Source organism: Nostoc sp. (assembly GCF_036917465.1).
Classification (GTDB): domain Bacteria; phylum Cyanobacteriota; class Cyanobacteriia; order Cyanobacteriales; family Nostocaceae; genus Nostoc.
The window spans coordinates 1-43,221 of record NZ_JBALDL010000068.1; the positions used below are offsets into that span (position 1 = coordinate 1).

A 43,221-nucleotide genomic window follows, 5' to 3' on the forward strand; every position below is an offset into this window, starting at 1 on the left:
TCCAACCACAACAGAAATGGTTGATAAATTAATCTCAGTTGCACTCCAATTAATAAATCCTCAACATTTAAGAAACTGGTTTGCTAGTTGCTGCTACTGTACCTCATAACAGCCGTAGATGCTGTATCGATACCCTGTTAGCAATGGCAAACTATCGTCAGATGCCTGAGACTGTCAGCCACAAAACAAATATAAAACTTTCCATGTCTATCCAAACTATTGGTATTTTAAGCCCAGGTGATATGGGGCAGGCGATCGCCCCTTGGATGAAATCATTAGAATCCTCTCTGATGAAGCAATCTCCGACATCTAATGTAAAAAGCGAGAATCTATGACTCAAGAGCAATGGACTGCGGTCGATAGTTACTTCAATGAACTGCTTGCTTCTGAGCCACGGGTCAGTGCCACGGCAATCCAGACCGTAGGCAGCAAAGAATACGACGGCTTTGGGATCGCCATAGTAAACTAAAAATAGATTTGGTCAGTCTTGGGAACGATTTTGAGGGAACAGATAAGCGATCGCAGCGTACCCCGAAACACTTAGTAAACTAACCAAAAAAATAGCCAAAATAAAAGTAGACATACGTCATTCTACCCAAACGCCAAATAAGCTTTATATTCCATAGAATTCCAAAATCTTGGCATCCATCAAAAAACAAGATTTTGGATCAACCTGCTTTAGTTAAGCCTCGATCCTCTCTACCCCTCTTTTTTAAGGAGGGAATAAAGCCCCCCTCTTTTTAAGGGGGGTTGGGGGGATCTTCCGACGCAAAATATCACTAACAACCAAGCAGAGTGAATTTTGGATACTTTTAAATTAGCAATTAGGTATGACACAGCCGTGACCACCTTGTGTCAATGCCTTGTATATCAATGGTTTTCCCAAAAGAGGCAGCAATATATAAATTTCAACCCCCTGTCCCCTTAAGCCAAAGGTAGAAAAAACCGAAACGTACTGCCAACTCCCAACTCGCTTTCTACCTTTATTTGACCGCCTTGTAATTCAATCAAACGACGGGAAATAGTTAAACCAATACCCGTACCTCCCGAATGGCGATCGCGCGATTGGTCGGCTCGCCAGAAACGCTCAAACAGATGGGGCAAATTTTCTGGAGCGATACCAATACCTGTATCTATAACTGCAATCGAGAGAAGAGATGCTTCAGTTCTAACACGAATGGTAATTGAACCTTCGTTAGTGTAACGCACGGCATTACCAAGCAGATTAACCAAAATCTGTTCTGTGCGGTCAATATCTGCCAATACAAGAGGTAGCACAGATGGGCATTGTAAGAGCAAAACTGGCCCATCTTCCAACAGTTGATCGGTGAATTTCTCCACTAATGACTCTAACAACGGACGCAGATTTACCCGTTGTATATTAATTGGCAAATAACCAGCTTCTGCCTTAGATAGTTCTTGCAAATCGTTCACCAGCCGCTCTAAGCGCCTGGTTTCTTTAGCTAAACGCCGATAAATTTCAGGAGACGCTTCAATTTCTCCATCAGCAAGTTCTTCCAAGTAACCGCGCACAACTGTTAACGGTGTCCGTAACTCATGAGTCATATCTCCAATTACCTCTCGCCGCCGCGCTTCCACCCCTTCTAAACTGGCTGCCATCCGGTTGAAACTAGCACCTAGTCCATTCAGTTCTGGAATATCAGACATAGGTAATCGTGCATCCATCTGGCCAGCAGCAAATTTTTGGGTAATTTGTTCCATCTCCGTCAAGCGCTGCATAATCCGTCTGGAAACCCAGTAACTCAATCCTCCGGCGGCGGTAGTGCCGACTAAAACTGACCAAATAGTGCTTCGCTGCCAAGCAAGCTCAAATCCTGTAACCAATTCAGTCCGAACATCAATTAAGTCAAATCCCTGATTTTCTAATCGTTCCAAATGCAGTACAAACAAGCGAGGGGAAGAGATTTTGCTGATGCTCACCAGACTAGCTACCCCCACGATCATCACTACTAAGTGGGAGAAAAATAGGCGCGTTCTCAGCCCCATTTTCATAATATTTACGCTACCGCAGGATCTTCAAATTTATAGCCCACCCCAACAACAGTTTTAATAAAAGTGGGAGTTGCTGAATCAGGCTCAATCTTTTTTCGTAACCGAGCTACATGAGTATCAACCACTCGTTCATCACCGAAAAAGTTATCTCCCCAAAGTTTATCAATTAGTTGAGTGCGGTTCCAAACTCGACCAGGATTGCTGACAAAGGTGGTTAGCAAATTAAATTCTAGGGTAGTTAAGTCTAAAATTTCAGGTTGCTGAGAATCCATCTGCCGACTGGCAGTGCGCTGATCTACATCGACGATAAAATGTTGAGTGCGATTGACTTGATGTTGTCCCCCTTGGCGCAGGCTACGCCGCAATAGCGCCCGTACCCTAGCTACCAGCTCTCTAGGGCTAAAGGGTTTAACCATGTAATCATCAGCACCAGTAGATAGACCAATCACGCGGTCGATTTCCTCACCCTTAGCTGTAAGCATCAAAATGTAAGGATCTTTTGCACCTGGTTTCTGGCGAATTCTGGCGCAAACTTCCAACCCATCCAAACCAGGAATCATTAAATCTAGAATGATTAAATCGGGTGGTTGCTCCTGAAACATTCGTAAAGCATTCATCCCATCGCGGCTAGTGCGGCAAAAAAATCCTTCTTTTTCTAAAGATAATTGGATTAAATGAGCAATTTCTGGTTCATCTTCAATTATTAAAATATCCATTTCAATTCATCACAAAACTTGGAGTTAACAAGGGGATTTTGCCCCTTGTTAAAAGTAGGCATTCCCCTAGAGTGGATTAAAGGTTTGAATTTGATGGCGTGCGATAACTATAGCCAAGATTAGAATCTTTTTGAATGTGTGTTTTAATACTGTCGAGGTCAATGAAGCGGTCAGCAACATCAATCAAGCTTTCACTAGTACTAGTTTGTAGACTCACCACTTCCACTCGAACCCCCATTCTGCTGACAGCATTCACAGCATAAGCTAGATCGCCATCCCCACTAACTAAGACCGCAGTATCATAATAAGGAGCTAAAGTTAGCATATCTACAGCAATTTCTACGTTCAGATTTGATTTTTTGAAATTCTCTGCTGGTTGCGTAATATCTTTAGCTACTACACGATAACCATTACGACGCATCCACAATAAAAAACCCTGTTGCTTTTCATTGCTGATATCAACCCCGGTATAGAAGAAAGCACGCAACAGTCTTGAACCATTAGTTAAATGACAAAGTAATTTAACGTAGTCAATTTCTATACCAAGTTGTAAAGCTGTATGAAATAAGTTTAAGCCATCAATAAAAATAGCAACTCGACCACGATTCAAGTTATTGACAATCGAACTATCAGTTACTGTATCTTGTATTTTGGGATCTTTACCTTTGACCGTAGTATCACTCAAATTTTGCCCTTGCCAATGTGGTTTAGCCTTGAGTACTTTAGGTTCTTTAAATTCATTTCTATGTTTGCTAAAATTAGTTATAATCATTGATACCTCTGATTTTAAGGATGGAAAAAGTTTTGGGTAAATTGTCTATAGTATAGTCTGTGCTAATTTATAACCCTAGCAGCTAATGGTCTTGAACCATTACATACAGATAAAGTTAACTGGTGCTAAACAGGATTCAAAGTAGGCAGATCAAGGGTTTGTCACCTTAGTTAGGTTTGGTTTGACGATATATTGCTTCTGTCCACAGATATGTTAATCTTTACCCACCGATACAGCAAGAGTTTGGAAAAAATAAATCTTACTGTATGAGTAGAGGCAATAATCCGCGAATTTAATCTATCTATTTTATTTTAGCTCTTGATTTAATAAGCTTACAGCCAGGAAGTTGAGAGTTACCGCAGTCTAAGGACGCTCAAATATTGACAGACTAATAATGTAATATGCGATGCCTGCGGCGGGCTACGCCAACGCTCCTCAAACTCCTCAAAAGGTAAAGTCTTCTGAAGATATTTAAGTAATCTTAAATTCAATTCTTATAAAACTTTATATGAATGAGGAAGTGTTAAACGGTCAATAGTCAGAAAACACTGACGAAAATACAAGATTCCCGACTTCTTTTAAGGAGTCGGGAATCTGAGTCTTAGTCTTTAACCAACTTATTATTGGATGTGTAGTAAACCTTGCTACCAGTATCAGGTACAAAATGGCAGGTGATACATGAATTCCATAATGACTTCCAAATAGGTTCTTCCGATTTTTGGAAATACTCACCCATCACTGGTTTGATTGCCTCAGTCGCCTTTAACAAATTGTAGTGAGGGATGTTAAGGAATATATGGTGAGCAACATGAGTACCGATATCGTGGTGGATATGATTAACCAAACCATAATCACGGTCAATACTAGAAATTGCACCTTTTAAGAAAGTCCAATCTTCTCCACGATACCAGGGAAGCTCTGGCTCAGTGTGGTGCAAGAATGTCACCAAATCTAGCCAAACTATGAACACAAGGTAGGGAACAGCGTAATATTTCAGCAACCACATCCAGCCCCATTGGTAGGTGAGGAAACCCAGCAACCCTACCATCCCAATCAAAAGGACAGTACTAGTGAGAACATCCCATTTTTCTGATGGTTTGAAAAGTGAACTACTGGGCAAAAAGTGGGAGCCTTCTTTATTAGGAGAACGCTTAAACAGATACACAGGATAAGCCAATAGAAAGGCGTAATATCTGCCTATCTTTTGTGCTAGCGGCATCTCATTATATTGTGATTCAGTCACAGGATACCAACTTTCATCGTTATCGATATTGCCAGTATTTTTGTGATGAGTTCTGTGACTAATTCGCCAACCATGATAAGGAACAAGTATTGGTGTGTGAGAAATATGTCCAATCAAATCATTCAGCCATTTATGCTTAGAAAAAGATTGGTGTCCGCAGTCATGCCCAACTACAAACAACGCCCAAAACATCGTTCCTTGCATTAGCCAGAAAATCGGAAAGAAAAGCCAAGAATCCAAGTAAGAAGCAACTGCATAAAGCAGACTGATAATCAGGATGTCACGAAAAAAGTAAAAAAGCGATTTTGCCACATTTGGCTGAAAGCATTCACCAGGGATTGCAGCTTTTAAATCCCCAAGTGTGAAAGGTAATTTAGTCGTATTTTCAGACTTTTCACGGCTAGCAGAATCGTTGAATGTGATGATGTTTGATGACACTGGATTCTTTTGATTGGATATAAATCGGAACTTTAATTGAGACAAGATCATCTCACCTCTAGGATGCCCATGATACTAGCGATCGCTAACACACAAGAGGATAATTTCTGGCAATTTATCTAAAATTTTATTCAGTCAATAATTGCCAGATTCTATAAAAACGCAGCATGATAAACACTCTCGTTGGTTCAAGAGCGTCAGTGTAATTACAGCACTATTTATCGCCCTGTGTAATGTTCGTTGAAAGTCTTATAACCAACATCAGTTGTATACAGTTGACACTCGCCCGTAATCTGTTTCATTAAAGGCCAAGAAAACTGACACTCATCATGAAGATAAGAACCCCAATTTTCTTTGATGCTGCTGTAGGCTAGCCGCAAATTATATGAAGGAATCGCAGTGGAAATATGATGAGGGACGTGAACATTGATATCATGGCACAGGATTTCTACCCAACGCGGATAATCACAATGGATAGTACCACCTAACTGTGCTAGAGCTTCGTTCCACTTGTTCGCTGTCGCAAAAGGAACATCTGCGGCAGTATGGTGAACAATAGTAAAAGTACTCATCCAGAAATGGTAAATCATCCAAGGCACTAGCCAAAACTTGACAAATCCCCAGATACCAGTTGTGGCGATCAGAATCGGGAAAGCGATCGCAGCAAACACAACCACTACAGCTACAGAAAGCTTGATGCTCGATTGGTCTTTAGTTTTGAAGTTCCGCCAATCAAAATGCACAACTGCCCAATGTCCGATGGAACCTACCCACCAGAGGCGTTTACGCATAAACAGTTCAAAAGCAGACTGTCGGGTTGTATCCCAATTGTCAAACACTTCTGGTCTGATTGGATGCCAAGCATTATCCTCTTCTAGCTTGTTGGTATGAGTATGGTGATAATTATGCTTAATACGCCAACTGTGAAAGGGGTAAATTAACGGCATCATGAAGAAATGCCCCACCAAATCATTTACCCAACGACGTTTGGCAAAAGACCTGTGACCACAATCATGTCCAATTACAAAAAAACCTGTTAAAGCAGTGCCGGTAAAAATCCAAGCTAGGGGCAACAGAAACCAAGGAGTGATAATCAGGCTGTAATAGCCCAAGGAAACCGCCAAGACACTCAGTAGTACTTGTGTCCAAGCTTTGCGACGATTCTGCTGAAAACATTCCCGTGGCAGGCTTTTGACAATATCTTTGAGCCGGAAGTCGGAATTACCTGGCTCGTCAGTTAGTTTCTGGCTGTTAATTATTGATGTAGTCATGGACACCTGAAAAACAACACAAACTCCTCAACCAAGTCACTAAAAAGTAACTTGCCGCAAAAATTCTTAATATTAGCGCTTCGGATTATAGCAATCTAACCGACACAAGCGCACCCGTAAATAGATTTTTGAAAAGTTAGGAGTTTAGATTCTTAACTCACGCTTGATGTGAATTAGAAACGCTTCTTGTGGTATAAGGATTTTTGTGTCTACCTCAAATCAGGGTTTGAGAAAAATCGACGGCAAAATAAAAATTCCAAAGCCTGATTCACATTAAGCATAACTCCAAACTTGTGTAGAGACGCGATTAATCGCGTCTCTACTCCTAACTCGTTTTTGTTGGGGCTGGGGCCAACTTCACATTAGTAGCCAAACCAACCGCTTGTAGCAATTGAACTGTCATCCAGGTTAAATCGATTTCCCACCATTCCAGCCCGTGACGAGCCGAGTATTGAAAGGCATGATGGTTATTATGCCAGCCTTCACCGAAAACTAGTACGGCTACCCACCAGCAATTAGTCGATTTATCACCAGAATCATAGCTCCGATAGCCAAACTTATGAGTAGCGCTGTTTACCAACCAAGTGCAGTGGTAAACCCAGATAACGCGAACAAAAATTCCCCAGATAACGAAAGGCCAGCCACCCAGATACAAAAGTAATACACCTAGAGCAATCTGGAGCAGAATGAAATATTTTTCTAAAAACTGATAAACTGGGTCTTCGGCAATGTCTTTGGTGAAACGGGGAACGTCATCGTGGGAGGGACAAAAATGAATTAGCCAACCCATGTGGCTCCACCAGAAACCTCTATTAGAATCATGGGGATCGGTGGGCGTATCAGAATTTAAATGATGGATACGATGTGTCCCAATCCACTCAATTGGCCCTCCTTCACAGGAGAGTGTCCCGAAGAAAACCAGAAGATACTCCAGCCATTTGGGAGTTTGAAAACTGCGGTGGGTAACAAGGCGGTGAAATCCTAAAGTAATGCCTAAACCACCAGTTATCCAGTACAGTAGGAAACCCACAGCAACTGCCGTCCAGCTAAAGTTGCCAGGAACAAAGGCAAATAAAGCACCGATGTGCAGTGCAATGAAAAACAGGGTATTGACCCAGTTAATTTTTGGTTCGGTTGAAGTAGCAATTGTCATGCAGTAACCTGAATTTGAATTTTCCTGCCTAGTATGTGGGATCTGAAAATCCGCATATCTATAATTTAATTTTTTTTGAACGAGGAACTGAATGAACAGCTTAGAACAGCTGCGGCAAGCAGAACAAGCACTATTAACAATTTTTTCTGGAATTGACACTCAGGTCAAGCATAATCTAAAACGAGTCTTGGATGCTTTTCGTAATCACCGTGTGGGCGCACATCACTTTGCGGGTGTAAGTGGCTATGGTCACGATGATTTAGGACGAGAAACTTTAGATAAGGTTTTTGCCGAAGTCATGGGTGCTGAAGCTGCGGCAGTGCGGGTGCAGTTCGTTTCGGGAACTCATGCGATCGCTTGTGCTTTGTTTGGTGTTCTCCGTCCAGGAGATGAAATGTTAGCAGTGGTCGGTTCTCCCTACGATACGCTTGAAGAAGTCATTGGTTTACGAGGTAAAGGTCAAGGTTCTCTTATCGAGTTTGGCATAAATTACCGCCAATTGGAGCTAAACCCCGAAGGAACTATAGATTGGCCAGCTTTAAGTACTAATGTGACTGAAAACACTCGTTTAGTGTTAATTCAGCGCTCTTGTGGTTATTCTTGGCGACCTAGTTTATCAATTGCCGATATTGAAAAAATCATCCACTTAGTCAAACAGCAGAACTCAAACACCGTTTGCTTTGTGGATAACTGCTACGGCGAATTTATTGAAACAAAGGAACCTACAGCCGTAGGTGCTGATTTGATGGCGGGATCGCTGATTAAAAATCCTGGTGGAACCATTGTCAGCGCTGGTGGTTATGTTGCCGGTCGCGCCGACTTAGTAGAGGCATCTGCCTGTCGCCTCACGGCTCCCGGTATCGGTAGTTATGGCGGTGCTACTTTTGACCAAAATCGTCTGCTATTTCAAGGTTTATTTCTCGCGCCACAAATGGTAGGAGAGGCGATGAAAGGGACGTACTTAACTGGTTATGTATTTGATAAACTCGGTTATCCAGTGAATCCTGCTCCCCTTGCTCCCCGTGGTGATGTAATTCAGGCAATTAAACTTGGTTCTGCCGAAAAGCTAATTGCTTTCTGTAAAGCTATCCAACAGCATTCTCCCATTGGTTCTTACTTAGACCCGGTTCCAGATGAGATGCCGGGATATGAGAGCAAGGTGGTTATGGCTGGAGGGACATTTATTGAAGGGAGTACCTTAGAATTATCGGCTGATGGCCCTTTGCGTGAACCTTATGTAGTTTATTGCCAGGGTGGAACTCATTGGACTCATGTAGCGATCGCATTAGAAGCTGCGATCAATGCGATCGGAAGTGCTGGCGATGAACTTTAACATCTAGAATTCGGCGCGATAAGGCTCTAATTCTAGCAGCTAGTTCTCCTAGTTTATTTTAACATAATTGGTTAATTCAAAGCCATTATCTGTAAGTGTTTGACGTACTTGTTCGCTCAACAAGGCAGCGAGTTCTACTGTACCTGCTCCTGGTGGATTATTCAACGGTTCACTAGGATTAACCATTGCGGGATGGGAATAAATCTCCACTAAATCTGCCTCTATCTGAGGTATGAGACCGAGCAAATATTCCTCAGTCATATTGCCAGTTTGCAATAACCCGTAGACGCGGTTAGCGTAATTAATATGATGAGATGTGAGCAAAGTCTCACCATAACGGCGTAGGAGAGTAAACACCCCCGACCAAACTAACTTGGTCAGTAACCTACGTCTATCAAGCTTCAGGCTCATCCCCAATTCTTCATTTGGCAGACGGATAACTCGAATATTAAACTCATGTGCCAACTCTACCAAGATACTTAGTACGATGGGATGAGAGTGTAGGTGTAAATGTCCATCTACATGAGAAAGCGATAGCCCAGAATCGCTGAATTTGGTCAACTGAGCGCGGATTTCTTGCCGCAATTCTGAGCGGGCGGCGGTGTGGAATTGGTAGCGTAAACCGGCTCTGAGGGGACTATCTGGGAAGTTCCCATTTGATGAAACCAAATGAGGAATTTGGGTGGGCGGCATGACTGCCCGGCCACAGACCAAAACTAGATGTAACCCAACAGCTAGATTGGGGTAATTATGTGCCAGAGCGATCGCGTCCTCGGCTGCATCACCGCTCACCATCAGGCTAGTACTGGTTAGTATACCTTGTTTATGTGCTTTAATAATCGCTTGATTGACACCGCTAGAGAAGCCGAAGTCATCACCGTTGATAATAGCAAAACGACGGGTATTAGGCATTGGGCATTGGTGTTGTAATTGAAACTAACTTACCCTCTTTTGTCAACTTTAGTTGCTGTCCTCGCCATGTAATAGTGCTGCCAAGGAAGCCATAACACCAAATAGCAAACTGAATCAAATCGCGTAAAGGCATGACCCAGAAAAACTTTTTGGTATTTAAATCATTGAGAATATTCACCCCAACTATCCAGCCCATTAGTAACCGCATCATCCAAGTAATAACAAGCCCCATCCATCCTACTACTGACCCTTTTGTAGTCAATAACAAAAGTAGGCTAGCAACTGTACCGTAAGTAAAAAGCAATCCCAGATAACCCCAAGGACGAGAAACGCGGATGCAACGCGCCCAACGGATTTGACGCGCAATAGCATCAGCTAAAGTGGTAGTACCCAAAACATGCTCAACTACATAGTTAGATAACACAACCTTGTAACCTATTTTCCCTGGTAGGTAGCCGAGTTGGAAGTCGTCTGCCAAATAATCAGCAATCGCTTCAAATCCGCCGATTGCTTTGAGTACTTGTTTACCGATGATAATTGTAGAACCACAGGCAAATTTTGTCCCTTCTAATTGATTACTGACTAAAACGCCTGCATGAAAATCTGTAGCAGTAGCAATCGCCTCTAAGGTTGCTACCCATCCTTGTGCTAAAGAACGATACATACAGGTGACAACACCAACTTTGCAATCTTTGAGAGGTTGAATGGCTCGTTGTAAATAGTCTCTCCCGACTCGAATATCACTATCAGCTATGACCAAGATTTCATGTTTAGCGGCGGCGACAGTATTTGCCAGATTACTCACTTTCAGATTGACACCAATGATCCGGTCGCTGACAACCAGATGAATATCTACATCTGGAAATTGCTGAATGATTTTCTTGACAACTTCTATTACAGGATCTTCGGGATCGCAGACACCGAAGATCATCTGGTACTCTGGATAATTTTGTTGGCAGAATGAGGCAAAATTTTCGTAAGTATAACTATCTAGCCCACAAATTGGCTTGAGAATGGTAAGAGGCGGATGGAATTCAGGATCGATGAGATCGGGGTCACTGGAAAAAGTTATCGCTGCATAAATTCCATAGCAATAAAATAAGACAGTCGATAGACACAGGACTAACAGCAGAACATTAATGATTGTCATCTGAAAATCAGCTTAAATTCTAATTTTTTCTAGATATGAAGCTGATGATTGCATAATTGTTAGTGCTAGAGCGATCGCTTCTAAGGCTGCATTACCAGTTACCATTGGGCTAGGGTGTTGACTCTGAACCCTTTACTCCATAAGACTTCATGCAAAAAACATGTCGCATGTTTTTGCGGGGAAGCGCCTGGAAAAGCCGCTTCCCCGCAAACAAAAGTAGCATAAATAATTTTCAGGGAAATTGCCTCAAAACACCCAAAGTCAACACCCTAGTTTGCTCCCCCATGAGTGATTTTGAAGGTTTACAGATAACCAATAAGTTTGGCAAACTTATTCTTGAACAGGTACTTAACCTGCATCAAGAAACGGTTCTCAAGGGAGCAATATTTAAACGGCAGCCGCCTGATTAGATTGTGCGTGGGCAATCGCTTGAGTCCGGCGTTCCTTCAGGTAGGCAAAGAACTCCACACCTTCACGTAGTCGACGCACCATCATTTGGCGGTCAGTCAGCATTTCCCGTACAATCGGGATGATGACTTTGGGACGGAAGTAAAATTTCCGGTACATTCGTTCAACTGCATCTTCAATTTCCGCACTGGAAAAGGTGGGATATTGCAACGTAGAAGTTTGAATGCCAGAGTTGGCTACTAGATATTGGTTACTAAACCAGCTGTTAGCTTTGGCTTGTTCATAAAGTTCCGTCCCTGGATAGGGTGCAGCGATGGAAACTTGAATAGTATGGGGACTGAGTTCGCAAGCAAACCGAATCGTCTCTTCTACAGTTTCTTGGGTTTCAATCGGTAACCCGATGATAAAAGTTCCGTGGACAGTAATTCCCAGTTTGTGGCAGTTTTTCATAAATTCTCGCGCCACTTCTAACTTGATTCCCTTTTTAATCCGGTTGAGAATATCTTGGTTCCCAGATTCAAACCCAACTAGAAGCAAGCGTAAACCGTTATCACGTAGTTGTTTAAGGGTATCATAATCTAGGTTAGCGCGGGCATTGCAACTCCAAGTGAGCTTGAGCCGCTTCATGTGTTCACTGATAGCGATCGCTCGATGTTTATCAATGGTAAATGTGTCATCATCAAACATATATTCCTGCACCTTGTTGCCAAATATGGCTTTGGCTTGTGCCATCTCTCGTCCTACAGCCTCTGGGCTTTTGTGGCGGTAGAGATGACCGCCAATTGTTTGCGGCCAAAGACAAAAGGTGCATTTTGCCGGACAACCGCGTCCAGTGTAAAACGAAATATAAGGATGTTGGAGATAACCAATGAAATACTTACTAATATCTAAATCACTTGCGTAAACTGGCAGGACACTAGGCATAGCATCCCAATCGTGAATTAACGGACGCTCTTCATTATGGCGGATTTGTGAAAAGCGATCGCGGTAACTTAGTCCTTTGATTTCTTCCCAGGGTTTACCTTCTGCTAGTTCTTTACAGGTATAGTCAAATTCATTGCGGCACACAAAGTCAATAACTTGGTTATCCCGTAAAGTCTCTTCTGGTAAGACTGCCACATGAGCGCCCACCAAACCAATCTGTACATTTGGATTCGCAGCTTTAATAGCTTCGGCACAATTAACATCATTAGCTAGTGATGGTGTACTAGTGTGCATGATAATTAATTCGTAATCTTTAGCTATTTGCAGCACATCGTCCACGGTCTGACCATGTGGTGGTGCATCTACCAGCTTGCTACCAGGTACAAGCGCCGCAGGTTGCGCTAGCCATGTAGGATACCAAAACGATGTAATTTCGCGCTTGGCTTGGTATCGGGAACCAGCACCGCCATCAAACCCATCGAAGGAAGGAGGATTGAGGAATAGCGTTGTCTTCACTGATATCTCTTCTTATATATTTGAGCAAGATAGTTACCTATCTCACATATTTTATTTGAATCTACAACAATTTAGTTTGCTCTCGGCAAATCCGCCTATCTAACCGACTGCTAACTTTCTTACGCTTTGTTGATATTCTCCAGTATGTATCACCCACCAGCAGCCTTCCATCTCTTTGTAAGATTCTATGTGTTGCGTTTTGAAGTGCATAAAGTGGGCTATATTCTATGTAAGTATGTCGTTTCAGGTCTTTATTAATCATTCTTTGATGGGAAATAGACCAGGGCTGTAAGGACAATCATAAATTACCCCTACCATAGATGTGGTTTTCCAAATTATCTATCTTTGACCTTGGCGTATAATCCCATAAATCCCACCCCTTTTAGGGGTGGGTGCGTCAATGCCAATAGAATATTGAAACGCATTTAGCGTCCAACTTGGTTAGAGATATTTTTGCCTGTCTGTGCTGCGCTATTCCCGACATCGCTAGCAGTTTTCTGAGCGCCCTCTACGTACCCAGAGCCAAATTCTTTAAGGGCTTCTGCTGACTCTCCTCCAATCTTCTCAAGTCTTTTACCAAGAGAACCTTCCGTTTCACGAGCTTCTTTATTCCACTGCCCTGTTGTTTTGGGTCTTTGAGCATCATTTTGCTCAATCTGTTCACGAACTCTTTCCTTTAAGGCTTTGTCATTTTGCCCAGGACTAACATTCGTTGTCAGCACTAGAAAACCAACTAGGACAACAGCCAAAAAACTTTTTATCTGAAGTCCTTTAAGCAAGGAACTAATCTCACTAATCGCCCTAGAAATCAAACTTATCATGCCAATTTGCTTGTTTTTTAAGTACAAGTAAACCCTAACGACAAAAAGGCAATTATTCTTCTGACAAAAGGCATATTTTAGTTATCAAAGGCAAATAATTTCTAAATCTTTAGGAATAGATGATTGATTAGATATTATAGATATTTATAGATATTTCCAATTACTCTATAGATACGAGTAAGCTAATATCCCAATTTTTCTTTCAAAAATTCCCGTTACTGACCTAAAAACGATTCATAAATTTCTTCTCTTTGCGTTCTTTGCGGTTCGTTTATCGTAAATAAAAGGGTTTAACTAAATTTGGGGGTTTAAATCCCCGTCACAAAACATAATTACGAATTACGAATTATTTTGAATCTTTTCAAGCCTAGCTTCTATTTCAGGTTTTTTTTGTTTCCGAATAGCTTCACATTCCAAATTTATGGTTTCAGTTGACAATTCACATAAGGTTTCCAAAGATATTTTGCCTTCAGCATATAAAACTTCTAAGAAATTTGACGCTGACTCTAAAATTTGCTTCCCACTTCTTATTTGAATGCTAAACTTATCTTCAATGGCATCAAAGATAACGAAAAGTGATATCTTTTGCCAAATTTTTTGAGTCGAAGCTACTACTTTACAGGAAGTGACTATCTTTCCCTCTTCTGGCAGATGAAGTGCTAAACCTGAGTCCTGAATACTTTTTTGGATTTGCTCAAGAGGTAATGAAGAAATATCAGTAATTCTACGATCGAGATTTATAAAATCTGCTAAATCAGGCAGGTTGACAATTGGATCATTTAATGATTCAAATTGGAAGGTTATTTCATTGTCTAAAGGGTCTGAAATAGCATTCAGTTGCACAGGATATGGGGGCTGTGGTACAAACCCTTTTTCATAAAATGAGCGACCTTCAGGAGTAACTGTAATTGGCGATGTTGCTGATAGAGTTTGTAATGAACGAAGAGTTGCAGTAGTAGTTTTAATAAATACAGAATCCAGTGCAAGTATAGAGGCTAATTCATCCTCTGTTGGTGGGGGTTGGAATTCAATAGCAGCGCGGATAATAAATTCTTCAAGGACGTTAAACTGGCGGGGTTCCTTGATATTGACTTCTACAGGAGTTTGACGCAAGCTATAACGAAATTGACGTGCTGCTAAAACTGATAAATTAGGACTTTGCGCTTCAATTTCGTTTACAACATCTTTAAGATTTTTATCAATGGGTTTATCAGTAGAAGCGAGGGACATTAATTAAATCTCCATGTAGAAGAACTATTTTTAAAATATGGGAGTATATACAGCAGATTGCAACTTGGTGAGGTACAGATAATCGTAGGGGCACAACATGTTGTGCCCCTACCCGTGTACTTCATTTACCTGAAATACGCTGTAAGTAGGTAGGCGTAATTAAATATAAGATCAAACCTCACCCTCAATCCCTCTCCAAAGTATCGGAGAGGGAAGCCGGAGGCAGGGTGAGGTTTTATATTTAATTTGACCAACTTACTTACTCCTATATAGCAATCAGGTTTGATTTGGAGAAAAGATACGTAGGGGAGCGAGTCGCGTGGGCGGGTTTCCCGACTTGAGCGTTAGCGTCACTGGCGTTGTGTTACCACGGAGAGTACGGCATCGAACCCTTGATAATGCTGCGTTACGAACTTCGTTCTACAACGCCAGTTGCTACAACGGAGGGAACCTCCCTTCGGGTTAACCAGTCGCCTACGGCGGTAAACCCGCCTACAGCGCTGGATTCACCGCAACGCACTGGCTCCCCTACAATACCTAATTTTGTTCAAAAATCAAATAGGAGTCCTATAGTCTTATATAACTTAGTCGTGACTCTAAGAGGATGTTTTAAAAGTATTTGGATGTGATTCTAGGCACTTGTTGATCCCCCCTAGCCCCCCTTAAAAAGGGGGGAACCGGAATCAAAGTCCCCCTTTTTAAAGGGGATTTAGGGGGATCTGAAATGTTTTGCTACCAACGAGAGGACTTTTAAAACATCCTCTAAAGCGTGTCCATGTAAAAATTCTGGATTACTCATTAGCTGTTGAGTTGGGCATGGGCATATTAAATACAATTTAGATAGTATTATTCTGTTCGCAGTCCTGATGCTTGAGTAATGATGATATAGTTACTCCAATCGGTTCTGATGGGGAGCAGCCAATGGCTAACGCCACGCTGCGCTATCGGACGCAAGGGGGAAAGTCCGGTGTAAATCCGGCGCTGTCCCGCAACTGTGAGCCAAAATTAGGTGAGTCAGGATGCCCGCCGAGTGGAACCAATTCGTTTACATAAATCTGCGAGGTACAGGTTATGAAAAGAAAAAAACAGGCGTTAGTCAGTCTAACGCTGATGGCAGTTATCAGTTTTTACTTAGTAGTTGGTTTACCCAAACCTGCTTATGCCATGCACATTATGGAAGGTTTTTTACCAGTGCAGTGGGCTGTTTTTTGGTGGGTTGTGGCATTACCATTTTTTTTATTAGGATTGCGTAGTCTAACTCGCATTACCCAAGCTAACCCAGAATTAAAACTACTACTGGGCTTGGCTGGTGCTTTCACCTTTGTGCTGTCAGCGTTGAAGATTCCTTCTGTCACAGGTAGCTGTTCTCATCCGACAGGGACGGGGTTAGGTGCAGTGCTGTTTGGCCCTCTTACCATGACGGTTTTGGGTAGCTTGGTGTTGTTATTTCAAGCTTTGTTACTGGCACATGGCGGCTTGACGACGTTGGGGGCAAATGCTTTTTCGATGGCGATCGCAGGGCCGTTTGCAGCTTACTGGATATATAATCTGACAATCAAGTTGGGTGGTAAACAAAAAATCGCCATATTTCTAGCAGCTGCGATCGCAGATTTACTCACCTATATTATCACTTCTATTCAACTTGCCTTAGCATTTCCTGCCCCTGTTGGTGGATTTATCGCTTCATTTACCAAGTTCGCCGGAATTTTTGCTATAACTCAAGTTCCCTTAGCAATTAGTGAAGGATTACTAACTGTATTGGTGTGGAATTGGCTGCAATCTTATAATCCTCAAGAATTGGAACTGTTGCAATTAATCAAGCGAGGAAATGGTAATGAGTCAATCTAAAAAAGGGCTGAGTAACTGGTTGTTGGTAGTAGCCGTCTTAGCTTTAGCAGTTGCACCATTAATATTTGTGCGTGGTGGGGAATTTGCCGGTTCTGATGACAAAGCTAAAAAAGCAATTACTGAAATCCAACCTGGATATCAACCCTGGTTTAAATCATTGTTTGAACCTCCTAGTAGTGAAGTGGCAAGCTTGTTATTTGCTTCGCAAGCGGCTTTAGGTGCGGGAGTAGTCGGTTATGCAATTGGGTTGTATAAAGGACGTTCCCAACAACAAAAACGTGAAGAATGAGCTTGCAACTAGACACTTTAGCTTACACAAATCGACTGCGAAGATTACCACCAGAACATAAAATAATTTTTGCATTTACTACTCTTGCAATTTCCCTTGTTACCCATCCGCTAGTGCAAATTTTGATCGCGCTTTGGATGAGTGTTTGGACAGTTATTTATGCAAGAATTCCGGTTGGTGTTTATTTTCGCCTGTTAATGTTCACCATAGTTTTTTGTTTGACAAGTTTACCAGCCTTGATGGTGAATGGAGTTGCAATTACTGATTTGCCCAAGGTGCAATTAGACTCGTGGTATGGATTCAGTCTCGGACATTTCTATATTTATATCAGTCATAGTGGCAGTATCCAAGCATTGGGAATTTTAACCAGAGCATTAGCTTCTGTTTCTTGTTTATATTTTCTCATGTTAACTGTCCCTTTCACCGAGATATTACAAACTCTGCGTTACTTACGATTTCCTGTGCTTTTGAGCGATTTGTTATTACTAATGTATCGGTTTATTTTCATCCTGCTAAACACAGCTACTGAATTGTTAACGGCGCAAAATTCCCGTGGTGGCTACCGCACTTGGCGTAGCGGGATGAAAAGTTTAGCACTACTAATCGGACAACTATTACAGCGAACCTTACAACGATATAGTCAGTTCTCTCTCGGACTGGAATCACGGGGTTTTGTGAGTGAATTTCGAGTTTGGCATCCCCGCCGTTATCATCCTCAAGGGCGATATATCATCGAAGCTATTTTAGGCTGTGTAGTATTAATAGGATTGGACTTTTGGCGGAATGCAGGAATATTTACTCGAATTTGAACAGGTATATTACACCTATCCTGGCACACAGCAATCAGCTTTGAATGGTCTAACTCTGAAGATCCCATCTGGAAAAAGGTGTGCATTGATTGGTCAAAATGGTTGTGGTAAAACGACACTGTTTTTATTAGCTAATGGTCTATATAAACCTAATTCTGGTATTGTCCGTTGGCGCGGTGAACCATTAAGTTATAACCGAAATTATCTTAGTAACTTACGGCAGAAGGTTGGGCTAGTATTTCAAGATCCAGAACAACAATTAGTAGCTTCTATTGTTGAAGAAGATATATCTTACGGTTTGTGTAATTTGGGTTTACCAGAAGCCGAAATTAAAGATCGGGTAGAACAAGCATTAATTGAATTTGGTCTGACTAGTTTAGCAGAAAGACCAGTACATCATCTGAGTTTAGGACAAAAGAAGCGAGTTTCCATAGCAGATGTGATGGTACTGCGGCCAGAACTTTTGGTGCTGGATGAACCAACAGCTTATTTAGATATCAAACATACTCGCAACTTAATAGCAATGATGAAAAAAATTCATCAAGATGAAACTACTTTATTGATGGCAACCCATGATTTAGATTTAGTCTATCGATGGGCAGATTGGGTTTTTGTTATGGATAAAGGGCGACTGATGTTAGAAGGGAAACCACAAGATGTCTTTAGCCAGCGTCAACTTTTATCGGAGTTAGAGTTGGGTGTACCATTTATATATGAAATGTTATTTGATGGGCTATCTGCTGAGGAAGAAGTAGTGATAGAACGAGTGCGACAGCGAATATTAGAGCAATTTCGGAATGTCCTGTGAGGATTAACGGTGATGAAATTCGACCTCTTTCTCCAGAATCTTAATATCATAGCTGCCAAAGAAATCGTGGCCCAGTAAGCCGATACTGGCTTTAGGTGCGATCGCTACCTGAAGATTATTAGCTGTAACTCCACCGACTGCAACAGATTTTATCTTACCGGTTGGAAATTCTACCTCGCTACCATCGGCAATTTGAGCTTGCATTGTACCTGTAGCCTGGAGTTCAAGTGTATTCGCCATACTTTGAGTGATAATGGTTCCACTAGCACCTGTGTCTACAATCATTTCAAAGGTTTTTTTGTTATTAAAGGTAACGTCAATTACAGGAGTTCCACCAAAGCGGCGTTTGATTGAAACTCGAAAAACTCTGTCGTCTGAAGGTGCGGCTATATTGCCACAAAGCCTTTCTAATTCAACGGTTTTACCAGAGGAAGTTACCATGTAACATACTCCTGGATCGTCAGCTATTGCCTGATGAGAGAATGCTAAAAATATTAGTGTCGGGATTAGTGTGTAGGCGTAGCCCGTCGTAGACATCGCAGCTAGGTTAACCGTCTTAATCCAACGCCTACAAGCATTCTTCATATTATATTTATCTCCAATTTTGCTGATATTCTTTAATAGATAAATTTATTATAATAGCTATAATAATTAGTACTACAAACACATGTTTTTCATAAAAAACGCAATTTTTATGAACTTATCTTTCACAAACTTCAAATATATTGCATTGTTTTAGTTATTTTTTTTGCCTAATATATTATGTCTAGTATATCCACACAACTTTTTTACTCTAAAGCTAGTTAATGAAGTTTTTTATTTATGTGTCTCCATCAGATAAAATGGCATTTTACTTAATACATCTTACCTATAATTACTGATTGATGAATTAAAGATTAGATAAAGACATGATAAAACTACTTAGAGGATGTTTGAAAATTTTTTAGTGATGTATCAAATACTTTTAGATCCCCCTAAATCCACGCCTACTCCATTTGGGGAGACCCCAAGACCGCAGTGGCTCCCCTTAGAAAAAGGGACTTTGATTCCGGTTCCCCCCTTTTTAAGGGGGGTTAGGGGGGATCGCTAAGTACCTAAAATCACAGCGAAATGCTTTTCAAACATCCTCTTAGAGCAGATTCAATCTGGCATCCTCAGAAGTTAGGCACTTCCAAATAAAAAAATATCCCAAAACTGGCACAAAAATCCTCTTAATTTATCCTCTCTCTGTGTTCTCTGCGTCTCTGTGGTTCGTTTTTTGGGATAATTTATTCCTTGGAAATCCCTTAGATAAGATACATTTTTGAGCTTATTCAAAGGTTGCTGCTGCATGTACAGCAGTTGCGATCGCATTTTTAACGGCAATATCTCTCTGTTCTAAGATGATATTTTCACTCACAGTCCGCCCAGCGACTACACCGCAAACAGCAGCGGCAGCAAAATTATATACACCTGCCATTTTAAAAAGCGTGCCGCATTCCATCTCATAATTCAAGATATTTAAGCGCTGATATTCTTCTGTAATACCATGCAGCGATCGCATTAAATTTGGATTCGCTGAATCAGTACGTTCTTGCCCTTCGTAAAAAGTATCAACTGATGCCGTAATTCCTATGTAATGTTCAACCTTTAATTCTCGCGCGGCTTTAGCTAAAGCAACTGTCAAAAACGGATCGGCTGCGGCTGGATATTCCACAGGCGCAATATCATTTGCTGCACCTTGGCGACACAATGCTGCACTGCTAATAACAACACTACCAACTGGTATATAAGGTTGAATCGATCCGCAAGTTCCAATGCGAATAATCTGCCGGATTCCTACTTGGATTAACTCATTCACCACAATGCTTAATGAAGGCGCACCCATACCGCTAGTGGCTGATAAGATGCTGCGACGATTTGGTAAGTATCCCACGTAGCTATTGAGTCCGCGATTTTCTGACAATAGGCGGACATCTTGGAAATAAGTTTGGGCAATTAGATGCGATCGCTCCGGGTCGCCAGATAATAAAGCAATGCTGGGAGGTGATGAACCTAAATCATCTTGCCCAAAACCAATGTGATAAAAGTGTTTATTTGGCATAGAGTAGAAGATTAGCGATTGCCCCAGCAATATAATACGCTAGGGCGTTGTTTAAACTTTACCTAAAATCTCCTCCTTCCCATATCTGAAGTTGTCTTTCAGCCGCAACTATGCAATTAAGATACTTGGGTGGATACAGAAAATGATCGTAAGCTAAGGCCATCTGTCTAGCAGCTTCAGTATATGGCACTCGTCCTATTCCTGTACCCAATCCAGGACAGGCAATGGTGTTAATTTTTTGGCTAGCGTGTTGGTTATGGTGGCGAACTGTCAGCAGCATCGCCCACATTGCAATATAAGGAATATCTGTCCCAGCAATAATCATGGGAACTCGCATCGTAGGAGTATGAGCTAAAAAAGGATGTTTGTGATGACCTGTTTCCACAATCATTGATGTTCCCACAGGCTGTTCGCCCAAATAATCCTCAAGAATGCGTTGCTGGACTCTTGCCATTAAGGAAGGGCCGAAAAAACGGATAATTGCCGCATCTATGCCACCATCCATCATGCCGAAAGAGTTCGCAGGGCTGACCATACAATCAAAATCTGGCAACCACTCGAAATAGTCATTCACTATTTCTACATTGGGTAAATAATTAAAATTCTGTTGAAAGGCTGCACACAACAAAGAGTCGGGAGCTACCAATATCAATTTCAAGCTTTTATTTCCTCCGCTTGAATACCTATTCTAAACGTCAGCTAGGGCAACAATCAACGGTTTTTCTGTATTATCAACCTTGTCTTTGTTTATACTACAGACATAATACAAAATATATCACCACATAACTGGTGGCTGTTTGTCGCTTGAACAAAAGGAAATTTTATGATTCCCCGAACACGCATCCGAAATATTGGTATCTCTGCCCACATCGATTCTGGTAAAACTACGCTGTCAGAGCGAATTCTCTTCTACACGGGCAGAATCCACGCTATTGAGGAAGTGCGGGGAGGTGGCAAGGGTGCAACGATGGACTTTATGCCGGAGGAAAAATTACATGGCATTACCATTACCTCTGCTGCTACTACTTGTGAATGGTACGACACCCAAATCAACTTGATTGATACACCGGGACACGTAGATTTCACCATTGAAGTAGAACGCGCCCTGCGCGTATTGGATGGGGCGGTCATGGTGCTGTGCGCTGTGGCGGGTGTGCAATCTCAGTCTATTACGGTGGATCGGCAAATGAAGCGCTACCGTGTGCCGCGCTTGGCGTTCATTAACAAAATGGATCGGATGGGAGCAAATCCATTTCGTGTAGTACAGGGAATACGCGATCGCTTGCAACTCAATGCAATATTGCTCCAGTATCCTATCGGCAGTGAAGACCAATTCCAGGCAGTGATTGACCTGGTGGAAATGACTGAAGGGTTTCCGTGAGGCGATGGAATCAGGAAAGCTGGAAGGCTATCCGGTAACTGGGGTGAAAGTCGTTTTGGATGGTGGTTCCTATCACCCAATTGACTCTTCAGAATTGGCTTTCCGGTCAGCATCTCATCAAGCAATTGAGAGTGCGATCGCTAAAGCCAAACCCTACATCCTGGAACCCATCATGCTTATTGAGGTGGAAACACCCAACGAGTTTATGGGAAGAGCTCAGGGTGATTTATCCTCCCGTCGGGGTTTGTTGTTGGGTTCCGAGACAATGCAAGGATACACGGTGATTCGGGCAGAAGTGGCGCTGGCGCGAATGTTTGGATATTCTACAGAATTGCGATCGCTTACTTCTGGTATGGCAACTTTTTCAATGGAGTTTGCCTGCTATCGCCAGTCCTGAATTTATAGCGCTTCTCGTTTGGATGCAATACACTTTGACCTCTCTCCTAAAAGGAGAGAGGCTTTGAATCTTGCTCCCCTTACCTTGTAGGGAAGGGGCTGGGGGTTAGGTCTGTATTCTATGTAACTGAGAACCGCTATATTTGTGAAAATTTGCGGTGTTCAGATCCCCAACTTCTTAAAGAAGTCGGGGATCTAACTTTATTTATTAGATGCGCGATCGCTCTTAGTAAAACGTGCCATCCTATTTACAAGTCATAAGCTGTTGCGTCTTTAATTTGTATATGCGACGCGGGCAAGATGCCCGCACTACAATAATTTTACGTTTTTGAGTTACTCAAAAACAATTGAATCATAATAGAACTGAGAGTTTCATCATCACGACTACTTTATGATGTATCAAACCGACCCGCCGCGATCGCCAAAAGATGTATTGCCAACCATGTACGAAACTAGAATTAGGCTTAGGTGTTTGGCAGGGACGCTATCAAGATGTAGAACAGCCGTCGTTACGCTGGTATGATTGGACAGGGTGCTGGGTATTGACTTCTACAGAACAAGAAAGACAACGGGCTGAACGGTTGATTGCACAATTGCGTAGACACGAAGTGGCTTGTCGTTAGACATCGCTCGGCGTTGAACCCGATGTAGATACTTAATTCCTCAAAAGTTTGCTTTTTTGTGAATAGTCTGTATAGCCTTGAATATTTTCTGGTTCAAATTCACGGAGTACGCGCGTAGCTTCGCTTGTTAAATCTTGATTCCCAGTAACTACAATTAAATATTTACCAGCATTCAGACGGTTACGATAGGGTAAAGCATCACCACTGCCAACTGTTATGCCGGTTCCTCCACCGATTAAACTAGCGCCCAAAGCACCGGCTATAGCTCCTAATATCCCAGCGAGAAATTCATTGCCAAATCGAGCAAACTGGGGAAATATTTCAATTTCTGTAAGATAGTTGAAGGCATAACCTGCAAAAAACCCAAAGGGTACAAGCCACCAAAAGAGCCGAGTTGATTGTTTGCGGTTTTGCTTGTCGGGATCAATCATTCCAAATTCATCAGCACTTAAATAACCATCGCCCAAAATATTGACTTGTGAAGTTGGCAAGCCTGCTTTTTCGAGAGCAGAGTAGGCGGCTTCTACTTGTATTCGATCTTGTAAAACTGCAACAAGGTAATTCATAAGACCAAACTTCCTTCTTAACAAAGATTTTTTGTGCAGCATCAATAATAACTGTTAAATGCAATCTGAGCTATTCTGATTTTTTATGCCAGTGTCCATCGCTGCCTTTTTCATAATCGCGCTTTACTGCACTCCAAGCAACACGAAAAGCACTTTCTTCTTCCCCATATTCTTCTTGAGCATTATTAAATGCAGCCCGAAAAATTTCTTGAGCGTGCTTGGGTAAGTTATCTTTGACTGAATCAGGTAAGTCTGCAACTTGTTTGTAAGGCATAAATTTCGTTTCCTTACTTCATGGAGTAATATTGATTTGGCTTGCCAAAACAAGCCCTTGATTGTTGGTCAACTAAGTCCCCAGTCTCTAACCTCATGTCTGCACTTGGCTTTAAGGTGGAAAGCCATGCTGAATTCTACCTTCATCGGCATCGAACTGCTTAGAACTTTTGAATAGTTCTAAACGCCCATCAGCAGCATATTGGGCGCGGCGATCGCGCAACGCTTGCATTTCTTTTGCTTATCATTCTTTTTGTTAATTAAAAATACTTAATTTTTGCCAATTAACTCTAATAATCACATTTATTTACATCATTCGTAATTAGTAATTCATTTTTCAACTACGAATTACGAATAATTTAAAATTGTGTCAAAAACTAATTTTTGTCGACTTAAAACTTGATGCACTATCCCAGTAATTAACCTGGTTAATATTCACCTTAAGCAAAGAAATGTCGGGTTCGTCCAATCCTTTAGGAAACCAGGTTTTAAGTTCTGGCTTCCATAATTCTCGCATTTTATTGCGGTCTTTAACAAGTTCTGATGTCCCTGAGATAGAAACGTATCGCTGCTGTTCGGATGACGAAAAACTAACATTTACTTGTTTATGGTGTTCAACTTCAGTCACTTTATGAGAAGCAGCATAAGTAAAGAACCAGAGTGTGGCTTCAGAGTTAATCTCACTACTTTTTGACATGGGGTAACTATGCAAACTTCCATCATCATCGACTGTAGTAAACATCCCATAATCAATACCTTTGATTAGTTCATGCAGTTTTTGAATCTCTTGAGAGCGGTCTGTAGAAGTTGCCATTGTTTGTACTCTTTTGTCTATTTGCTACTGGACTATAATTTTTGATTACAACCAGATTTTATGATCGTAAAGTTATTTTTCAGTATCAACTTTTTTAGTTTAAATTGCGTGAGTCTACAGATGGAATTATATTAAAATTACTTCTTGTATTTATATCTATAGAGATATTGATTGAGAGTGAATATTCTGTGTAGACAAAACTTTTAATCATGGAAATATAAAATCAAACAAATTCTGCAACTGTAAAATTTTATATGACACCCAGATCCGATCGCCCTCGGATTGCTAAATTAACCGAGTAAATCAAAATCAAGCCTAGCTTGCTGTAGTCAGCGATAGTATCTATTTTTACTTTGCAGGATGCTTTCTACTCCTAGCACGCTATTTATACAGCACTTACGGCAGCTATGAGGTACATTCTCAAAGCTGAAAGCTATGATAGAAGAGGGGCAAGAGGAAAACTGTATTGCATAATAGCCGGAAGCGCTGTATCGTCAAAATACCTATTTACGACAATCCAGACCGGAATTATTACTAGTTGGATTGTATAAGATACTTATGATAATTTAAGCATTAACCACAATTAGAGGTTGAAAATGGCGAGTACATCAACAGTGGATAGTTCCGTTAATACTTGTGGTAGTAGGAGGTCTTTTAGGATTGTTCGTGAAGGAACTGCGATCGCCATTTCCAATTTTTTCCAATCCCACACCAACTGCTAACCCTACCATCGAATCGACACCCGCAGCGCGATCGCTTGATAATCTTTCTCCTGGCTGGGTAATTAAAACCAACAATCAAAATCTCCTTGGGAAATAACCAATCACTTCCCTCTGGAGCTTTTTTACAAGTTATTGAGACAAAACCAAATCCCAAACCTGCTTCTGGAAATTTTTCGGTGTCTATGCGAGTCCGCGCCACTAAAAATACACAAACTCCAGCTAATACTAATACCCCAGCCGTAACTACCTCAGTTCCATCAAATTTAAAACCTTTGCCAGCAATAGTATTGCTAAACTCCTCCCAACTCAACCGTTTTGGCGTTGTTTTACAATCAGACGCACCAAGTCCATGTAGAACTGTTACACAACCGCCAGTTAGGTGAAAATTTATTAAGATATTGCAACAGCGATCGCACATGATAGCCATATTTATTATATTTGCCATCCCAGATCCCCGATTTCTTCAAGAAGTCGGGGATCTGAGCCTCTACGTGCAGAGCAAATCAAATAGGATTGTTATATTTGCGATCGCAACTCCTGATTGCCTTAAAATTAAATTTGTACCCTCAGAAACAGCCTCTTGAACCTATAGCAGGAGTGTCATTTTCCATTAAGCGCCTACTATGAGCAACTAGGAAATCAAATTGCAGTATATCTGCCTTTAAAATTATGGACTGGAAGTACAGGTGGAAAAATGGCTATAAACCAAGCCAAGATGAAAAAGTCTTTGCAACAAGTTGGCTGTAGGGAGATACAGTTTTACGCCCCTACAGCAGAAATTTTTGTAAAATAATATAACGCTTGGGCATTTTCTGCCTACGTATGCTCCACACCATTATAAAAAGTTCGACAAAATGCAGATTTCTCAAATTTTCACTCGATTAAACAATAGCAAATTTACTAAATTGCTCAGTCAAACAGCAGCTTTAGGCGTAGGTGCTATTGTTCTCCTCTCAAGTACTAATGCTAATGCTGCCGAACAAGTTGTTTTAAAGTATGGTACTTTTCAGGGGCAAATATCTGTTCAAGAATTAAGTCAGTTTACAGAAACTGGCAAAACTACCCCGACATTAAAAGCTTATTTGGATGCTGCAAAACAAGACCCAGAAGTAGCTCGTAAAGCCTTAAAAGCCCCAATAAAAGCCGATCCTGCTTTTTTAAATAACTTGCTGTCTAGCTGGGCAGGGCCAATTTTAGTTAACCAAATTGGTGAGGTAGTTCACCCTTCCACTGGACAATTAGATCAGCAGGCGCTGCGAAGTGCTTTAAGTGCATCTATTCAACAAAATGGTCAAGTTACACTCCTTGGAGCCATTCAGAATTATCCTAGTACTTCTGTTGAACTTGAAGGCGATCGCCTCATCTCTGTTTATGAACGCCTAAGCAGTCTTGCAAAACTTTTATAAGAGTTAGTAACTGCTGAAATTTAATACCCATGAGTCTATCTTAGGGTTCTATTCTGTGACTGAGAAATTCTCTAACGTAATTGTAGAGTTAGGGAAAAGTTTATATGACAACTGACATTTCTAGAAATACTAACAAGGATGTTAATGGAGCGCTGATAACTGGTGTTCTCCTGAGTATTGTGGGGGTGATTGCGATCGCAGTGCCTAATTTCACCACACTATTCGCCGAAACTTGGATTGCAGCAATTTTGATTTTCGCCGGATTTACAAAACTAGTGTATGCTACTCAAACCCGCGATCGCGGAGGTTTTATTTGGAAACTTCTATTGAGCGGACTTTATATTGCAACGGGTATAATGCTGTTTGTTTATCCTTTTACGGGTATTCTCACACTGACTCTGTTGCTTGGAACCTTTTTGCTAACTGAAGGTACATTCGAGTTAATTCTGGCATTCCAGTTACGTCCACAACAAAATTGGACGTGGATACTAAGTAATGGCATTATTACGCTAGTCTTAGGCGCAATGATTTGGTTCCAATGGCCCTTCAATGCACCCTGGCTTCTCGGCACACTAGTTGGTATCAGCATTATTTTCAGTGGCATTTCCCGCGTGATGTTATCGTTAAACGCTCGTTCTACCTCAAATCCTCCCGATCAAGCTGCCAATCCTACTTAGTAGATGGAAGTAGGGGCAATACGGTTCGGTTAAGGTTTTTGATGCAAATTCTAGATCGTAAGGATGCGATAAATATTACAAAGACGCTAAATCGCCGTCTCTACGAAAAACTGATTATTGTAGAGACGGCGATTCATCGCGTCTGTTGACTGAACCGAACAGTATTGAGAATCGAGCAAGTGAGTCAGATGGAAAACCAATTCCCAATTTCCAAACAAAGTTTACTAAGAGATTGCAGCAGCGATGCCTACGGCTGGCTATGCCTACGCCAAGAAAATTGTTAAATTAACTAAGGAAATCAAAATCAAGGCCAGCTAGCTGCAATCAACAATGGTATCTATTGCTACTTCCTTCTCGGATATTCAAAACCATTGGGCACGCTTATTTATTACAGCCTTAGCCCAACGTGGTATTCTCAGTGGGTCGCCTAATGGCACATATCGCCCCGATAACTCGCTCACCCGCGCTGAATTTGCCGCCATCGTCGCCAATGCATTTGGCACAATTAGCAAGAAGCGGCAATATATCCCCTTTGTTGATGTACCCACAAATTATTGGGCAGCAGCTGCCATTCAAACAGCTTACGAAAAAGCATTTATTAGCGGTTTTCTTGATAAAAGTTTCCGCCCCGCCGAACGAATTACTAGGGCAGAAGTTTTAATTTCCTTGGTAGCGGGCTTAGAAATTGCCACTAAAGTTAAACCCGATCTCGTCTCAGCACTCCCACAAATTTATCAAGATTCTATTCAGATTCCTGCGTATGGTAGAAATCAAATAGCTATTGCCACAAGCGCTAGATTAGTGGTTAGTCACCCAAATATCAAATTACTCAACCCCAATCTTGCAGCCACCCGTGCAGATGTAGCAGTAATTATTTATCAAGCTTTGGTGTATTTAGGGCTTGCTGAAAAAATTGCCTCTATTTATTTAGTGCAGCCGCCAACACCAACACCAATACCAATACCAATCCCAATCCCAACACCAATCCCAACACCTGTACCTGTCGGTAGCGTTAAGGTTAATCATAGTCGGGAATTCCGGGGGGCGTGGGTAGTATCTGTGTGGAATGGTGATTGGCCTTCCAAAGCGGGACTTCCTGTTGCTCAACAGAAAGCTGAACTCACTGAAATTATTACTAAATTACAAACGCTAAACTTTAATGCGCTCATTTTCCAGGTGCGACCAGAGGGAGACGCTTTATATGAATCGCAATTAGAACCTTGGAGTGCTTGGATTACAGGAACTCAGGGGAAAGCACCAGAACCATTTTACGATCCTTTAGCGTTTGCGATCGCAGAATGTCACAAACGCAATATTGAACTTCATGCTTGGTTTAACCCCTACCGCGCCAGCACTTCCACCGATCCAGCTAAAACAGTCCGTCCCCACATAGCAGCTACCAATCCAGAAAGCGTTTATTTGTGGAAAACTCAACGCTGGATGGATCCAGGACTGAAAATAGTTCAAGACAGAGCTTACAACGTAATTCTTGACGTAGTGAAGCGCTACGATGTTGATGGCATTCACTTAGATGATTATTTTTATCCATATCCCATCGAGGGGAAGTCTTTCCCCGATGAAAAAACATACTCTGTATATAAAGCAAGCGGTGGTACACTCAGCCTTGGCGACTGGCGACGCGACAATGTTAACACAATGGTACAGCGCCTCTGGCAGGGAATTAAAACAACCAAATCGGACGTGAAATTTGGTATTAGTCCCTTTGGGATTTATCGCCCTGGACAACCCACTGGTATTACTGGGTTGGATGCTTACAATGTGCTATATGCCGACTCAAAAAAATGGTTAGAAGAAGGTTGGATTGATTATATTGCGCCTCAACTTTACTGGCGCACAGACCAAACACAACAAAGTTATTCGGCGTTGCTACAGTGGTGGACACAGGTAAATACAAAGCAAAGACACGTTTATGCTGGTAACAATTTGACAGAACCAAGCAACAAGAGTCGAGAGAGTGATGAGATTGAAAAACAGGTGAAAATTAGTCGTAGCCAAGCTGGACGGTTGTCACTGGGGAATATCTTTTTTAATCTCGCTGTTTTGACGCAAAACAGTCAGGGCATAGCTGATAAATTCCAAAGTCTGCTTTATAACAAACCTGCGCTACCGCCAACTTTGCCTTGGCAAGATACAACACCACCATCTGCACCCATTGGATTACAAGTCAATAACCGCAAACTGAGTTGGCAGCCTGGAGATAATCAACCAGTTCGTTCTTGGACACTTTATCGGCAAACTGGCGATACTTGGACAATTGCGCGAATTTTGTCTGCTGGCACAACCTTCGCAACTGTCCAACAAGCGGGAACTTATGCCGTATGTGCGGTGGATAGATTGGCGAATGAGAGTCTGGGAACAGTGATTACAGTCAGTTAAACAAAAATGCTGCATCTGAATGCGATGTCTACGATGGGATACGCCTACGCACTCAGATGCTGTTGTTTAAGCTAATCGGCATTTAACCTGCATCATCAGGATGCTCATGTTGCCCACCTCACAAGATATCGATCAAATTTTAATCTGCAAATTAAATGTGTTTTAGCTTAGTATGAGTGCGATCGCATCTTTAAATACTAGTAAAAGCACTCCACTGTGTTTTATCCTTCATCGAGGCTCAACGACCGGTCATTTGCTCCAGCTTTTCGGGATATCGAGCTCCTTGCACCGTGATCTTGGAGGCGGTGTCATCAATGTCATGCAGATCGTCGGGCGTGAGTTCGACTGAGACTGCCCCGATGTTTTCGTCTAAGCGATGCAGTTTCGTAGTTCCTGGGATTGGAACAATCCAAGGCTTCTGAGCCATCAGCCAAGCGATCGCAATCTGAGCAGGTGTCGCCTGCTTCCGTTGGGCGATCGCGCCAAGCAGATCAATCAAGGCTTGATTCGCTTTCAGAGCCTCAGGCGTGAAGCGAGGGAGGGTGCTGCGGAAGTCGGAGTTGTCGAAGGTCGTGCTTTCGTCCATCTTGCCAGTGAGAAAACCTTTACCCAGAGGGCTATAAGGGACAAAGCCGATTCCCAGCTCCTCAAGAGTCGGTATCACTTCCTTCTCAGGAGTCCTCGTCCACAGCGAGTATTCGCTCTGGAGAGCAGTGACCGGCTGAACGGCGTGCGCGCGACGGATCGTTTGCACGCCGGCTTCAGAAAGTCCGAAGTGCTTCACCTTACCTGACTGAATAAGTTCCTTCACCGCTCCTGCCACGTCTTCGATCGGCACGTTCGGATCAACCCGATGCTGATAAAGCAGGTCAATTGTCTCGACCTTAAGTCGCTTGAGCGAGCCTTCCACGACTTCCTTGATATGCTCTGGTCGGCTATTCAGTCCTGGTGAACCCTTCATGCCACGGGGATCAGAATTAGGACTCAGGTCGAATCCGAATTTGGTGGCGATGATCACTTGCTCCCGGAAAGGAGCGAGGGCTTCACCCACAAGCTCTTCGTTTGTGAACGGGCCGTAGACCTCGGCGGTGTCAAAAAATGTAACGCCGCGTTCGACGGCGGTTCCCAAAAGAGCAGTCATCTCCTGTATGTCTTTGGGCGGACCATAGGAAAAGCTCATTCCCATGCAGCCCAACCCAATAGCCGAGACTTCTAAATTGCTGTTTCCAAGTTTGCGCTTTTGCATTAGTACTCCTTTGAGGTTCCACCTCGATTATTAAGATTTCAGGGATGCCATATCGATTCTCAGCAGATGTCACTTTTTGCGATCTTCCAGCATTCGTCACCATGCATGACAAATCTAAACATCATTAATTACTGTCCCTCACGCATCAGTTCGTTCAAGCATTTCAAGGCGTTCAGTGTTCGGGGATATCCAACCCAGGGCAACAATTGTGTAATCAAACACAGTAGTCTTTCCTTGTCGTTTCCAATATTCAGATTGCCTTGAATGTGTCCTTTTATCTGCGATTCAACTCCACCTAAGGCGATGAGGATAGAAAGTGTTACCAGTTCTCTGATTTTTATGTCGAGACCGTTTCGGGTGTAATAGTCGCCAAAGCAGTTGGCAGAAAGAAACCTTTGAATGTGCAGTTGGTCTTTCGGCGATCGCTCATACATTTGATCGATCGTCTCACCGAATATGGCTTTCTGTACTGTCAACCCCTTATCGTAGCGTGTTTCCTGACTGGTGGTCGATTGCCCGTCCAAAGGTAATTGAATGCCCCTACTAGACAGCACTTCATTAGTGGCATGAATAAAGTCAAATGCTTTTGCCATACCCACGTACGCCACCGCCTGATACACGATCTCTTTGATTTCAACGGGCGTTACTCCAACATTGAGCGCTACGCCGATCATTATTTTGAATTCGCTCAAAGCCTGACTACCAATCATAGATGCCAGAATGAGCATGACTCTTGTCTTTGTATCCATCTTGCTATGAGCAAGAACTTCGTCGAAGGCAAAGTTATCAAATATCTCGATTAACTCTGGATCGCTTATTTTCAGCGTAGATTTGTGGTTTGGAAACAGTTCTTCGTGATTCTGGTGTGCTGTTTCACTAATTCTCAACGGGCGATCATCTCTGTTTATATGGGATTCATTTGTCATACGACTTCCTCTTCTAATTGGAATTCTGAGGCGAGTGACTCCTTCTACGCTTAAACAAACTAGAATTCTTATTTCATTGCTTTAGCTTCATTCTAAGAATCTTCAAGGCTAACCAATATGACAATCGTCTAAGATCGTTGTACAATTCTGCAAACTTAGAAATAAACAGGAGTCAGAATTCAGAATTCAGAATACTTTACCCATAAAGGGATAAGGAGTAAATGGTCAAAATGGAGCAGTTATTACAGTTTGACTACAATCAAAACATGACGGAAGTTTTTGTTTTATTACCTTAGGGAACTCTAATAAATAAATTATTCAATCTTGTGGGCTGGGCATCTTGCCCGCCCAGTTTACAGGACGAGCAAAATGCCCATCCTACAAGAAATATTGGGATATTTTATTACTTGGAAGTCCTTTACGCCGTGTGCAACTTTCTCTCAGATATAACCCCCAACCCCTTCCCTACTAGCGTTGGGGAGCAATAATCAAAGCCTCTCTCCCTGTGGAGGCTACGGTGTACACACAAGTCAAATTACCCCCCTTAAAAAGGGTGGAAATAAGAAATCTGGTTCCCTCCCCAATACATACCTACGGTGTACACACATCTTTGTACAAACCCAAAATCGTTAGAGATCCCCCTAAATCCCCCGATAAATTGGGGAACTTTAAGAGACTTTTGCCCCCCTTTTTAAGGGGGGTTGGGGGGATCAAAAGCCTATGAGGCCACTCTCAAAGACTTGTCTGTACACCGTAGCTAATACATACGGAGAGGGTTAGGGTGAGGTAAAACCGATATTTATCAATGACTTCAGACTTGTGTATACACGTTAGCCCTGTGGGGGAGAGGTTTGCAAGTGGGGTTTTAAGGATAAGTTGCAAGCGATCGCTTTCAATATTGTGTTAAAAATGACAACTAAAGCAATTTAGTATAAGCAACAGATACCTAAAATTCATGTTGAGGTACTTGAATATCGTGTTGAAGTACTTGAATATCGTGTTGAGGTACTTGAATATCGTGTTGAAGTACTTAAAAGTCGTGTTGAGGTACTTGAGTATCATGTTGAAGTACTTGAATATCGTGTTGAAGTACTTGAATATCGTGTTGAGGTACTTGAGTATCGTGTTGAGGTACTTGAGTATCGTGTTGAGGTATTTCAAACTTTGTCGCACCGCGATCTGTGTAGATTGGGTTGAGCCTTTGCAACTGTGCGTGAAAAAATCACCCCATCAATTCCCAACGCCGAACTTTTGAGTTAAAAATGGAGTAAATCGATACTCCATACTCTAGGTTGGGAACGAGGAAAACCACGACAGCGTAGAATTCGCTACCCGATAGTCAAAAAAACGACAACAAAGCACCGTAAACAGCAACCTAAATCTGCTTAATATCAATTGATAATATTAGCGATCGCATCCACATTGATATTCCCCTACAATGGCTACTAATTATACCTTTAACTCTCTTACGTATTTTCTCACAACCCAGATAGGATTGCTATAGCAGGTATAGAAATCATATCAATTTAAAAGTTTAATTACATAGGACTTACGCATTGACAGAATAACAAAATTGTGGATTGATAAATATAGAGCGTCTACTTTCTAGGTATTGGACAATCAGAGAAATTACTAAACCATCCACAGCACAATGCAATTTAGACCTTTACACCTTATTTGACATGATACGGCTAAGAATGGCAATGAATGGCAAGGGTAGTGATAGTCATTTTGATATTCAGCCAAGGTTGAAATTTACCCCAGTTTTACCCCACTTGATATTTTCAGCCTGCACATAAAAATAATAAAACCCTTGCAAAGCAAGGGTTGTAACTGATGTAAGATGCCTCAAAACGGACATTAAATTGTTAGCGGAGACAGATAATTTGTTAAAGGCGGCACCCGGATTTGAACCGGGGGTGGAGGTTTTGCAGACCTCTGCCTTACCACTTGGCTATGCCGCCATACCCACACTAGAAAGCCTTTTTGCTTACCGCTTGATAGCTTAAGGAGTCAACAGCGTCAGTCTAACAATAGTAGCACAAGATTGTGAGGTAGAGATAGTGGGTTAACTGGATGTTTCTGGTAGTTTTTAGTCTTGCTATTGCCGTCCAGGTTCTCGTTATATCTGGATTAGCGATCGCTAACCAAAACTTCTCTCATGATGACGCAGAGATAATTTAGCATACCTTAACCGCTCTTGTTCAGGCTTTCTGTTGCTCTAGGAAGATTCCGATACGACTAAATGTTAGCATCAAGCGCGTTAATTAGCTTGACTTCATCGGCAAAATTTGCCCATCTAACAAAGTGAAATGGGCCAGCAATGGAACCCCACAGACGCTCATCAGTGTCTAAATCCCTTCCCCGGTCGAGGCTGAAAAATTCTTTAGCGTCAATCTCAAATTCGTTATCTAGATAAGTATTTTTACCGTCACGAACCACAATACAGCCTTTACCAGGTTCAACTCTGCCTTTAAAGCTCTTACCTGTCCACTCTACAACCATGTTGCAACCTGACATTTTTTCCAATTGGTCAACGGATAAAACTTTTAAACGTTCAGGTTCACGAGATGCACCGTAAAATTTTTGTTCTTCTTTAAGGGTGTAGTGTTCAATAATAATGTGGTTTTCTACCGGAATCAAATTCATTACCCGCATCCGGTAGGGTTGATTGAGCATAAAGTCATAAGCTTGCTCGAGAAACAAACTTACCCCTGAAAATAATTCCAAAGGAAGGGGACGGATACACACGCGAATGTGGGCATAAAAAGGCGGATTTTCAAAAGCTTGTTCTTGATTACTAAAGTCAGCTGCCATCCACCGGGCTAAGGTAGCAATATCAGTAGAATGAGTCACGTCGCTTTGCTCCGAATTCAAAATTTAAAATTCAAAATTAATAATCCGTACAAATAAGCTTAGTTGCTCTGTATGCTTTTTTTGTCGGTTATTATTAAGATAATCAATTTGTTGTTTAAAATTTATTTGTGATTATACCATTTTAAATTTTAGATTTGGGGTTGAAAATCAGCTTGCTGTGTCTGGCTTGGTATAAATTCATTTATCACAATTATTTTGCGATTTTGGATTATTTTGACACTCGCTAGACGAAAAAAATATTAGGTGCAATCGCAATTTTCAATAAACAATTTAGATATTACGATCGCTTGTATTTCCAGGCTGCTTAAAATCCCATTGCCTCAGCGACTGCGCCCAATTCGGCTGCAATCCCCTGTTTAAATTGACTGTGATTATGTTTAATGGCTGTATCTGGGTCTTTTAGACCATTGCCTGTGAGGACACAAACCACTGTCGCCCCTGTCGGAATTTGGTCTTTCACCTGCAACAAGCCGGCTACAGAAGCGGCGCTAGCAGGTTCGCAGAAGATCCCTTCTGATGTTGCCAAAAGTCGATAAGCGTCGAGAATTTCTGCATCAGTAACGGCGTGAAAATTTCCCTTACTTGCGGTTTGGGCTGCGATCGCTAATTCCCAGCTAGCAGGGTTGCCAATGCGAATTGCTGTCGCTAGGGTTTCGGGATGCGCCACGGGCTGACCGTGTACTAATGGGGCTGCACCTGCGGCTTGGAATCCCATCATTCGGGGTAAGCGATCGCACTTTCCATCTTGATGATATTGACAAAAACCCATCCAATATGCTGTGATGTTTCCGGCATTGCCCACGGGGATACACAGCCAATCTGGGGCATCACCCAGGGCATCGACAATTTCAAAGGCTCCTGTTTTCTGCCCTTCTAGGCGGTAGGGATTGACCGAATTCACCAAAGTAACTGGATAGCTTTCGGCCATCTCGCGGACAATTTCTAGCGCTTGGTCAAAATTACCTTTAATTGCCAATACTTCTGCACCATACAGTAATGCTTGGGCTAATTTGCCCAGTGCCACATAACCGTCGGGAATTAATACAAAGGCATTCATCCCCCCACGTCTTGCATAAGCGGCGGCGGCGGCTGAGGTGTTACCCGTACTGGCACAAATTACTGCTTTTGCTCCTGCTTCCTTGGCCTTGGAAATTGCCATAGTCATCCCCCGGTCTTTGAAGCTGCCGGTAGGGTTCAGACCATCATATTTTACAAAAACCCGTACTTGTCTGCCAATACGTTCTGCGATCGCTGGCGCTGGTATTAGAGGTGTGTTGCCCTCTAAGAGAGTGACAACCGGTGTTTTTTCGCTCACAGGCAAGTATTGGCGATAGGCTTCTATCAGTCCGGGCCAGGGTTGGCGATAAGATTTAGCAACAGACAGGCTCAAAGTCACAGGATTTAAAATTTCTTAATGTTTTGGATTGGATATTTAGAGAAAGTGGCAGATGGAAACGGAAGAGAAAGAAAGCTAATTTTTCTTTGCCCTGTCCCAGCCCTTTAATTCCAAAAGAATATTACTTATAGAATATTATTTTTTGTGGTGCAGGTGTTTCACTTGCCATTTTTATTTAGAATACCAGTTAAATAGGCAATGCGCTGTCTTTCCTTGGCAGTAGCCTTGGGCAGTGCTTGCCTAAGAGGATGAATGAACAAGTCCTCTTATCGGTATCAAAAGTTTTAGATCCCCCTAAATCCACGCCACATGCTCCACTTGGGGAGACCCCAAGACCGCAGTGGCTCCCCTTAAAAAAGGGGACTTTGATTCCGATTCCCCCCTTTTTAAGGGGGGTTAGGGGGGATCTAAGAGTGCCTAAAATCACAGCAAAATACTTGTTCATTCAACCTCTAAGTCATTCCTAACATTTTTTAAATCTTGCGCTTCCTTGCCATTCCGCCTCAGAAGTTATTTTGAGGCTAATAGTCCTCTCAAAAGGACTAAATCCAAAATTTTCATCCAAAAACGTGGGTAAACGGACTTGGAGTGTTGTTTTCTTTGGAACACACCCACCACGATCGCCGTCTCTGATGATTGAACCTGAAATCCATTAGAGTCATTGATGAAAAATATACAATATTTTAATAAAGCTTAAAAGAGCATTATTATAATATTTCTAATGGTGTGAGTTAAATTGTGGATTTAATTAGGCTATGTCTACTTGTTTATCTAGTGTTTCCGATCGCGAATCCCACGCTAACTGGGTCAGTAAGCTAACCAAGTCTTATTATCAAGACGATCAGCAAGCTAAATTTATGCATTTACAAGCAGAGGTAGACTCTCTGTTGCAGCAGTTAGAAAACCTCAAGAACCAACGTCTAGCTGAAACTAACCAAAAAGAATAAGTCAATTTTTAAAATAGCGATGTCTACGACGGGCTATTCGGCGTCGCCACTGCCTCTTTAATTTAATTTTGAGTAAGGGGCGTGCTATTCAAAGCGCTGATTTTTCTCTGACCAGCGCCTCAAGCTATAGTTATGAGCATTTTCTACTAATAAAGCTAAAGATTGCACGTCTGAAAGCTTGGCGATCGCAGAGAGTCTTTGTAAGTCATTTCCTGTAAAATCAGTGTAAATGACTTCATTGCGATCGGACAAAATTATAGTCCGGTCGCGGCGTTGCTCTGTATTTCCTAGCTGAATTTCAGGTGGAGACTGATTCAAGGATGCTATTGCTGCTGCGGAGATAGTCAGTATTATTTCTGGTTGAGCATTATTTGTTAAATCAATCACTTGAACGGGCCAATCACCCAACTTTTGCTGCATCTGCTCAAAGCTAGGAATAGCACCAGCCGCAACTTCACCAGATTGCTGTAAAGATTTCCACAGACTCGATAATATTACCTTCACCCCTTGGGGATTTTGTTGATACAGTTCTTGTAGAGTGATGGGAGATGGTTGTACCCATTCCAGCGCTGCATTTGTCAAAGCTAGAGGTTTGGGTTGGATAACATCGTTTTGATTCTCTGGAATTTTTGGGCCAGCAGCTAATAGGCGCAAAACTTTACCCCGTAGTTGCACCGCTTTGATAGCGGCTATAGTAATTTGTTGTTCTCCATTTGGCAACCAAACTACAATCTGGATTTCTGGGTCAGAAGTGATTCCCAAAGTTTTCCAGAAAAATTTGGCGGTATCAGTTTTGGGTGGGTTCAAATTCTCAAAGGGGGAATTTAACCAGCGTTTTCCATTATTAAATGCACTCACCTCTACCTGATACCAAACTTGATTATCTATGAGTTTCAAGTCTGCTGAGGATTTTAGTTGCAGCCACTCGCTACTACTAACTTGAGTAATTGGTTGCACTGTACCAACAATCTGACTAGGGTGAGTAGAGGATATTTGCGATGCACCCTCACCATTGAGTCTTGCTAACAGACCTTGAATATAGGCAAAATTATCTTTTGTAATTTTTGGTTGCCTCTTTAACCAGGAATCAGCGTGTTCTTCTCCCTGCTGAACTGCTAAAATTAAGGCGAACCAAGCTTGCACCTCTAGTCTATTTGGGTTCACCCGCAACGCCTGAGCAGTGCGATTCCACAATCGGTTTTTATCCGCTTTGAGTAGAGTAGCAATTTCTTGGGCATTCTGTGGTGACGCTTCAAACACCTGTAAAGCTTTCTCCCAGCGACCATCAATCAAGTTTGCTAACACTTCTTGACTAGGACTTGCCCATTTCTTTTGAGCTTGAGTTTTAGTAAGTTGGGAATGCAAGCCAATCAAATCCATTTGCGCTTGCGCCGCCTGTGGAAAAACTCGTTTGCGCTGTTTCTTGATAAATTTCAACCATTCAAAAGCTGGTGTCCAGAGACCACTGCGGGCAATTGCTAGGGCATTTTGATATCCAGAATCCTTGAGGGCTGGTGATTTGAGGCTAATCGCCTCCAATTCAATTGGTTTGAGTAATAACTTCACAGGCTTGACTTGATAAACCTGTAAATAGGGTTCTAAACCTATAGTCTGATCGATAACTAACTCTTTTGTACCATCACCAGTTACCTGTTGCCATTTAGGTAATTGTCCGTTAGGACTTGTCCAAGACAACATTTGTAGTAAATTGGTGCGTTCTGGATTGTAATATACAACGTGACCGTAAGCGATCGCACCAGTTCCTTGTTGGCGTTTACCCCACAAATTAAACCAAACCCCTGGTAATGGTGTGCCACTATCAAAGCGTTGCACTTCAGTTAAAGGTAAGGGAATGCTGATATCTTGGAGTTCTAACGTCCCATCAAGTGAGGGAGAAATCACAAAGGATTCTTCTGGCCCAGTTACAGATAGTTGAGTCGTTAGGTAGTAGTAATTTTCTGACTGGGATTTAAACTCTAACTCTTCTGAGCGCTCGTAAACTCTAAGTTCCACAAGTTTTTTACAATCAGATTGACAATTAGCACGCTGTTGAAAAACAGGTAGTAAAAAAGATTTTTTCGCATTCTGATTTAAAGGCAGAGTTTCCCCAAATATTTGGTTTTTTTGACTCAAATCGAGTTGAATTTGTTTGATAGTTTTGGGGCGTTCGTGCTTACCAAGGGGGATTTGCGCCCATGCAGGTAAAATTTTATTTAGCCAGCTTACCTGGTCTGGATTGAAGATAAAGAGAACGCTAATCCAGGCAAAAGCCATAATTAGACTAGCACTACTTACCAGAATTGCATAGCTTGCCACCGTAGGCATCGATAACGACGATAACCAACTTCCCCGTTTTAGCTTTTTCTGGGGTTTTTTAGCGATGCGTTTCGTCACACCTGCATGAGGTTTATTTTGTTTAGAGGCTTTTGGTATCAGCTTGCGTGGACGATTTGCCATAAATTGGGGATTAGAAATAGAGGATTGGGAATTGAGAAAACTCTTTCCTAGTTCCCAGTACCTAGTCCCCAGTCCCCAATACCCAATACCCTGTTATACTCGTCCTTTGAGAAGTTGCCCAGAAAGATTTAAATCTAATTTTGAACAAAACCCGTAAATTTTCCCAGGTGAACGCTAAACAATAGCGAATACACTCTTCACTTAAATATGCAAAGAGTATAAAAAGTTGAAATGTATACTTATTAGCCGCAGTCATCGCAAAATCTGGATGCTGGCATGGTTACTAATTGCGGGAGTCAATGGAGTTGCTCAAAAAGCATCAGCACAAGAGTATATCAAAACAGAAACTACTCAAGCGCAAAAGAGTACAGATTTAAATTCTCCTTCCCTTTCCCCAATAAATCCGATGGCGCAAGTTACATCGGTTTCTCAACTCAAGGACGTACAACCCAACGATTGGTCATTTCAAGCATTACAGTCTTTGGTGGAACGCTATGGCTGTATAGCACGCTATCCAGATAGTAGCTATCGCGGTAATCGCGCCTTAACTCGGTATAAATTGGGGTGGTTATACTAAATCTTACATCCCTGGACAATCGTGAAATGTGGAGACGAAGAATTATATGGTGTTTGTGAATTTCCCTGATTTATTGAAAAAAGGAAATTTAGGGGGAATTTATGTCGGACAACCTCCTAAAATCACCAGTAGCAATCTACCTGTAGGGAATAATGTCCCTGATTTTATTAATAGCGGCTTAGGATGTGGAGGGGGACAACCAGGGACAACCACTCGAATTGAGGCATTTTATCGTTTCCAGCTAACAGATAACATCAGCATTACACCAGGAATAATTCATCTATTGGAGCCTGGTAACACACCAGATAATGACTCAGTTACCATCGGCATTCTGCGGAGTACTTTTACTTTTTAATTTTGTTTGCAGATAAACATCATAAGCTGTTTCACATTTAAATTGCATATACTAAGCTGGCAAGATGCCCACCCCACAAGATTTATGTTTAATTGGGTTATACAAATGAGATATTTTTTAGCTTAGAACTGACAGCTTTTTGTTCAGTATTATTTATATTTTAGCTAATATATTGCAGGTTAATTGTAATGTAATACCAAAAAATCAGCAATAAAAAAGACGGGGGTTAGCCCGTCTTCTGTATAATAAGTAAAAACATCTTGGTAATTTCTGCAATATATCAAAATTATTTAATTACAGTCTGCCAAATTGCCAGCTGCATAAGTTCATTAAACTATCTACACTAATCTCACCTGCGAAACACTACCCCGACGAAGGGAAGCAGCAGCCCTCTTAAATAGGCATTCCCAGTCTGAGACTGGGAACGAGGTAATCTATCACAGGTTTGTCTAGTCAGTCTTCTACTTTATTTGCTGTTCTCTGTATTAACCACCAGCAACAGCAGGGACAATACTTACTTCATCGCCATCTTTCAGGGCTGTGTTGATACCATCTAAATGACGAATATCTTCACTATCGACGTAAAAATTTACAAACCGACGTAACTTGCCTTCTTCATCACATAACCGGGATTTAATACCGGGAAAGCTTTGCTCTAAGGAGTCCAACAATTCAGCAATGGTGCCACCGTTGGATTCTAGACTAGCTTGATTATTGGTCAAATTTTGAAGAGTCGTAGGAACTAAAACTGTTACAGCCATAGAAATACAAAGTGAGGAGTGAAAAGTGAGGAATACAATTAAGAGTTAGGAGCCATGAATAAAAAACTCATAACTGATAACTCATAATTCATAACTAAACGAGGACTTGTTGCCATTCCAAGCGATCCAGAGTCCGCGATCGCTCTAGGGCGCGTTCAAAACTATCTAGTTTAGCATCAATAGTCAAGGGTTCACCAACATAGCCTTGGATTGCTTCTTGAGTTTTCAAACCATTGCCGGTGATGTAAATCACAGTAGTTTCATCTGGATCAATTTTGCCAGCTTCTACCAGTTTTTTCAGCACGGCGACGGTTGTACCGCCAGCCGTTTCTGTGAAGATGCCTTCGGTTTCTGCCAGCAACTTGATGCCATCAATAATTTCTGCATCATTAACTGATTCAATGTTACCACCAGTTTTCTGCGCTAACTCCACAGCATAAATGCCATCTGCTGGATTGCCGATCGCTAGTGATTTCGCAATTGTATTCGGTTTAACTGGTTTAATAAAGTCGCGTCCTTCTTTGAAGGCTTGAGCGATGGGTGAACAACCCTCAGCTTGAGCGCCACTGAAACGGACGCTCTTGTTTTCTACCAAACCAACTTCGATAAATTCTTGGAAACCCTTATAAATTTTTGTAAATAGCGAACCAGATGCCAAGGGAGCAACCACATGATCGGGCAGTTCCCAGCCTAGTTGTTCCGCCACTTCAAAACCTAGCGTCTTGGAACCTTCAGAGTAATAAGGACGCAGATTAATATTGACAAAACCCCAGCCGTATGTATTAGCAACTTCCGAGCAGAGACGGTTTACTTGATCGTAGTTTCCTTTGACGGCCATTAAGGTAGGACTGTAAATCAGGCTACCGATAATTTTACCGGCTTCTAAATCTGCGGGGATGAACACACAACAATCTAAACCGGCATGGGCTGCGATCGCAGCTGTAGAATTTGCCAAGTTCCCTGTACTAGCGCAAGAAACGGTAGTAAAACCCAATTCTCGCGCCCTTGATAGAGCAACTGAAACTACCCGATCCTTAAAGCTAAGGGTGGGCATATTAACTGCATCATTTTTTATATAAAGCTTATTTAGACCCAGGCGGCGGGCAAGACGGTGAGAACGAACCAAGGGAGTCATCCCCGTTCCCACATCTATAACATTGTCAGTTGCGACAGGCAAAAAGGGACGATAGCGCCAAATTGAATTGGGCCCAGCTTTAATCGTTTCACGAGTGACAGTCAGACGGAGGGCATTGTAGTCATACTTGACTTCTAACGGCCCAAAACATAACTCACAAACATTGCTGGCTTTGAGTTCATATTCCGCACCACATTCTTTACACTTTAAGGCTTGAAAGTAGGCAGTGCTGGTTTGGGTTTGGGTTTGGGTTTTGATTGCCTGAGTCATAAACTAGCTTTCCCTGTTTGTCTGTCGGCTGTCGAATGAATACTAACACGAGCAAAAATACCAGTCAACTATACCCGACTAAAAAAGTCGGGTATTCTTAGTATAGAGAAAAATGATTTCTGTAAAATTTTTATGTACGTAATTGTCATATTTAGTATTTACACTTACATTTACTGGTTCTAAAATCAGATACAGCATTCACGGCTGTTATGAGGTACAATAACAGCAACTAGCAAACCAGTTTCTTAAATGTTGAGGATTGATTAAATCGAGTGCAACTGA

General features: G+C 41.9%; 41 protein-coding genes, 1 tRNA gene, 2 pseudogenes and 1 riboswitch. Of the genes and pseudogenes, 17 read left to right on the top strand and 27 right to left on the bottom strand.

Annotation, left to right across the window (positions count from 1 at the left end; translation table 11 throughout):
* The first annotated feature begins 80 nt into the window (after positions 1-80).
* Positions 81-335, top strand: coding sequence for a hypothetical protein (locus V7K38_RS15885; protein WP_334859161.1), 255 nt, complete (start codon positions 81-83; stop codon positions 333-335).
* On the top strand, positions 332-469 hold the full coding sequence (locus V7K38_RS15890; RefSeq protein ID WP_334859162.1) for a hypothetical protein: 138 nt from the start codon (positions 332-334) through the stop codon (positions 467-469). The genes V7K38_RS15885 and V7K38_RS15890 overlap by 4 nt, the downstream gene beginning before the upstream one ends.
* 455 nt (positions 470-924) lie before the next feature.
* Here V7K38_RS15890 and V7K38_RS15895 read toward each other — a convergent pair whose 3' ends face one another.
* The 6 genes from V7K38_RS15895 to V7K38_RS15920 all read right to left on the bottom strand — a co-directional run bounded on the left by V7K38_RS15895 (position 925) and on the right by V7K38_RS15920 (position 7,606).
* Positions 925-2,013, bottom strand: a complete 1,089-nt coding sequence (locus V7K38_RS15895; protein ID WP_334859164.1) for a sensor histidine kinase — start codon at positions 2,011-2,013, stop codon at positions 925-927.
* 5 nt (positions 2,014-2,018) lie between these two features.
* Positions 2,019-2,729, bottom strand: coding sequence for a response regulator transcription factor (locus V7K38_RS15900; RefSeq protein ID WP_334859166.1), 711 nt, complete (start codon positions 2,727-2,729; stop codon positions 2,019-2,021).
* Between the two features lie 76 nt (positions 2,730-2,805).
* On the bottom strand, positions 2,806-3,501 hold the full coding sequence (locus V7K38_RS15905; RefSeq protein WP_334859167.1) for a LabA-like NYN domain-containing protein: 696 nt from the start codon (positions 3,499-3,501) through the stop codon (positions 2,806-2,808).
* Positions 3,502-4,102: 601 nt separating this feature from the next.
* Complete coding sequence (locus V7K38_RS15910) at positions 4,103-5,182, bottom strand: fatty acid desaturase (protein ID WP_334859169.1); 1,080 nt, start codon at positions 5,180-5,182, stop codon at positions 4,103-4,105.
* Between the two features lie 218 nt (positions 5,183-5,400).
* Positions 5,401-6,453: a fatty acid desaturase gene (locus V7K38_RS15915; protein ID WP_334859170.1), complete on the bottom strand. Its 1,053-nt coding sequence runs from the start codon at positions 6,451-6,453 to the stop codon at positions 5,401-5,403.
* Positions 6,454-6,778: 325 nt separating this feature from the next.
* On the bottom strand, positions 6,779-7,606 hold the full coding sequence (locus V7K38_RS15920; RefSeq protein WP_334859172.1) for an acyl-CoA desaturase: 828 nt from the start codon (positions 7,604-7,606) through the stop codon (positions 6,779-6,781).
* A gap of 91 nt (positions 7,607-7,697) precedes the next feature.
* Between V7K38_RS15920 and V7K38_RS15925 the strand changes: the two genes are divergently transcribed.
* Positions 7,698-8,939 carry a methionine gamma-lyase family protein gene (locus V7K38_RS15925; protein ID WP_334859174.1) on the top strand — a complete coding sequence of 414 codons (1,242 nt, stop codon included), beginning with the start codon at positions 7,698-7,700 and terminating at the stop codon, positions 8,937-8,939.
* Positions 8,940-8,987: 48 nt separating this feature from the next.
* Here the strand turns inward: V7K38_RS15925 and hpnK are convergent, their stop codons facing one another.
* Positions 8,988-9,851 (bottom strand): hopanoid biosynthesis-associated protein HpnK, encoded by an 864-nt coding sequence (hpnK, locus tag V7K38_RS15930; protein ID WP_334859176.1) that lies wholly within the window; start codon positions 9,849-9,851, stop codon positions 8,988-8,990.
* Positions 9,844-11,001 (bottom strand): bacteriohopanetetrol glucosamine biosynthesis glycosyltransferase HpnI, encoded by a 1,158-nt coding sequence (gene hpnI, locus V7K38_RS15935; protein WP_334859179.1) that lies wholly within the window; start codon positions 10,999-11,001, stop codon positions 9,844-9,846. Before hpnI ends, hpnK begins: the two co-directional genes overlap by 8 nt.
* Positions 11,002-11,150: 149 nt before the next feature.
* Here hpnI and V7K38_RS15940 point away from each other — a divergent pair, with 149 nt between their 5' ends.
* Positions 11,151-11,411, top strand: a complete 261-nt coding sequence (locus V7K38_RS15940) for a hypothetical protein (RefSeq protein WP_334859181.1) — start codon at positions 11,151-11,153, stop codon at positions 11,409-11,411.
* Here the strand turns inward: V7K38_RS15940 and hpnJ are convergent.
* The 3 genes from hpnJ to V7K38_RS15955 all read right to left on the bottom strand — a co-directional run bounded on the left by hpnJ (position 11,389) and on the right by V7K38_RS15955 (position 14,900).
* Positions 11,389-12,849, bottom strand: coding sequence for a hopanoid biosynthesis associated radical SAM protein HpnJ (hpnJ, locus tag V7K38_RS15945; RefSeq protein ID WP_334859183.1), 1,461 nt, complete (start codon positions 12,847-12,849; stop codon positions 11,389-11,391). The two genes, V7K38_RS15940 and hpnJ, sit on opposite strands and share 23 nt — an antisense overlap.
* Positions 12,850-13,274: 425 nt before the next feature.
* Positions 13,275-13,670 (bottom strand): hypothetical protein, encoded by a 396-nt coding sequence (locus tag V7K38_RS15950; RefSeq protein WP_334859184.1) that lies wholly within the window; start codon positions 13,668-13,670, stop codon positions 13,275-13,277.
* A gap of 339 nt (positions 13,671-14,009) precedes the next feature.
* Positions 14,010-14,900, bottom strand: coding sequence for a hypothetical protein (locus V7K38_RS15955; RefSeq protein ID WP_334859186.1), 891 nt, complete (start codon positions 14,898-14,900; stop codon positions 14,010-14,012).
* Between the two features lie 882 nt (positions 14,901-15,782).
* A riboswitch (cobalamin riboswitch) is annotated at positions 15,783-15,945 on the top strand.
* Positions 15,946-15,971: 26 nt separating this feature from the next.
* On the opposite strand from V7K38_RS15955, the gene V7K38_RS15960 reads away from it, so the two are divergent.
* From V7K38_RS15960 to V7K38_RS15975, 4 genes are read left to right on the top strand one after another with little or no spacing between them, the layout of a single operon-like run.
* Positions 15,972-16,748: an energy-coupling factor ABC transporter permease gene (locus V7K38_RS15960; RefSeq protein ID WP_334859188.1), complete on the top strand. Its 777-nt coding sequence runs from the start codon at positions 15,972-15,974 to the stop codon at positions 16,746-16,748.
* A complete protein-coding gene (locus V7K38_RS15965; RefSeq protein WP_334859190.1) occupies positions 16,735-17,037 on the top strand; it encodes an energy-coupling factor ABC transporter substrate-binding protein in 303 nt (100 codons plus the stop codon). Before V7K38_RS15960 ends, V7K38_RS15965 begins: the two co-directional genes overlap by 14 nt.
* Positions 17,034-17,846 (top strand): cobalt ECF transporter T component CbiQ, encoded by an 813-nt coding sequence (gene cbiQ / locus V7K38_RS15970; protein ID WP_334859191.1) that lies wholly within the window; start codon positions 17,034-17,036, stop codon positions 17,844-17,846. Before V7K38_RS15965 ends, cbiQ begins: the two co-directional genes overlap by 4 nt.
* On the top strand, positions 17,821-18,654 hold the full coding sequence (locus tag V7K38_RS15975; protein ID WP_334859193.1) for an energy-coupling factor ABC transporter ATP-binding protein: 834 nt from the start codon (positions 17,821-17,823) through the stop codon (positions 18,652-18,654). Before cbiQ ends, V7K38_RS15975 begins: the two co-directional genes overlap by 26 nt.
* Positions 18,655-18,657: 3 nt before the next feature.
* On the opposite strand, the gene V7K38_RS15980 is transcribed toward V7K38_RS15975, so the two are convergent.
* From V7K38_RS15980 to V7K38_RS15990, 3 genes are all read right to left on the bottom strand, one after another.
* The gene (locus V7K38_RS15980) at positions 18,658-19,239 is read right to left on the bottom strand and encodes a retropepsin-like aspartic protease family protein (protein WP_334859195.1); all 582 of its coding nucleotides are present in this window, start codon (positions 19,237-19,239) and stop codon (positions 18,658-18,660) included.
* Positions 19,240-19,963: 724 nt separating this feature from the next.
* Complete coding sequence (locus V7K38_RS15985) at positions 19,964-20,737, bottom strand: nucleoside phosphorylase (RefSeq protein WP_334859196.1); 774 nt, start codon at positions 20,735-20,737, stop codon at positions 19,964-19,966.
* A 58-nt stretch (positions 20,738-20,795) separates the two neighbouring features.
* A complete protein-coding gene (locus V7K38_RS15990; protein ID WP_334859198.1) occupies positions 20,796-21,395 on the bottom strand; it encodes a macro domain-containing protein in 600 nt (199 codons plus the stop codon).
* Between the two features lie 165 nt (positions 21,396-21,560).
* Here V7K38_RS15990 and V7K38_RS29685 point away from each other — a divergent pair.
* The 3 genes and pseudogenes from V7K38_RS29685 to V7K38_RS16000 form a co-directional block, all read left to right on the top strand.
* A pseudogene (locus V7K38_RS29685) lies at positions 21,561-22,100 on the top strand (GTP-binding protein); the annotation flags it as partial.
* A 22-nt stretch (positions 22,101-22,122) separates the two neighbouring features.
* Positions 22,123-22,515: a hypothetical protein gene (locus tag V7K38_RS29690; protein ID WP_442940777.1), complete on the top strand. Its 393-nt coding sequence runs from the start codon at positions 22,123-22,125 to the stop codon at positions 22,513-22,515.
* A gap of 427 nt (positions 22,516-22,942) precedes the next feature.
* Positions 22,943-23,137, top strand: coding sequence for a hypothetical protein (locus V7K38_RS16000; RefSeq protein WP_334859233.1), 195 nt, complete (start codon positions 22,943-22,945; stop codon positions 23,135-23,137).
* Positions 23,138-23,169: 32 nt separating this feature from the next.
* Here the strand turns inward: V7K38_RS16000 and V7K38_RS16005 are convergent, their stop codons facing one another.
* From V7K38_RS16005 to V7K38_RS16020, 4 genes are all read right to left on the bottom strand, one after another.
* The gene (locus tag V7K38_RS16005) at positions 23,170-23,703 is read right to left on the bottom strand and encodes a hypothetical protein (RefSeq protein WP_334859200.1); all 534 of its coding nucleotides are present in this window, start codon (positions 23,701-23,703) and stop codon (positions 23,170-23,172) included.
* A gap of 70 nt (positions 23,704-23,773) precedes the next feature.
* Entirely contained in the window at positions 23,774-23,977 is a 204-nt protein-coding gene (locus V7K38_RS16010; RefSeq protein ID WP_334859202.1) for a ChaB family protein, read from the bottom strand.
* Positions 23,978-24,346: 369 nt separating this feature from the next.
* On the bottom strand, positions 24,347-24,790 hold the full coding sequence (locus V7K38_RS16015) for a pyridoxamine 5'-phosphate oxidase family protein (RefSeq protein WP_334859203.1): 444 nt from the start codon (positions 24,788-24,790) through the stop codon (positions 24,347-24,349).
* A gap of 654 nt (positions 24,791-25,444) precedes the next feature.
* Complete coding sequence (locus V7K38_RS16020; protein ID WP_334859205.1) at positions 25,445-25,957, bottom strand: hypothetical protein; 513 nt, start codon at positions 25,955-25,957, stop codon at positions 25,445-25,447.
* Between the two features lie 409 nt (positions 25,958-26,366).
* On the opposite strand from V7K38_RS16020, the gene V7K38_RS16025 reads away from it, so the two are divergent.
* The 3 genes from V7K38_RS16025 (at position 26,367) to V7K38_RS16035 (ending at position 29,992) form a co-directional block, all read left to right on the top strand.
* Positions 26,367-26,918 carry an alpha/beta hydrolase gene (locus tag V7K38_RS16025; protein ID WP_334859207.1) on the top strand — a complete coding sequence of 184 codons (552 nt, stop codon included), beginning with the start codon at positions 26,367-26,369 and terminating at the stop codon, positions 26,916-26,918.
* 104 nt (positions 26,919-27,022) lie between these two features.
* Positions 27,023-27,595: an HdeD family acid-resistance protein gene (locus V7K38_RS16030; protein ID WP_334859209.1), complete on the top strand. Its 573-nt coding sequence runs from the start codon at positions 27,023-27,025 to the stop codon at positions 27,593-27,595.
* A 330-nt stretch (positions 27,596-27,925) separates the two neighbouring features.
* Positions 27,926-29,992 (top strand): glycoside hydrolase family 10 protein, encoded by a 2,067-nt coding sequence (locus tag V7K38_RS16035; protein WP_334859211.1) that lies wholly within the window; start codon positions 27,926-27,928, stop codon positions 29,990-29,992.
* A 238-nt stretch (positions 29,993-30,230) separates the two neighbouring features.
* Here the strand turns inward: V7K38_RS16035 and V7K38_RS16040 are convergent, their stop codons facing one another.
* From V7K38_RS16040 to thrC (V7K38_RS16065), 6 genes are all read right to left on the bottom strand, one after another.
* Positions 30,231-31,238 carry an aldo/keto reductase gene (locus V7K38_RS16040; protein ID WP_334859212.1) on the bottom strand — a complete coding sequence of 336 codons (1,008 nt, stop codon included), beginning with the start codon at positions 31,236-31,238 and terminating at the stop codon, positions 30,231-30,233.
* A gap of 128 nt (positions 31,239-31,366) precedes the next feature.
* Positions 31,367-32,164, bottom strand: a complete 798-nt coding sequence (locus V7K38_RS16045; protein WP_334859214.1) for a carboxymuconolactone decarboxylase family protein — start codon at positions 32,162-32,164, stop codon at positions 31,367-31,369.
* Between the two features lie 1,030 nt (positions 32,165-33,194).
* Positions 33,195-33,371, bottom strand: coding sequence for a hypothetical protein (locus V7K38_RS16050; RefSeq protein WP_334859215.1), 177 nt, complete (start codon positions 33,369-33,371; stop codon positions 33,195-33,197).
* A 686-nt stretch (positions 33,372-34,057) separates the two neighbouring features.
* Positions 34,058-34,128: transfer RNA gene (locus V7K38_RS16055), tRNA-Cys, on the bottom strand.
* A 277-nt stretch (positions 34,129-34,405) separates the two neighbouring features.
* Entirely contained in the window at positions 34,406-35,020 is a 615-nt protein-coding gene (locus V7K38_RS16060) for a chromophore lyase CpcT/CpeT (RefSeq protein ID WP_334859217.1), read from the bottom strand.
* A gap of 325 nt (positions 35,021-35,345) precedes the next feature.
* The gene (gene thrC / locus V7K38_RS16065; protein WP_334859219.1) at positions 35,346-36,437 is read right to left on the bottom strand and encodes a threonine synthase; all 1,092 of its coding nucleotides are present in this window, start codon (positions 36,435-36,437) and stop codon (positions 35,346-35,348) included.
* A gap of 755 nt (positions 36,438-37,192) precedes the next feature.
* Between thrC (V7K38_RS16065) and V7K38_RS16070 the strand changes: the two genes are divergently transcribed.
* Positions 37,193-37,384: a hypothetical protein gene (locus V7K38_RS16070; RefSeq protein WP_334859221.1), complete on the top strand. Its 192-nt coding sequence runs from the start codon at positions 37,193-37,195 to the stop codon at positions 37,382-37,384.
* A gap of 84 nt (positions 37,385-37,468) precedes the next feature.
* Here the strand turns inward: V7K38_RS16070 and V7K38_RS16075 are convergent, their stop codons facing one another.
* Positions 37,469-39,841, bottom strand: coding sequence for a hypothetical protein (locus V7K38_RS16075; RefSeq protein ID WP_334859223.1), 2,373 nt, complete (start codon positions 39,839-39,841; stop codon positions 37,469-37,471).
* A 226-nt stretch (positions 39,842-40,067) separates the two neighbouring features.
* Between V7K38_RS16075 and V7K38_RS16080 the strand changes: the two genes are divergently transcribed.
* The gene (locus tag V7K38_RS16080; RefSeq protein ID WP_334859225.1) at positions 40,068-40,418 is read left to right on the top strand and encodes an S-layer homology domain-containing protein; all 351 of its coding nucleotides are present in this window, start codon (positions 40,068-40,070) and stop codon (positions 40,416-40,418) included.
* Positions 40,402-40,773 (top strand): annotated as a pseudogene (locus V7K38_RS16085) (carbohydrate porin); the annotation flags it as partial. The gene V7K38_RS16080 and the pseudogene V7K38_RS16085, both read left to right, overlap by 17 nt.
* A 485-nt stretch (positions 40,774-41,258) precedes the next feature.
* Here the strand turns inward: V7K38_RS16085 and V7K38_RS16090 are convergent.
* Both V7K38_RS16090 and thrC (V7K38_RS16095) read right to left on the bottom strand, forming a co-directional pair.
* On the bottom strand, positions 41,259-41,534 hold the full coding sequence (locus tag V7K38_RS16090; protein WP_334859229.1) for a ubiquitin-like small modifier protein 1: 276 nt from the start codon (positions 41,532-41,534) through the stop codon (positions 41,259-41,261).
* A gap of 94 nt (positions 41,535-41,628) precedes the next feature.
* Entirely contained in the window at positions 41,629-42,939 is a 1,311-nt protein-coding gene (thrC, locus tag V7K38_RS16095; RefSeq protein ID WP_334859231.1) for a threonine synthase, read from the bottom strand.
* Positions 42,940-43,221: the final 282 nt, after the last annotated feature.

Coding starts and splice junctions, on each gene's coding strand:
- V7K38_RS15890 (WP_334859162.1), top strand. CDS start 332: ATGACTCAAGAGCAATGGACTGCGGTCGATAGTTACTTCAATGAACTG.
- V7K38_RS15895 (WP_334859164.1), bottom strand. CDS start 2,013: ATGAAAATGGGGCTGAGAACGCGCCTATTTTTCTCCCACTTAGTAGTG.
- V7K38_RS15900 (WP_334859166.1), bottom strand. CDS start 2,729: ATGGATATTTTAATAATTGAAGATGAACCAGAAATTGCTCATTTAATC.
- V7K38_RS15905 (WP_334859167.1), bottom strand. CDS start 3,501: ATGATTATAACTAATTTTAGCAAACATAGAAATGAATTTAAAGAACCT.
- V7K38_RS15915 (WP_334859170.1), bottom strand. CDS start 6,453: ATGACTACATCAATAATTAACAGCCAGAAACTAACTGACGAGCCAGGT.
- V7K38_RS15920 (WP_334859172.1), bottom strand. CDS start 7,606: ATGACAATTGCTACTTCAACCGAACCAAAAATTAACTGGGTCAATACC.
- V7K38_RS15925 (WP_334859174.1), top strand. CDS start 7,698: ATGAACAGCTTAGAACAGCTGCGGCAAGCAGAACAAGCACTATTAACA.
- hpnK (WP_334859176.1), bottom strand. CDS start 9,851: ATGCCTAATACCCGTCGTTTTGCTATTATCAACGGTGATGACTTCGGC.
- hpnI (WP_334859179.1), bottom strand. CDS start 11,001: ATGACAATCATTAATGTTCTGCTGTTAGTCCTGTGTCTATCGACTGTC.
- V7K38_RS15940 (WP_334859181.1), top strand. CDS start 11,151: ATGCAAAAAACATGTCGCATGTTTTTGCGGGGAAGCGCCTGGAAAAGC.
- V7K38_RS15950 (WP_334859184.1), bottom strand. CDS start 13,670: ATGATAAGTTTGATTTCTAGGGCGATTAGTGAGATTAGTTCCTTGCTT.
- V7K38_RS15955 (WP_334859186.1), bottom strand. CDS start 14,900: ATGTCCCTCGCTTCTACTGATAAACCCATTGATAAAAATCTTAAAGAT.
- V7K38_RS15960 (WP_334859188.1), top strand. CDS start 15,972: ATGAAAAGAAAAAAACAGGCGTTAGTCAGTCTAACGCTGATGGCAGTT.
- V7K38_RS15965 (WP_334859190.1), top strand. CDS start 16,735: ATGAGTCAATCTAAAAAAGGGCTGAGTAACTGGTTGTTGGTAGTAGCC.
- cbiQ (WP_334859191.1), top strand. CDS start 17,034: ATGAGCTTGCAACTAGACACTTTAGCTTACACAAATCGACTGCGAAGA.
- V7K38_RS15975 (WP_334859193.1), top strand. CDS start 17,821: ATGCAGGAATATTTACTCGAATTTGAACAGGTATATTACACCTATCCT.
- V7K38_RS15980 (WP_334859195.1), bottom strand. CDS start 19,239: ATGAAGAATGCTTGTAGGCGTTGGATTAAGACGGTTAACCTAGCTGCG.
- V7K38_RS15985 (WP_334859196.1), bottom strand. CDS start 20,737: ATGCCAAATAAACACTTTTATCACATTGGTTTTGGGCAAGATGATTTA.
- V7K38_RS29690 (WP_442940777.1), top strand. CDS start 22,123: ATGGAATCAGGAAAGCTGGAAGGCTATCCGGTAACTGGGGTGAAAGTC.
- V7K38_RS16000 (WP_334859233.1), top strand. CDS start 22,943: ATGTATTGCCAACCATGTACGAAACTAGAATTAGGCTTAGGTGTTTGG.
- V7K38_RS16005 (WP_334859200.1), bottom strand. CDS start 23,703: ATGAATTACCTTGTTGCAGTTTTACAAGATCGAATACAAGTAGAAGCC.
- V7K38_RS16010 (WP_334859202.1), bottom strand. CDS start 23,977: ATGCCTTACAAACAAGTTGCAGACTTACCTGATTCAGTCAAAGATAAC.
- V7K38_RS16015 (WP_334859203.1), bottom strand. CDS start 24,790: ATGGCAACTTCTACAGACCGCTCTCAAGAGATTCAAAAACTGCATGAA.
- V7K38_RS16020 (WP_334859205.1), bottom strand. CDS start 25,957: ATGGCAAATATAATAAATATGGCTATCATGTGCGATCGCTGTTGCAAT.
- V7K38_RS16025 (WP_334859207.1), top strand. CDS start 26,367: ATGCAGATTTCTCAAATTTTCACTCGATTAAACAATAGCAAATTTACT.
- V7K38_RS16030 (WP_334859209.1), top strand. CDS start 27,023: ATGACAACTGACATTTCTAGAAATACTAACAAGGATGTTAATGGAGCG.
- V7K38_RS16035 (WP_334859211.1), top strand. CDS start 27,926: ATGGTATCTATTGCTACTTCCTTCTCGGATATTCAAAACCATTGGGCA.
- V7K38_RS16040 (WP_334859212.1), bottom strand. CDS start 31,238: ATGCAAAAGCGCAAACTTGGAAACAGCAATTTAGAAGTCTCGGCTATT.
- V7K38_RS16045 (WP_334859214.1), bottom strand. CDS start 32,164: ATGACAAATGAATCCCATATAAACAGAGATGATCGCCCGTTGAGAATT.
- V7K38_RS16070 (WP_334859221.1), top strand. CDS start 37,193: ATGTCTACTTGTTTATCTAGTGTTTCCGATCGCGAATCCCACGCTAAC.
- V7K38_RS16075 (WP_334859223.1), bottom strand. CDS start 39,841: ATGGCAAATCGTCCACGCAAGCTGATACCAAAAGCCTCTAAACAAAAT.
- V7K38_RS16090 (WP_334859229.1), bottom strand. CDS start 41,534: ATGGCTGTAACAGTTTTAGTTCCTACGACTCTTCAAAATTTGACCAAT.
- thrC (WP_334859231.1), bottom strand. CDS start 42,939: ATGACTCAGGCAATCAAAACCCAAACCCAAACCCAAACCAGCACTGCC.